Origin of the sequence: Micromonospora sp. NBC_01699 (assembly GCF_036250065.1) — a bacterium.
GTDB lineage: Bacteria > Actinomycetota > Actinomycetes > Mycobacteriales > Micromonosporaceae > Micromonospora_G.
The window spans coordinates 7,029,905-7,085,922 of record NZ_CP109199.1 but is presented as its reverse complement, the minus strand read 5'-3'; the positions used below and the strand labels follow the sequence as shown (position 1 = coordinate 7,085,922).

Annotated in this window: 54 protein-coding genes and 1 tRNA gene (1 of these 55 cut by a window edge); 33 read left to right on the top strand and 22 right to left on the bottom strand. The window is 71.4% G+C overall.

The genetic code is table 11. From position 1 onward, the window contains the following. Nucleotides 1-148 carry the 3' portion of an NAD(+) diphosphatase gene (gene nudC, locus OG792_RS29120; protein WP_329111499.1) on the top strand. The gene continues 788 nt to the left of window position 1, outside the view, so 148 of the gene's 936 nt are visible here — the last part of the coding sequence; its start codon lies beyond the left edge, outside the window; it ends in the stop codon at nt 146-148. A gap of 148 nt (nt 149-296) precedes the next feature. On the opposite strand, the gene OG792_RS29115 is transcribed toward nudC, so the two are convergent. From OG792_RS29115 to OG792_RS29105, 3 genes are all read right to left on the bottom strand, one after another. Further along, nucleotides 297-596, bottom strand: a complete 300-nt coding sequence (locus OG792_RS29115; RefSeq protein ID WP_329104242.1) for a hypothetical protein — start codon at nt 594-596, stop codon at nt 297-299. 366 nt (nt 597-962) lie between these two features. Then, nucleotides 963-1,208, bottom strand: a complete 246-nt coding sequence (locus OG792_RS29110; RefSeq protein ID WP_329104240.1) for a DUF397 domain-containing protein — start codon at nt 1,206-1,208, stop codon at nt 963-965. A 70-nt stretch (nt 1,209-1,278) separates the two neighbouring features. Then, complete coding sequence (locus tag OG792_RS29105) at nt 1,279-2,235, bottom strand: helix-turn-helix domain-containing protein (RefSeq protein WP_329104238.1); 957 nt, start codon at nt 2,233-2,235, stop codon at nt 1,279-1,281. A gap of 257 nt (nt 2,236-2,492) precedes the next feature. On the opposite strand from OG792_RS29105, the gene OG792_RS29100 reads away from it, so the two are divergent. Together OG792_RS29100 and OG792_RS29095 are read left to right on the top strand one after the other, a co-directional pair. Continuing rightward, nucleotides 2,493-2,990, top strand: coding sequence for a winged helix-turn-helix domain-containing protein (locus tag OG792_RS29100; RefSeq protein WP_329104236.1), 498 nt, complete (start codon nt 2,493-2,495; stop codon nt 2,988-2,990). A gap of 32 nt (nt 2,991-3,022) precedes the next feature. Further along, on the top strand, nt 3,023-4,261 hold the full coding sequence (locus tag OG792_RS29095; RefSeq protein WP_329104234.1) for an MFS transporter: 1,239 nt from the start codon (nt 3,023-3,025) through the stop codon (nt 4,259-4,261). Nucleotides 4,262-4,338: 77 nt separating this feature from the next. Here OG792_RS29095 and OG792_RS29090 read toward each other — a convergent pair whose 3' ends face one another. Then, nucleotides 4,339-4,584 carry a mycoredoxin gene (locus OG792_RS29090; RefSeq protein WP_329104232.1) on the bottom strand — a complete coding sequence of 82 codons (246 nt, stop codon included), beginning with the start codon at nt 4,582-4,584 and terminating at the stop codon, nt 4,339-4,341. A 76-nt stretch (nt 4,585-4,660) separates the two neighbouring features. Between OG792_RS29090 and OG792_RS29085 the strand changes: the two genes are divergently transcribed. The 3 genes from OG792_RS29085 to OG792_RS29075 all read left to right on the top strand — a co-directional run bounded on the left by OG792_RS29085 (nt 4,661) and on the right by OG792_RS29075 (nt 7,727). Further along, nucleotides 4,661-6,829: an ATP-dependent DNA helicase UvrD2 gene (locus OG792_RS29085; RefSeq protein ID WP_329104230.1), complete on the top strand. Its 2,169-nt coding sequence runs from the start codon at nt 4,661-4,663 to the stop codon at nt 6,827-6,829. A 144-nt stretch (nt 6,830-6,973) separates the two neighbouring features. Beyond that, a complete protein-coding gene (locus tag OG792_RS29080) occupies nt 6,974-7,228 on the top strand; it encodes a hypothetical protein (RefSeq protein ID WP_329104228.1) in 255 nt (84 codons plus the stop codon). 133 nt (nt 7,229-7,361) lie between these two features. Beyond that, a complete protein-coding gene (locus OG792_RS29075; protein WP_329104226.1) occupies nt 7,362-7,727 on the top strand; it encodes a WhiB family transcriptional regulator in 366 nt (121 codons plus the stop codon). A gap of 380 nt (nt 7,728-8,107) precedes the next feature. Here the strand turns inward: OG792_RS29075 and OG792_RS29070 are convergent, their stop codons facing one another. The 3 genes from OG792_RS29070 to OG792_RS29060 form a co-directional block, all read right to left on the bottom strand. Continuing rightward, nucleotides 8,108-9,508 carry an ABC1 kinase family protein gene (locus OG792_RS29070; protein ID WP_329104224.1) on the bottom strand — a complete coding sequence of 467 codons (1,401 nt, stop codon included), beginning with the start codon at nt 9,506-9,508 and terminating at the stop codon, nt 8,108-8,110. Nucleotides 9,509-9,643: 135 nt separating this feature from the next. Then, nucleotides 9,644-10,717 carry a ThiF family adenylyltransferase gene (locus OG792_RS29065; RefSeq protein ID WP_329104222.1) on the bottom strand — a complete coding sequence of 358 codons (1,074 nt, stop codon included), beginning with the start codon at nt 10,715-10,717 and terminating at the stop codon, nt 9,644-9,646. Between the two features lie 240 nt (nt 10,718-10,957). Then, nucleotides 10,958-11,125 (bottom strand): DUF5679 domain-containing protein, encoded by a 168-nt coding sequence (locus tag OG792_RS29060; protein ID WP_165436864.1) that lies wholly within the window; start codon nt 11,123-11,125, stop codon nt 10,958-10,960. Between the two features lie 512 nt (nt 11,126-11,637). On the opposite strand from OG792_RS29060, the gene OG792_RS29055 reads away from it, so the two are divergent. After that, nucleotides 11,638-12,168 carry a M48 metallopeptidase family protein gene (locus OG792_RS29055; RefSeq protein ID WP_329104217.1) on the top strand — a complete coding sequence of 177 codons (531 nt, stop codon included), beginning with the start codon at nt 11,638-11,640 and terminating at the stop codon, nt 12,166-12,168. 29 nt (nt 12,169-12,197) lie between these two features. Then, nucleotides 12,198-12,797: a hypothetical protein gene (locus OG792_RS29050; protein WP_329104215.1), complete on the top strand. Its 600-nt coding sequence runs from the start codon at nt 12,198-12,200 to the stop codon at nt 12,795-12,797. Nucleotides 12,798-12,823: 26 nt separating this feature from the next. Here OG792_RS29050 and OG792_RS29045 read toward each other — a convergent pair whose 3' ends face one another. Beyond that, nucleotides 12,824-14,056, bottom strand: a complete 1,233-nt coding sequence (locus OG792_RS29045) for a zinc-dependent metalloprotease (RefSeq protein ID WP_329111497.1) — start codon at nt 14,054-14,056, stop codon at nt 12,824-12,826. A 181-nt stretch (nt 14,057-14,237) separates the two neighbouring features. Between OG792_RS29045 and OG792_RS29040 the strand changes: the two genes are divergently transcribed. From OG792_RS29040 to OG792_RS29020, 5 genes are all read left to right on the top strand, one after another. Further along, nucleotides 14,238-15,254 (top strand): YlbL family protein, encoded by a 1,017-nt coding sequence (locus tag OG792_RS29040; protein WP_329104213.1) that lies wholly within the window; start codon nt 14,238-14,240, stop codon nt 15,252-15,254. A gap of 109 nt (nt 15,255-15,363) precedes the next feature. After that, nucleotides 15,364-18,387 carry a UPF0182 family membrane protein gene (locus OG792_RS29035; protein WP_329104211.1) on the top strand — a complete coding sequence of 1,008 codons (3,024 nt, stop codon included), beginning with the start codon at nt 15,364-15,366 and terminating at the stop codon, nt 18,385-18,387. Nucleotides 18,388-18,623: 236 nt separating this feature from the next. After that, a tRNA-Met gene (locus OG792_RS29030) sits at nt 18,624-18,697 on the top strand. 176 nt (nt 18,698-18,873) lie between these two features. Further along, nucleotides 18,874-19,899 carry a DUF695 domain-containing protein gene (locus OG792_RS29025; RefSeq protein WP_329104209.1) on the top strand — a complete coding sequence of 342 codons (1,026 nt, stop codon included), beginning with the start codon at nt 18,874-18,876 and terminating at the stop codon, nt 19,897-19,899. 102 nt (nt 19,900-20,001) lie between these two features. Beyond that, nucleotides 20,002-20,250, top strand: a complete 249-nt coding sequence (locus OG792_RS29020) for a hypothetical protein (RefSeq protein WP_329104207.1) — start codon at nt 20,002-20,004, stop codon at nt 20,248-20,250. 27 nt (nt 20,251-20,277) lie between these two features. On the opposite strand, the gene OG792_RS29015 is transcribed toward OG792_RS29020, so the two are convergent. Then, nucleotides 20,278-21,669 carry an ABC transporter substrate-binding protein gene (locus OG792_RS29015; protein ID WP_329104205.1) on the bottom strand — a complete coding sequence of 464 codons (1,392 nt, stop codon included), beginning with the start codon at nt 21,667-21,669 and terminating at the stop codon, nt 20,278-20,280. A gap of 390 nt (nt 21,670-22,059) precedes the next feature. On the opposite strand from OG792_RS29015, the gene OG792_RS29010 reads away from it, so the two are divergent. After that, entirely contained in the window at nt 22,060-22,890 is an 831-nt protein-coding gene (locus OG792_RS29010; protein ID WP_329104202.1) for a phosphoribosylaminoimidazolesuccinocarboxamide synthase, read from the top strand. Nucleotides 22,891-23,649: 759 nt separating this feature from the next. On the opposite strand, the gene OG792_RS29005 is transcribed toward OG792_RS29010, so the two are convergent. Both OG792_RS29005 and glpK read right to left on the bottom strand, forming a co-directional pair. After that, nucleotides 23,650-24,564, bottom strand: a complete 915-nt coding sequence (locus OG792_RS29005; protein ID WP_329104201.1) for a DNA-processing protein DprA — start codon at nt 24,562-24,564, stop codon at nt 23,650-23,652. 184 nt (nt 24,565-24,748) lie between these two features. After that, on the bottom strand, nt 24,749-26,236 hold the full coding sequence (gene glpK, locus OG792_RS29000) for a glycerol kinase GlpK (protein ID WP_329104199.1): 1,488 nt from the start codon (nt 26,234-26,236) through the stop codon (nt 24,749-24,751). Nucleotides 26,237-26,320: 84 nt separating this feature from the next. Between glpK and OG792_RS28995 the strand changes: the two genes are divergently transcribed. Next, nucleotides 26,321-27,259, top strand: a complete 939-nt coding sequence (locus OG792_RS28995; RefSeq protein ID WP_329104198.1) for a ribose-phosphate diphosphokinase — start codon at nt 26,321-26,323, stop codon at nt 27,257-27,259. 45 nt (nt 27,260-27,304) lie between these two features. Here OG792_RS28995 and OG792_RS28990 read toward each other — a convergent pair whose 3' ends face one another. Next, nucleotides 27,305-27,760, bottom strand: a complete 456-nt coding sequence (locus OG792_RS28990) for an ATP-binding protein (RefSeq protein ID WP_329104196.1) — start codon at nt 27,758-27,760, stop codon at nt 27,305-27,307. A 154-nt stretch (nt 27,761-27,914) separates the two neighbouring features. On the opposite strand from OG792_RS28990, the gene macS reads away from it, so the two are divergent. Further along, nucleotides 27,915-29,084: a MacS family sensor histidine kinase gene (gene macS / locus OG792_RS28985; protein ID WP_329104194.1), complete on the top strand. Its 1,170-nt coding sequence runs from the start codon at nt 27,915-27,917 to the stop codon at nt 29,082-29,084. Between the two features lie 39 nt (nt 29,085-29,123). Beyond that, a complete protein-coding gene (locus OG792_RS28980; RefSeq protein ID WP_329104192.1) occupies nt 29,124-29,786 on the top strand; it encodes a response regulator transcription factor in 663 nt (220 codons plus the stop codon). A 55-nt stretch (nt 29,787-29,841) separates the two neighbouring features. Here OG792_RS28980 and OG792_RS28975 read toward each other — a convergent pair whose 3' ends face one another. After that, nucleotides 29,842-30,438 (bottom strand): DUF5709 domain-containing protein, encoded by a 597-nt coding sequence (locus OG792_RS28975; protein ID WP_329104190.1) that lies wholly within the window; start codon nt 30,436-30,438, stop codon nt 29,842-29,844. A 471-nt stretch (nt 30,439-30,909) separates the two neighbouring features. Between OG792_RS28975 and OG792_RS28970 the strand changes: the two genes are divergently transcribed. Continuing rightward, nucleotides 30,910-32,109 carry a glycosyltransferase gene (locus OG792_RS28970; protein WP_329104188.1) on the top strand — a complete coding sequence of 400 codons (1,200 nt, stop codon included), beginning with the start codon at nt 30,910-30,912 and terminating at the stop codon, nt 32,107-32,109. A gap of 99 nt (nt 32,110-32,208) precedes the next feature. Here the strand turns inward: OG792_RS28970 and OG792_RS28965 are convergent, their stop codons facing one another. From OG792_RS28965 to aroA, 4 genes are all read right to left on the bottom strand, one after another. Then, nucleotides 32,209-33,051, bottom strand: a complete 843-nt coding sequence (locus tag OG792_RS28965; protein WP_442932514.1) for a hypothetical protein — start codon at nt 33,049-33,051, stop codon at nt 32,209-32,211. A 160-nt stretch (nt 33,052-33,211) separates the two neighbouring features. Further along, nucleotides 33,212-34,003, bottom strand: a complete 792-nt coding sequence (hisN, locus tag OG792_RS28960) for a histidinol-phosphatase (protein ID WP_329104185.1) — start codon at nt 34,001-34,003, stop codon at nt 33,212-33,214. A gap of 115 nt (nt 34,004-34,118) precedes the next feature. Continuing rightward, a complete protein-coding gene (gene rsgA, locus OG792_RS28955; protein ID WP_329111496.1) occupies nt 34,119-35,210 on the bottom strand; it encodes a ribosome small subunit-dependent GTPase A in 1,092 nt (363 codons plus the stop codon). 59 nt (nt 35,211-35,269) lie between these two features. After that, complete coding sequence (gene aroA, locus OG792_RS28950) at nt 35,270-36,577, bottom strand: 3-phosphoshikimate 1-carboxyvinyltransferase (protein WP_329104183.1); 1,308 nt, start codon at nt 36,575-36,577, stop codon at nt 35,270-35,272. Between the two features lie 175 nt (nt 36,578-36,752). On the opposite strand from aroA, the gene OG792_RS28945 reads away from it, so the two are divergent. The 5 genes from OG792_RS28945 (at nt 36,753) to rsrA (ending at nt 40,390) form a co-directional block, all read left to right on the top strand. Then, complete coding sequence (locus tag OG792_RS28945; RefSeq protein WP_329104180.1) at nt 36,753-37,529, top strand: SOS response-associated peptidase; 777 nt, start codon at nt 36,753-36,755, stop codon at nt 37,527-37,529. A gap of 199 nt (nt 37,530-37,728) precedes the next feature. After that, complete coding sequence (locus OG792_RS28940) at nt 37,729-38,127, top strand: WhiB family transcriptional regulator (protein WP_329104179.1); 399 nt, start codon at nt 37,729-37,731, stop codon at nt 38,125-38,127. A 153-nt stretch (nt 38,128-38,280) separates the two neighbouring features. Next, complete coding sequence (locus tag OG792_RS28935) at nt 38,281-38,898, top strand: alpha/beta hydrolase family protein (protein WP_329104176.1); 618 nt, start codon at nt 38,281-38,283, stop codon at nt 38,896-38,898. Between the two features lie 291 nt (nt 38,899-39,189). Then, nucleotides 39,190-40,092 (top strand): sigma-70 family RNA polymerase sigma factor, encoded by a 903-nt coding sequence (locus OG792_RS28930; RefSeq protein WP_442932320.1) that lies wholly within the window; start codon nt 39,190-39,192, stop codon nt 40,090-40,092. Between the two features lie 4 nt (nt 40,093-40,096). Continuing rightward, nucleotides 40,097-40,390 carry a mycothiol system anti-sigma-R factor gene (gene rsrA, locus OG792_RS28925; protein WP_329104174.1) on the top strand — a complete coding sequence of 98 codons (294 nt, stop codon included), beginning with the start codon at nt 40,097-40,099 and terminating at the stop codon, nt 40,388-40,390. Nucleotides 40,391-40,570: 180 nt separating this feature from the next. On the opposite strand, the gene OG792_RS34855 is transcribed toward rsrA, so the two are convergent. Beyond that, nucleotides 40,571-40,645 (bottom strand): 50S ribosomal protein bL37, encoded by a 75-nt coding sequence (locus OG792_RS34855; RefSeq protein WP_369814844.1) that lies wholly within the window; start codon nt 40,643-40,645, stop codon nt 40,571-40,573. Nucleotides 40,646-40,790: 145 nt separating this feature from the next. Between OG792_RS34855 and OG792_RS28920 the strand changes: the two genes are divergently transcribed. Continuing rightward, nucleotides 40,791-41,006, top strand: a complete 216-nt coding sequence (locus tag OG792_RS28920; RefSeq protein WP_329104172.1) for a biotin/lipoyl-binding carrier protein — start codon at nt 40,791-40,793, stop codon at nt 41,004-41,006. Beyond that, nucleotides 41,003-41,533 (top strand): GNAT family N-acetyltransferase, encoded by a 531-nt coding sequence (locus OG792_RS28915; protein ID WP_329104170.1) that lies wholly within the window; start codon nt 41,003-41,005, stop codon nt 41,531-41,533. The genes OG792_RS28920 and OG792_RS28915 overlap by 4 nt, the downstream gene beginning before the upstream one ends. A gap of 62 nt (nt 41,534-41,595) precedes the next feature. Here OG792_RS28915 and OG792_RS28910 read toward each other — a convergent pair whose 3' ends face one another. After that, entirely contained in the window at nt 41,596-42,174 is a 579-nt protein-coding gene (locus tag OG792_RS28910; protein ID WP_329104168.1) for a TetR/AcrR family transcriptional regulator, read from the bottom strand. A 119-nt stretch (nt 42,175-42,293) separates the two neighbouring features. Between OG792_RS28910 and OG792_RS28905 the strand changes: the two genes are divergently transcribed. Beyond that, entirely contained in the window at nt 42,294-43,892 is a 1,599-nt protein-coding gene (locus OG792_RS28905) for an MDR family MFS transporter (protein ID WP_329104166.1), read from the top strand. A gap of 128 nt (nt 43,893-44,020) precedes the next feature. Here OG792_RS28905 and OG792_RS28900 read toward each other — a convergent pair whose 3' ends face one another. Next, a complete protein-coding gene (locus OG792_RS28900; protein ID WP_329111494.1) occupies nt 44,021-45,832 on the bottom strand; it encodes a tetratricopeptide repeat protein in 1,812 nt (603 codons plus the stop codon). A 207-nt stretch (nt 45,833-46,039) separates the two neighbouring features. Here OG792_RS28900 and OG792_RS28895 point away from each other — a divergent pair, with 207 nt between their 5' ends. After that, on the top strand, nt 46,040-47,074 hold the full coding sequence (locus OG792_RS28895) for an SIS domain-containing protein (RefSeq protein ID WP_329111493.1): 1,035 nt from the start codon (nt 46,040-46,042) through the stop codon (nt 47,072-47,074). Between the two features lie 47 nt (nt 47,075-47,121). After that, nucleotides 47,122-48,642 (top strand): sensor histidine kinase, encoded by a 1,521-nt coding sequence (locus tag OG792_RS28890; RefSeq protein WP_329104164.1) that lies wholly within the window; start codon nt 47,122-47,124, stop codon nt 48,640-48,642. A 158-nt stretch (nt 48,643-48,800) separates the two neighbouring features. On the opposite strand, the gene OG792_RS28885 is transcribed toward OG792_RS28890, so the two are convergent. Next, nucleotides 48,801-50,213 (bottom strand): glycosyltransferase family 39 protein, encoded by a 1,413-nt coding sequence (locus tag OG792_RS28885; RefSeq protein ID WP_329111492.1) that lies wholly within the window; start codon nt 50,211-50,213, stop codon nt 48,801-48,803. Nucleotides 50,214-50,717: 504 nt separating this feature from the next. Between OG792_RS28885 and OG792_RS28880 the strand changes: the two genes are divergently transcribed. From OG792_RS28880 to OG792_RS28860, 5 genes are all read left to right on the top strand, one after another. Then, nucleotides 50,718-52,448, top strand: coding sequence for a nitrite/sulfite reductase (locus tag OG792_RS28880; protein WP_329104163.1), 1,731 nt, complete (start codon nt 50,718-50,720; stop codon nt 52,446-52,448). Next, nucleotides 52,445-52,603, top strand: a complete 159-nt coding sequence (locus OG792_RS28875; RefSeq protein WP_326562710.1) for a hypothetical protein — start codon at nt 52,445-52,447, stop codon at nt 52,601-52,603. Before OG792_RS28880 ends, OG792_RS28875 begins: the two co-directional genes overlap by 4 nt. Beyond that, entirely contained in the window at nt 52,600-53,364 is a 765-nt protein-coding gene (locus OG792_RS28870) for a phosphoadenylyl-sulfate reductase (RefSeq protein WP_329104161.1), read from the top strand. Before OG792_RS28875 ends, OG792_RS28870 begins: the two co-directional genes overlap by 4 nt. Before the next feature lie 86 nt (nt 53,365-53,450). Next, nucleotides 53,451-54,326 carry a sirohydrochlorin chelatase gene (locus OG792_RS28865; protein ID WP_442932513.1) on the top strand — a complete coding sequence of 292 codons (876 nt, stop codon included), beginning with the start codon at nt 53,451-53,453 and terminating at the stop codon, nt 54,324-54,326. 162 nt (nt 54,327-54,488) lie between these two features. Further along, the gene (locus OG792_RS28860) at nt 54,489-55,523 is read left to right on the top strand and encodes an aldo/keto reductase family protein (RefSeq protein ID WP_329104160.1); all 1,035 of its coding nucleotides are present in this window, start codon (nt 54,489-54,491) and stop codon (nt 55,521-55,523) included. A gap of 115 nt (nt 55,524-55,638) precedes the next feature. On the opposite strand, the gene OG792_RS28855 is transcribed toward OG792_RS28860, so the two are convergent. Beyond that, the gene (locus OG792_RS28855) at nt 55,639-55,896 is read right to left on the bottom strand and encodes a WhiB family transcriptional regulator (RefSeq protein ID WP_326562714.1); all 258 of its coding nucleotides are present in this window, start codon (nt 55,894-55,896) and stop codon (nt 55,639-55,641) included. Nucleotides 55,897-56,018 lie beyond the last annotated feature (122 nt).

Below are 56,018 nucleotides of genomic sequence, written 5' to 3'. Positions count from 1 at the left end.
CGCGCAGGCCCGCTGGTTCAGCCGACGGGAGATCACCGACGTGATCGCCGGTACGTCGGTCCCCGCGGACGCCGACCTCCGGGTGGGCCTGCCCCCGGCGTCGTCGATCGCGCTGTATCTGATCCACCGCTGGCTGAACGACGACTGAGGCTCGTTCCGCAGCGGTTTCATCTGGGGCGATCTTGGCCCGTGACCGTCGTTGCCGCGGCGATCACGGGCCAAGATCATGAGCCGTCGTGGCCGGCTGTGGCGTGGTGCGCGGCGGGGGAGCCGGGCCGGCGTACGACGGTCGTCCATCAGGTGGGGCGGGGTGGCCGGCCGATCGCCGGCCGCTCCAGCCACTCGGTGTGGGGCGTGCACTCGACGTCGCGCAGCGGCACCACCTTGACCCGCTGTCGCCCGGAGCGCACGGCCCCGACGGTGGAGAGGGCGCGGGCCAGGATCAGGGCGGCGTCGAGGTCGTCCGCGCGGGCGATCTGACGGCGGTGCTCGGGCGAGGTCTGTTCGTCGCGGAGCCGGCCACCGCCGGCCCAGATCGTGGCCAGGTCGTCGGCGGCCGCGGTACGTATGTCGGTGCGAACGATCAGAAACCGCATGGGCGTCTCCGGATGAACCGTGACGGATGGGGATCGTACGACTACTCTGTGGAGTCGATCCGTGGAACTTCCACGTAGTTCCACTCGTCATGTTACGCACGGGAGCGCCGCCGGCAAGTGATACGCGCTGATTGGTTTTGCGGGTCATCCATTCGGGTGATGCCTGCTCAGTGCGGGTGCCACTGTGGATCAGCGGCCGATCGGGACCGCCCGACGGACGCGCAGGGGCCGGAGTCGTCGCGGTGGAGGGTGACCGAGCGCTCCGAGAGGTTCCACGGGAGCCGATGGCCGTCGGTTCGCGGCCGGACCCGCCGAGGGCCGCCGGCGCGCGGGTACGCGAGCGGACAGCCCTCGGCGAGGGGACGCTCAGTTCAGGTCGAACTCGCCGTCCTTGGCCCCGGCGATGAAGTCCAACCACCGGGTACGGGCGAACACCAGCACCGGCCCGCCGCGGTCCTTGCTGTCGCGCAGTGCCACCGGTGCCCGCTCGTCGCCGAGCGGCGCGACCTCCACACAGTTGGACGTCTGACTGCGCGAACTGGTCCGCCAGGCGACGCCGGCCAGGTGCTCGCCGAGCCGGTCCGGCACCGGGATCGAACGGACTGTGTTCATGGTCGGCTCCTACCTGACAGGCGCATCGTGACGGGTGGCCGTCCCTCCAACGGTCTCCGGCCCCGACGGGTCACTGCTCGGTCAGGCGTTCGGTGCGCCGACGCTGGGTCGGTGGTGTGGTCGGGAGGCGGGTCGGCGTGGACCGGCCCGGCTCGCCGGACCCGCGCCCGGCCGCTTCGGCCAGCCAGGACAGGGTGTCCTCGGCGGTGAGCGCGGCCGACTGGAGCCACTCGAAGACCACCGTGTAACGGTCCAGTTCGTCGCGATCGGTGAGCACCTGGTTGGTCGAGTGCCCCTCGATCGCCAACGTCTCCGGGTCCTGCGGATCGGCGAACCGGTAGAGCGAGAAGCCGGTGTGCGGCAGGTACCAGTTGGCGATCCTGGCCTGGCCCGGCAGGATCTGCAACGTCACGTGCGGCAGCGCGGCGAGCTTGCAGAGCTGGTTGAGCTGCCCGCGTACGACCTCCGGTGGGCCGGCCCGCCGGCTCAGCGACGCCTCCTCGATCACCGCCGAGTAGCGGGGCGGGTGGGTCTCCTGGACGAGCCGCTGTTGCCGGGCCATCCGGGCCTCGACCTCGGTCTCCGGATCCTCCACATCCGACTTTTCGGCGTCGGTGGAGTGATTGCCGAGGGGACGGAACGAGATGATCCGGGTCCGGGCGTACTCCCTGGTCTGCAACAGACCGGGTACGACCACCGGGCTGTACTCGCGGATGTCGGCGCAACCGGCCTCGAATTCCGCGAAACTGCGCTGCCGTGGCGTCATCACCGGGTACGAGCGCAGCCAACCCCGTACGTCCCCGGCTTCCCGGGTGATGGCGGCGAGATCCTCGCGCAGGGGTCCGGTGACCCCGTACAGCTCCAGCAGGAGGTCGACGTCCTGCGGGTCGGGTCGGCTGCGTCCGTTCTCCAGCCGGGACAGCTTCGACGCCGACGCCCAGCCGATCTGCTCGATGACCTGGTCGCCGGTGAGCCGGGCGGACTCACGCAGGCGGCGCAGTTCGGCGCCGAGCCGACGGCGGCGCATCAGCGGGCTGGGTGTGGGCGACTTGGATTCGGCCGAATTGGACTGAGCTGGAGGCAACTGGTCCTCGCTCTCGATCGTTTCGAGCCCGGCGGGTGCCAGACCTCGTGTCGAGCCCGGCGACCCCGGGCGATGACCATTTCAGACTGCCCCCCACGGTCAGTATGCCGGCCGTCGCACTCTGACGTGGAATCGGGTCCCGGCGTGTCCAACAAAGGCTCTCTTTCCAAAGAAAGCTTTCGAAAGCTACGCTTCCGGCCATGCCGCAACCGGCCGTCCGGGACATCGGGAATCCCCGGGCGCTGCGTGCCATGGCCCACCCGCTGCGACTGCGCGTTCTCGACGCGGTCGCGTTCTCCGGCCCCGCCACCGCGACGGCGATCTCCGAACAGGTCGGCGAGAGCCCGGCGAACTGCTCCTGGCAGCTGGGTCAGCTGGCTAGCTACGGCTTCGTGGAAGAGGCCGGCGGCGGCACCGGGCGGCAGCGGCCGTGGCGGATCGTGCTCCAGCGCTACCGCTGGGGACCCGCCGCCCCGGCTGCGTTCCATACCGACAACGCCGACCCGGAGGCGTTCCGTACCGGTGAGGTCGACCCGGCATCGGCCCACGGTGTCCGCGGACCGGAACCGCGCGTCGGCGCGGCACTGCCGAGCCTCACCGGCCCCGATGCCCGATCACCCGGTTCGCGACCGGTCCGGTTCATCGCCTGGGGCGTGCCGGCGCGGCCACCCGAGCGGGACGCCGCCGACGACGGTTAGCGCCGCTTCCGCGCACGAAGGGACCCCTCGCCATGCGTGCCATCCTCCGCCGCCCCGACTTCCGGCTCCTCTTCGGAGGGCTCGTCGCCAGCATGGTCGCCGAGTCGATTCTGCTCCTGGCGCTCGCCATCTGGGTCAAGGATCTGACCGGGTCCGACGGGATGGCCGGGGCGACCATCTTCGCGATCGTCGCGCCGATGGCACTCGCGCCGCTGGTCGGTTGGATGGTGGACCGGTTCCGGCGGCGCGAGTTCTTCGTCGCCGTCAACCTGTGCACCGCGGCGCTGCTCACGCCCCTGTACGCGGTGCACGACCGGGGCGACGTGTGGATCATCTACGCGGTGAGCGCCCTCTACGGGCTCTCCTACGTCGCGCTCAGCGCGACCCTGATCGGACTGATCAAGGAGATCGTCCCGGGGGACCTGCTGGCCGAGGCGAACGGGGCGCTGCAAACGGTCAAACAGGGACTACGGCTGGTCGGCCCGCTGGCCGGGGCGGCCCTGTACGCGGGCGTCGGCGGCTGGGCCCTGGCCACGCTCGGCGGGCTGGGGTTCCTCACCGCGGCCGCCGCGGTCAGCCGGATGCGGGTACGCGAAAGCGCTCCGCCCCCGGCGCAGCCGGGCTGGCTGGCCGAGATCGGCGCGGGCGTACGGCACATGTTCGGCGAGCCGGCGCTGCGGCGGGGAGTGCTCGGCACCGCCCTGACCATGCTGGTGCTGGGCTTCAGCGAGTCGTTGATCTTCGCGTACGTCGACCGGGGGCTGGGCCATCCGCCGGCCTTCGTCGGCGTACTGCTGACCGTGCAGGGGATCGGTGGCCTGCTCGGCGGCCTGTCGTCGGCGACGATCGTCGGGCGGTTGGGCGAGGTCGGTACGCTGGCCACCGGGGTGGCGATCTTCGCGCCGGCGGTGCTCGCGCTGGTCCAGCCGAATCTGCCGCTCGGCTTCGTGGCGATGGTGATGGCCGGCTTCGCCCTGCCGCTCGTGATCGTCTCGCTCAACACGCTCACCCAGCGGCGTACCCCGGTGTTGTTGGTGGGTCGGGTCGCGGCGGCGTCCGAGGCGCTGATCAGCGGCCCGCAGTCGCTCTCCATCGGCCTCGGCGCGGTGCTCGTCGGCGTGGTCGACTACCGACTGCTCTTCGCCCTGATGGCGGCGGCGATGCTCGCCGTGGCCCACTTCCTCTGGTCCGGCCGCCACCTCTCCCCACCCCAAACCATCCCCACCATCCCCCCTGTCCCCCTGGACGCCCTACCCGCCCAATCTCGTTGATCATGAAGTTAGCGCACCGCCGCTCGGCGTGTCGTGTCGCTAACTTCATGATCAACGACGACGGGGAGGGGTGCGGGTCAGGCGGGGGTGGGGGTGGTTAGGTGTTGCTTGACCTGGGTTATTGAGGGGTTGGTCAGGGCGGTGCCGTTGGGGAAGAGAACCGTGGGGACGGTGGCGTTGCCGTTGTTGACGCTCATCACGTACTCGGCTGCCTTCGGGTCCTGCTCGATGTCGATCACCTGGTAGGCGATCCCCTCCCGATCGAACTGCGACTTGAGCCGGTGGCAGTAGCCACACCAGGACGTCGAGTACATGGTCAGCATGATCAGGTCCTCCAGTAGTCGTCGATCGACGGGCTAATCGCTGTAACGCCGAAGCCGACTGCGATGATTCCTAGCTGTGGCGGTTGACTCAAGCGCGGAACGGGTGCTGGCCGGGCTGGATCCCGAGCAGCGCGCCGCGGTCACGGCACCCGCCGGCCCGGTCTGCATCCTGGCCGGCGCCGGCACCGGCAAGACCAGGGCGATCACCCACCGGATCGCCCACCGAGCACTCTCCGGCGAGATCGCCGCCCGACACGTGCTCGCGGTCACCTTCACCGCCCGTGCCGCCGCCGAGATGCGGGCCCGGCTGACCGCGCTCGGGGTCGGCGGCGTACAGGCCCGCACCTTCCACGCGGCGGCGCTGCGGCAGGTCCGCTACTTCGCGCCCCGGCTGCTGGAGGGCCGGCCGATGCCGGAACTGCTGGACAGCAAGGTGCGGCTGGTCACCCTGGCCGCCGCCCGGTCCGGGCTGCGTACCGACCGGCTCGCGGCCCGCGACCTCGCCGGTGAGATCGAGTGGGCCAAGTCATCCCTGGTGGAACCGGCCGAGTACGTGGTGGCGGCGGCCAAGGCACTGCGCGAGACACCGCACGAGCCGACCCGGGTGGCCGAGGTGTACGCCGCGTACGAGCAGGTCAAGCGCGCCAACGGAGTGATCGACTTCGAGGACATGCTGCGGGCGGCGGTCTGGGGGATCGAGGAGCACCCGGACGTCGGCGAGCAGGTACGCGCCCAGTACCGGCACTTCGTGGTGGACGAGTACCAGGACGTCAACCCGTTGCAGCAGCGACTGCTCGACGCCTGGCTCGGCGGTCGGGACGACCTGACGGTGGTCGGCGACGCCAGCCAGACGATCTACTCGTTCACCGGCGCCACCTCGGCGTACCTGGTCGACTTCCCGCGTCGGCGCCGGGACGCGGTGGTGGTCCGGCTGGTCCGGGACTACCGCTCGACCCCGCAGGTGGTCGGGCTGGCCAACGCGGTGATCCGGCAGGCACGCGGCACCGAGGCGCGGCTGCGGCTGGAACTGGTCGGGCAACGCCCGCCCGGCCCCGAGCCCGACCTGCGCATCTTCCCCGACGAGCCGGCCGAGGCCGCCGCGGTGGCGGCCCGCTGCCGGCACCTGGTCGCCTCGGGTACGCCGGCCCGCGAGATCGCCGTGCTGTTCCGTACCAACGCGCAGTCCGAGGCGTACGAGAAGGCGCTGACCGAGGCGGAGGTGCCGTACGTCGTCCAGGGCGCCGAACGGTTCTTCGAGCGGACCGAGGTACGCCAGGCGATGATCGCGTTGCGCTCGGCGGTCCGTTCGACGGCCACCGACACCCCGCTGGTCGAGGCGGTCGTCGACGCGCTGGCCGCGGTCGGCTGGGCCCGCGAGCAACCACCGCCGGGCGGCGCGGCCCGGGAACGCTGGGAGGCGCTGGCCGCGCTGGTCCAGCTTGCCGAGGAGTACGCGAGCACCCCGAATCTCCTGCCGATCGGCGAGGCAGCAGTGGTGGAGCGGGCGGTGTCGCTCGCCGACTTCTGCGCCGAGTTGCAGCACCGGGCCACCCAGCAGCACGTACCGACGGTGGACGGGGTGACGCTGGCCTCGCTGCACTCGGCGAAGGGGCTGGAGTGGGACGCGGTGTTCCTGGTCGGGCTCTCCGACGGCACCCTGCCGACCACGTACGCGAAAACGGCCGAGCAGGTGGAGGAGGAGCGGCGGCTGCTCTACGTCGGGGTGACCCGGGCGAGGGAGTGGCTCTGGCTGTCGTACGCCTCGGCCCGCTCGCCCGGTGGTCGGCCCCGGCGGCCGTCGCGGTTCCTGCCGCAGCTCGACCGCTCCGGCGGTGAGCGGGCGGCGGCTCCGTCCGGTGCGACCGCCGGTCGGAAACCTGACCCGCGACGAAACCGGGTCATCTCGTGCCGGATCTGCGGCGCGACCCTGCTGGCCGGTGTGGACCGCAAGTTGGGCCGCTGTTCCGACTGTCCCTCGGACCTCGACGACGAGCTGTACGCGCGCCTGCTCGACTGGCGTGCACGGGTCGCCCACGCACAGAAAGTCCCTGCGTACGTGGTGTTCACCGACGCCACGCTGACCGCGCTGGCGGAGCGTCGGCCCGGTGCCACCGACGGGCTGTTGGCGATCGCCGGGATCGGCCCCCGCAAACTCGGCCTGTACGGCGACGCGGTGCTCGCCCTCGTGGGGGGCGCGACGGTGGACGAGTTGGGCCCGGAAAAAACTTCGACAATCGAGCCGTAAAACCGTTTGCCCTCGCCCCCGGATGAGGAATAGCCTCAAGGCACACCTCGCGAGCAGGGGCTAAACGCCTGCTCAAGCGGGGTAGCGATGATTTTGGCAAGAACGAAGATGTTGGCGACGAGTGTGAGACAGGAGGCGAGCCCCATGGAGATCTACCGCTACGAGCGACCGTCGGCGCCGCTGACTGTCCTCGCACCGGTGTCGACGGCCAGGACTCTGCTGACTGTCTGCACGCCGTTGGTTCCTCAGACGCACCAGGCCCCGGTTCAGGCCGAGCTGGTCCGGGTTGCCGCGTCCGCGGGAATCAATGGCACGAGTGGTTTCACGGGCGAAGGCATCCAGCTGGCCAAGAAGCGGATGGATGTTCGCGGTGTTCCACCTCGAGGAAGGCCGGTCTGATCTACAGACCACCGGCTCACCTTGAGGCCGCGGAACCCGCTACCGGGATCCGCGGCCTCAGTTTTTGTTTCGCCACGAGTAACTGGAAACAGCGATCCACGAGATCGAAGCGCGAGAGAGAGGTGACCGGGCGATGAGTCTGGCATTGGCCCCCCTTGACTTGAGTGTCGAGCTGGAGGCAAATCTGCCCTGCCGGAAGTTCGACCCCGACCTGTGGTTCGCCGACTCGCCCACCGAGCTGGAGCTGGCCAAGTCGCTCTGCGGGGACTGCCCGCTGCGCGTCGAGTGCCTCGCCGGTGCGGTGGACCGGGCGGAGCCGTGGGGCGTCTGGGGCGGCGAGATCTTCGAGCGTGGCGCGGTTGTTCCGCGCAAGCGGCCCCGTGGCCGTCCGCGCAAGGAGGACGTCGCGCGAGACGTGATGTTGCGGGTCGAGGCCGAGGCGCGGTTGGCAGCCAATGGGCTGTCCGAGTCGCGTGGCGCTGTCCGGCTGGCGGCCTGACATGAACCCGATCCAGTCGTACGCCGGCACCCTGCCGGTACCGAACGTCTTCCCGAACACCGCGATCCAGAATCCAAACGGAGTCGAAGAGATGCATCTCATCCAAGAAGCGTTGTCACGTGCTCGAATGCGACTGCCTCAGGCCGGTCGTCACACCACGCGCACTGAGGCAACCCGATCCGCCCGTGTCATCGCAGCAGAGGCCCACCGTCGGGCCGCCCGCGAACAGGGCCTCTACTAACCATCCGGCGAGCCGCCCGCTGACCCGCGGGCGGCCCCGCTGACCCTTCCGCCGGTCGACACCGACCGGCCCGAATGGCCGAGGGCGGATCCGCGAGTGCTTTCCGGCACCCGGATCCGCCCTCGGCCCGTTCTCGTGTCTAGTCGTTCTCCGCCGTGGTGCCCGGCGGGGCGAAGCCGGGCAGCCAGCGTTGCACGATGGCCCGGTACGGGGCCTTCGCCTCCAACTGGCTCAGGATCCCGATCGAGCCGAGTGTGACCCGGTGGATCAGCAGGTACGACGGCGGCAGGTTGAGCTGCCGGCTCAGCTGGTACGCCGGTGATCTCGGATTGGTCAGCCGCCCGGCCTCGGTCCGCAGCCAGGCGCGGGTGAACCGGAACTCGTCGACCGAGAGTGGTTCGAGCACCGGCATGATGAAGTCGAGTACGGCCTCGGCGTCGATCACCTCGGTCGGCTTGATGAAACCCTCGCCACGCAGGCCCTCGACCACGGCTTCGGCGTCGCCGGCGAGGGCCAGCCGGACCAGTCGGCCGACCGGCTCGGGGTGACCGCCGGGCAGCCGGGCCACCGCGCCGAAGTCGATCACTCCGAGCCGCCCGTCCGGCAGCAGCCGGAAGTTGCCCGGGTGCGGATCGGCGTGCAGCAGTCCGGCCCGGCCGGGAGCGGAGAAGTGCAGGGTGGCCAGGTGTCGACCGGCCTGGTTGCGCTGTTCCTCGGTGCCGGAGGCGATGATCTGGGACAGCGGGATGCCCTCGACCCAGTCGGTGACCAGCACCCGGGGGCTCGCCGCGACCACCTCCGGTACGAAGATCTCCGAATCACCGGCGTACGCGGCGGCGAACGCGCGTTGCGACTCCGCCTCCAGCTCGTAGTCGAGTTCCTCGCTGATCCGGTCGCGCAGCTCGGCGAGCAACGGCTTGATGTCCAGGCCGGGCTGGATGGCCCGGAACATGGTGCCGAGCCGGGAGAGCTGTTTGAGGTCGGAGAGCAGGGCGTCACCGGCACCGGGGTACTGCACCTTGACCGCGACCGGGCGGCCGGTGGCGGCGGTCTTCGCGGCCGCCTTGCCGCCCCGCCTGCGGGTGCCGGCGGGCACGACCGGGGGACCGTTCCAGATGGCCCGGTGCACCTGTCCGATACTCGCCGCCGCAGCCGGTTTGTCATTGAATTCGAGGAAGTACGACCGCCAGTCCGGTCCGAGCTGTTCGGCCAGGACCTTGTGCACGCTCGCCACCGGCAGCGGCGGCGCCGACTCCTGGAGCTTGGTCAGCGCCTGCCGGTACGGCGCCGCGATCTCCTCCGGCAGTGCCGCCTCGAACACCGACAGCGCCTGACCGAACTTCATCGCGCCGCCCTTGAGCTGCCCGAGCACGCTGAAGAGCTGTTCGGCCGTACGCTGCTGGATTTCGGCCGAGATCACCTCCGAGGCGAGGCCGGTGACCCGCTTCCCGACGCCGAGCACGGTCCGACCGGCGAAGCCGAGCGGCAGGGCGGCTAGCTTGGCGGTCCGGGAGACGGCCCGGCGTGGGATGTCGGTCACCAGATCATTGTTACCGACTTTCGGTGGTCACGGCCGCCGTCGGCGGGTGGCTCGGGCCACGCTGGCCCCGGTTGACCGTTATTCGGTCCGCCGGGGCCGGGACCGGCGTCGGTCGGAGGGCCGCCGGGCACGCCGTCACCCGGTCGGCGACCGGGACCCGCGTCGGCGGGTGGCGCAGCCGCAGTCGGGGTGCGGGGGCCAGGTCCGGCGCCGGAACCGCCCCGGTGTCCGGATCTCCACCGCCGCGCCGATCGTCTCCGGGGTGCCGCCGTCGAGAAAGGTGAGCACCTCGCCGGCGGCGTAGCCGACCGCGGCGATCAGGGTGGGGGTGCTGCACGCCTGCGGCGGGGGAACGCCGGCGAGTTGCGCGGCGAGTTCGGGCCATCGCGGGTCGCGGTCGCGCCGGTGCAGGTCACGGCAGTACAGGCACGGGGCGCCGGTCGCCCGGACCAGCGGCCCGACCACGGGTACGCCGTCGTGCAGGCTGAGCAGCAGGTGCGCCTGCCGGCGCTGGGCGTACCCGGCGGCGAGCAGGCTGGCCGGCCGGTCGGCACCGACCTGCACCACGAGGCTGACCCGGCCGCGGGGGACCGGTCGGGTCTCGGTGCCCGGGGCGGCGCGGGTGATGGCGTCGGCGACCGCTTCGGCCCGTGGTCGGCCGACGTCGGCGGCGGCCAGTCCGGCGCCGGTCACGTCGTCGGGCTCGACCGGCCCGTCCAGGTCGGGGTGCAGGTGGCCGACGCCGGCCTGGGCGAGGGCGACCGCGACCGGACCGCCGAGCCGGCCCTGGCCGGTCACCACCACCCGGGCGGCGCGACGCCGGCGCAGCAGCTGGGCCGGGGTGGCGGCGGCGTCCGGGCCACGCAGGGCGATGGCCGTGGCCTCGCCGGTGAGCCGTCGGCGGGCCGGTTCGGGCAGGTCGGTGGGGAGCAGGGTGTGTGCCCCGACGACCAGGCCCGCGGCGCGCAGGGTGTCGATCAGCGTACGGGCGTCGTCGCGGGTGATCCGCAGCCGTACGGCCTGGTCCAGGATCGCCCGTTCGCTGCGGGTGCCGTCGAGCAGGTCGAGCAGTTGGGCGGCGCCGGGATCGGCGACTTCGAGCAGGACGGCGCGGCTGGGATCGAGGCCGAGTTGCAGGGTGTGCCGGTCGCGCCAGAGCCGGGCCAGGCCGGGAAGGAGGGTGGGGCGGGGAAGGGTGGTCCGTGTCATGGGTGACACGCTGTCATCGTTGCCCAACGGTCGGTCGATCGTTATCCACAGGCGTAGTCGGCCCTGCCGTGCACTATCCACAGGACTTGGTGGGTTATCCACAACCAGCGGGTAACTTCTGTCGCGCTCGGGACATGACAACGGGTGTCCGCACCTCGACAGTGCCGGCATCGGGCGGACACGGGAAGGGGCGGCCGTCCGGCCGCCCCAACCCCCGCGAGCGGGTTCGTCCGCGGTCGCTCAGACCTTGGCCTTGCCCAGGATTCGGTTGACCGTGGTGCCGCAGACGGGACACTTGCCCTTGGCCATGTTCATGCCTGTCTTGGACACCTCGACGTTGCCCTCGAAGTCGCGCTTTTCCTTGCACTTCACGCAGTACCCGTTGTAGGTCTGGGCCTTTTCGGCCACGGTGCCCCTCCTCGTCTTCTCCGTCGGTTCGCTCACCCGACGTGTGCCCGGCGGCGGGCCTCCAGGCCCTGGCGCTGGGGTTTCTCCGCGATCACCACTGTGTGACCGCCGGTCCGCGGACCCTACCCAGGTGCGGGCGGTTCCATGTCAGCAATGCGCCGGCACTGTGAGTAAGCCGACGACGAGAGTGTGCATGCCGGAATAGGTCGGATAAGTCAGTTTCGCAGGGACACGCCGGATGAAGGCGTCCAGAACGTCATTCCGGGGGTGCCCGTGAGGAGCACTCAGGTTGATCGTTTACCGTGGGGTCGCCTGCCGGTCGCCGTCGCGTACGCACCGGTCGATGGGGTGGCGGGGGCCCCGTCGGGGGTCCGGTCAAATAATTTTTTCGGACGGCAGGCTGCTAACCGGGATTTTCCTGGCGCGTGTTGGTGGGTTGACCCTTGCGGTCCCCTGGTCACTACGCATTAGTTTTCCTTCGTGAATGAAACCCGGGCTGTCGCGAACCGGTAATGGCTGTGGCGCGCAAGCCGGTCGTCGAGGTACGGCGCAGTGAGCGCCGGCGCCGGACGGTGTCCGCCTATCGGGACGGCGAACGCGTCGTGGTGCTCATCCCCGACCAGTTCTCCCGCGCCGAGGAGAGCGAGTGGGTCGACAAGATGCTCGCCCGGCTGGCGGCCAGGGAGGAGCGCACCGGCCGCTCCGACAGCGACCTGCTGCTCCGGGCCCAGCGGCTGATCGACCGCTACCTGGCCGAACACGGGCGGATGGCGGTCCCGGCGAGCGTCCGGTGGGTCACCAACCAGAACGGGCGCTGGGGTTCGTGCACCCCCGCCGACCGGACCATCCGGATCTCGCACCGGATCCAGGAGATGCCCGACTGGGTGATCGACTACGTGCTGCTGCACGAGTTGGCCCACCTCGTCGTACCGAGTCACAACGCCCGGTTCTGGGCGCTCGTCGGGCGCTATCCCAAGGCCGAGCGGGCCCGGGGGTATCTGGAGGGGGTCGCGGCCGCCGCCGGGGTCAACCTCACCGACTGAGCGCTCCGGCTCCCGGCTAGGGTCACCGGATGGCCCGACGTCTGCTCGTAACGCTGCTGGGGCCGGTGCGCTGGTCGCCCCCCGGCACCGACCCGAACCGCTGGCAGGCCGCGCTGGCCGAGGACGTGGTCGACCTGATCGCCACGCTCAGTGAGGTGGAGCCGGCGATCGCCGCCGCCGCCGAACAGCGGGCCCTGGCCGACGCGGTGGTCTGGCCGGGCATGCCGATCCACGACCTACCGACCCGTACGGTGGGTGCGGCCCTCGCCGCGGCGACCGCCGCCGGGTACGACCAGGCGGCGGTGATCGTCGCCGACGCCCCCGACCTGCCCGGCCTGATCCTCGGCAAGCTGCTCCGACCGCTGAGCAGCCGGAGCGTCGCGATCGCCCCGGCGGTGCCGGGACCGGGGCTGTTCGGGGTGGCGGCGCGGCTGCCCGCGCCGGGCTGGCTGTCGGAGATCGACCTGGACACGGCGGACGCCGCCGCGCTCCGGGCCGCCGCGCCGGACCCGGCCGACGTGGCGGTCACGCCGGGCTGGCGTCGCCTGCGCAGCCCGGCTGAACTCGCCACCCTGGATCCGGCCGTCGAGGGCTGGGACACCACCAGGGCGCTGCTCTCCGCCCCCTGACGAGGGCGGAGAGGCACACCGAGGGGTCAGGAGGGGTTCTTGTCCCCGGGCTGTTCCGGGCCGCCGTCGGTCCCGTCCCCGTCCGGCTCGCCGCCCTTCGGCCCGCCGGGCTGGGTGAAGTCGAAACTGTCCAGCTCGTCGAGGTCGAGCTGGGCGCGGGCGAACGCCTCCGGGTCGGCGAACTCCTCGCCCGAGGGCAGCAGGTCCGGGTGGCCCCAGATGGCGTCCCGGCCGGCGATGCCCCGGTGCTCGGTCAGCGCCGACCAGAGCGCCGCCGCCTCGCGCAACCGGCGCGGGCGCAGTTCCAGCCCGACCAGGGCGGCGAAGGTCTGTTCGGCCGGCCCACCGGCCGCCCGGCGCCGACGGAACGCCTCGCCGAGCTTGACCACGTTCGGCAGCCGCTCGGCCGCGGCGGCGTCCACCACATGGCAGACCCAGCCCTCGACCAGGGCCAACGCGGTCTCCAGTCGGGCCAGCGACGCCTTCTGTGACGGCGTGTCCTCCGGGGTGAAGATCCCCTCCAGGGCCAACGCCTGCAACGACTCGGGATTGGTCGGATCGACCCGGCCCATCGCCTCCTCGATCGCCTCCCGGTTCACCGTGATGCCCGCGGCGTACGTCTCCACGGCCGTGAGCACGTGCCCGCGCAACCACGGAACGTGACCGAACAGTCGCTGGTGGGCCGCCTCGCGCAGGGCCACGTAGAGGCGTACCTCGTCCTCCGGCAGCTCCAGGCCGGCGCCGTACGCCCGGATGTTGGCCGGGACCAGCGCGGCCGTGCCGGCCGGTCCGAGCGGCAGCCCGATGTCCCCGGCCGAGAGCACCTCGGCGGCGAGCGAGCCGAGCGCCTGACCGAGCTGGCCGCCGAAGAGGGCGCCGCCGAGACTGGCGACCATCGACTGCATCGGGCCGAGCTGGGCCCGCTGCTCCGGCGGCACCAGGTCACCCATTGCCGTGACCATCCGGCCGGCGACCGGGTCACAGAGCTTGCGCCACACGTCGAGCGTCCGGAAGATCCACTCGTTCCGGTTCCACGCCACCGAGGTCTGGATGCCCGAGGGCAGCGCCGAGCTGGGCTCCAGCCACAGGTCGGCGAGGCGCAGGGCCTCCTCCACGGCGTGTCGCTCGAACGGGGTGACCGCCGGGTCCCCGGTCGAGGCGAGCTGGCTGGCCGCCACCTGGCGGGCCAGATCCCAGTTGACCGGGCCGCTGCCCGGTGCGGCGAGCAGCTGTTGCAGCTGAGCCATGAACTGCTGCATCTGCTGCGGGTCGTTGGGGTCGGGCGGCTGACCACCCGGGAGCGCGAAACCGAACGGAATATCAGGCACCCGTCCACGGTACGCGCGCGAGGGCGCCGTACGCCGGTCCGGGCGTTGCGCTCAGGGAGAACTGGGGGTTCGAGCAGCGGGACCCCGGGGGGACCTCGGTACGCTCTGGCGTATGAGACGTCGCGGGGTCACAGTCCTGCTCGGTGCGCTGCTCACCGCCCTGCTCAGCCTCGGTGTGATCGGAGCACCCATCCCGTACGTGGTGCTCGGCCCCGGACCCACGGTCAACACGCTGGGTTCCGAGGACGGCAAGGAGGTCATCCAGGTGAACGGCCGGGAGACCTCCTCCTCGGCCGGGCAGTTGCGGCTGACCACGGTGGGTGTGCAACCCGACGTACGGCTGCTGTCGGCCATCGCCGGTTGGCTGTCCGGCTCCGAGGCCGTGGTGCCGCGCGAGCTGATCTACCCGCCGGGGCAGACCCAGCAGCAGGTCGACGAGCGCAACGCCGAGGACTTCACCGCCTCGCAGACCAGCGCCGAGACCGTCGCCCTGCGGGAACTCGGCTTCCCGGTGCAGGTCACGGTCAAGGCCGTCACGGCCGGCGGCCCGTCGGTGGACCGGCTCAGGACCGACGACGTGATCACCTCGGTCGACGGTCAGCCGGTACCGACCGCGACCAGGCTCACCGAACTGGTCCGGGCCCGACCGGCCGGCACCGCCCTCACCATCGGTTTCGCCCGCGCCGGTACGCCCGGCACCACCACCGTCACCACCACCGCGGCCAGCGGTCAGCCGCCCCGGATCGGGGTGGAGATCGAGCAGCGGCAGCCGCACCCGTTCGAGTTGAAGATCGACCTGGGTGACATCGGCGGACCGAGTGCCGGACTCATGTTCACCCTCGGCATCATCGACAAGCTGACCCCCGAGGACCTGACCGGTGGAAAGATCATCGCGGGCACCGGCACCATCGACGACGAGGGCAACGTCGGACCGATCGGTGGCATCCCGCAGAAACTGGTCGGCGCCAAGCTGGCCGGCGCGGTGTCGTTCCTGGTGCCGGCGGACAACTGCGCCGAGGCGGTCCGCAACCCGCAGCCCGACCTTCCGCTGTACCGGATCGCCACCGTCAAGGACGCACTGAACGCGTTGAACCTGTTGCGTACCGGAGGCCAACCGCCACGCTGTTGAACCGGCGCGCTCACCTTCGGCTCACCTTGGGCTCATCCCACTCAGGTGGACCCCGTACTCTGGGTGCCTGGTCGGAGCCGATCACCGTGGAGCGGAGCCAACAGTGGTCATGCGTAGCAGTCCCCTACCGAGAATGAGCCGGCGCGGTCGCGTCACAGTCGGCGTACTGGTCGGGGTGTTCCTGCTGTTCACCCTGCTGGGCTGGGGGGTACAGGCCTGGACCGACTGGCTGTGGTTCGACGAGGTCTCGTACACCCAGGTCTTCACCGATGTCCTGGTCACCCGGATCGGGCTGTTCGCCTCGGTCGGTGCGGCGATGGCCCTGCTCATCGGCGGCAACCTCTGGCTGGCCTACCGGCTGCGTCCGGTGCTGCGCCCGCACTCGGCCGAGCAGGCCACGCTGGAGCGCTACCGGATGGCGCTGGCACCCAGGATCGGCGCCTGGATCAGCGCGATAGCGGTTCTCGTCGGCCTGTTCGCCGGTCTTTCGGCGCAGAGCCGGTGGAGCCAGTGGCTGCTGTTCCGCAACGGCCAGGACTTCGGGGTCAAGGACCCGGAGTTCGGCATCGACATCGGCTTCTACGTCTTCCAGTTCCCGTTCTGGCGTTACCTGCTCGGGGTCGGTTTCACCGCCGTCGTACTCACGGTGATCGGCGCGCTGGCCGTGCACTACATCTTCGGCGGGGTCCGGCTACAGGGCGTCGGCGACCGGATGACCAACGCCGCCCGCGCCCACCTGACCACCCTGGTCGCGGTCTTCGTGCTGCTCAAGGCCGTCGCGTACGTGCTGGACCGGCGGGCGATGCTGCTGGAGTTCAACGAGAGCGTCAACACCTACGGTGCCGGTTACGCCGACATCAACGCGCTGCTGCCGGCCAAGGAGATCCTGGCCTACATCTCGATCGTGGTCGCGATCGCGATCATCGTGTTCTCCAACGCGGTGATGCGCAACCTGGTCTGGCCGGGCATCTCGCTCGCCCTGCTCGGTATCTCGGCGGTGGCGATCGGCGGCATCTACCCGTGGGCGGTGCAGACCTTCGAGGTCAAGCCGAGCCTCCAGGACAAGGAATCGCAGTACATCCAGCGCAGCATCGAGGCGACCCGGGCGTCGTTCGGGCTGGCCGCGACCCAGACCACGCCGTACGGCGCGGGGAACCTGAAGCCGCCGGCCTCGCTGGCCACCGATACCTCCGTGGTGCCGAACATCCGGCTGCTCGACCCGCAACTGATCTCCGAGACCTACACCCAGTTGCAGCAGGTCCGGGGCTTCTACGACTTCGGCCCCAAGCTCGACATCGACCGCTACACCGTCAACGGCGCCACCCAGGACTACGTCGTCGGTATGCGCGAGGTCAACTACGGCGAGCTGACCACTCAGCAGAGCAACTGGATCAACCGGCACACCGTCTTCACCCACGGGTACGGACTGGTCAGCGCCCCCGCGAACCAGGTGGTCTGCGGCGGCCAGCCGTTCTTCGTCTCCGGCTTCCTCGGCAACCAGGCCCAGGCCGGCTGTTCCGCCTCGGCCGAGCAGATCCCGGCCGAGCAGCCGCGGATCTACTACGGCGAGCAGATGGACGACAGCGACTACGCGATCGTCGGCCAGACCGACGAGGGCCGCGACGTCGAGTTCGACCGCCCGACCGGCAACGACAACGAGAACAACAGCGGGCAGACCTACACCTACACCGGCACCGGTGGGGTGGAGATCGGTTCGTTCGCCCGCAAGCTGCTCTACGCGATCAAGGAGCAGGAGAGCAACTTCCTGCTCTCCGCGGCGGTGAACGAGAACTCGAAGCTGCTCTACGTGCGTAACCCGCGCGACCGGGTGGAGAAGGTCGCACCGTTCCTGACGCTCGACGGCGACCCGTACCCGGCCCTGGTCGACGGTCGGATCCAGTGGATCATCGACGGCTACACCACGGCGGCCACCTACCCGTACGCCGAGCAGGTCAACCTACAGACCGAGACGGCCGACGAGCTGACCGGGCGGGGCACCTTCCAGCTCGCCCGGGAAAACGTGAACTACATCCGCAACTCGGTCAAGGCCACCGTCGACGCGTACGACGGCACGGTCAAGCTGTACGAGTTCGACGAGGCCGACCCGGTGCTCAAGGCGTGGAACAAGGCGTTCGGTGGCCACCTGGTCACACCGAAGTCGGAGATCCCGGCCGATCTGGCGGCGCACTTCCGCTACCCGGCCGACCTGTTCAAGGTGCAGCGCAACCTGCTGGCCAAGTTCCACGTCACCGACCCGCGGGAGTTCTTCTCCGGGCAGGACTTCTGGGAGGTGCCGAACGTCCCGGACGCCCCCGACACCAACCAGCGGCAGCCCCCGTACTACCTCTTCACCCAGTTGCCGGGGCAGGACACCCCACGGTTCCAACTCACCTCGGCGGTGACCCCGGCCAGCCGGCAGAACCTGGCCGCGCTGATCTCCGGGTCGTACGTGAACGGGCAGCCGCAGTTGCAGGTGCTGGAGCTACCGGACCAGACAGCGGTCTCCGGCCCGGTGCAGGTGCACCAGAAGATGACCAACAACGCGGCGATCCGGCAGGAACTCAACCTGCTCTCGTCCAACCAGGCCCAGGTGCAGTACGGCAACCTGCTCTCGCTGCCGTTCGGCGACGGCATGCTCTACGTCGAGCCGGTCTACGTGAAGAGCAACCAGCAGAACGCGTACCCACTGCTCCAGCGGGTCCTGCTCTCCTACGGCGACGGCGGCGAGTACGTGGTGCTGGCCAACACGTTGCAGGACGGCATCAAGCAGCTGGTCGAGCAGGGCAAGGCGGCCGGCGCCACGAACCCGCCACCACCCGGCACGTCGCCGCCACCGAGCGACAACCCGCCGGCCACGCCGAGCCCCGGCGCGACGCCGACGCCACCGCCGACGCTCACCGGTGAGCTGGCCGCCGCGGCGGCCAAGGTGCAGCAGGCGATCGCCGAGGTCCAGGCCGCGCAGGCGTCGGGTGACGTCGAGCGGTGGGGCAAGTCGCTGAAGACGCTGGACGCCGCGCTGACCGAGTTCCAGGCGGCCCAGCGGGCGGCCGGGGTGCCGGGTGCGGCACCGGCGGGCTCGTCCACGGCGCCTTCGGCCACACCGAACGCTCCGGCCGGTACGCCGAGCGGCTGAGCGGCGTACGGCTGGTCTTAGCACAGGCTCGGGGTACGGAATCAGTTCGCTGATTTCCGTACCCCGAGCTCTTTTCTGGGGTATGGGTTTTGCCGGCAATGGCCGGACCGTTGCCTGCGGTGGCCCGGCCATTGCCCTGTGCCGGCGGCAAACGGCCTGGTCAGCGCCGAAACGGGCGCCTTGTGGCGGCTCGTTTTGCGGGCTCGTGTGCTGGTGCGCTAGTGTTAACGAGCCGACGCGGGGTGGAGCAGCTCGGTAGCTCGCTGGGCTCATAACCCAGAGGTCGCAGGTTCAAATCCTGTCCCCGCTACGAATGGAAAAACCCCCGGACGATACGTCCGGGGGTTTTTCGTATTTCTGTCCCCCGCACACCAGTTCCCCGCGCCGGTTCCCGGGCTCGGCGCGGGGCAGATATCGGTGAAGATCACCGAGTCAGGCTGATCGGCCGATCAACAGTTGTGCCGATCGGTCGTACGCTCCGTTGCCATGCTGTTCTCGCGCCAGCACAGGAATGTCGGTCCGGCGATCGTGGAATTCTGGCGGTGGTGGCCCGGCGCACGGTCCCGGGTGGAGGCGGCCATCGCCGACGGCACCTGGTCGGACGATCTCATCGCCGAGGTCAGTGGACGGGTGAAGGCGATCGACCGGGAGTTGGAGTGGGAGTTCGCCCAGGGCGCCCGCGCCGGCAACGCGCTCGTCGTCTCGGCCGCCGGCGCGCCCCGCCTGCGGGCGGTCGCCGAACGTTGGCGCCGGGCGGCGCCGGCCGCCGACGAGCGCTGGGAGTACCACTCGACCCGGCAGCCCGATCCGAACTCGCTGTCGGCCGCGCTGACCGTCTCCGGGCAGGAGATCAAGCTGCCCGAGTTGCGGTTCGCCTGCCGGATCGACCCCGACCGGTACGAGGTGGACGTGCTCGTACACCACCCGGCCTTCGCCCAGCTCGGTGAACCGGACCGGATGCGGGTCGCGTTCCTGGCCCTGGACTGGCTGCTCGGTGAGGTCGCGGTCGAGCTGTGGGTGGGCGTGGTCGAGGTGAGCGCGACGCTGCCGCCCCGGACCGAGTCGGGTGAGGCGCTCACCGAGGTGATCGCCCAGTTGGCCCGGCGGTTGCGGGAGACGAGCTGGCTGCTGCTCGAACGCGCCCCGGTCGCCGGCAAGGCACAGGTCGCCGCGGTGCGGCACCCGCTCAAGCCGATCCGCTGGCCGCACCTCGACACCCACCTGGCAGTGGCGGTGCCGTACCGGGCGGTGCCGGAGACCGGGCTGCCGACCGAGGCGGCGCTGGCCGCGCTGGAGCGGCTGGAGGAGCGGATCACGGCCGCCGCCGGGAGCGCGGTGCTGGTCGCCCATGAGAGCAGCGCCGGCCGCCGGACCTTCCACCTGTACGCCGAGGCGGGCGTGTCGCCGCTCGGGCCGCTACGGGAGGCCGTACAGGGCTGGGATCAGGGGCGGGTACGGCTGCGTTCCCGCTACGACCCGAACTGGCAGGCGGTCCGCCCACTGCGCCCGTGAGCGTTACCCGTCGGCCCGAGGGTACTTTCCGCCCCGCCGTGGGTAACGTCCGTTTCGACCGAGCGCGGCGTACGGGTTGCGCCCAACACGGAGGATGTAGCCATGGCTTCTCTTGGAAAGTGGTGGGCAAGGCTCAGTGCCGTCGTTCTCACGGCGAGCCTGGCGGTATTCGTGCCGGTGGCGGCCTGGGCGTCGTCGGGCACCGGCGAGTTGGTGCTGGAGGCCGCTCGCCGGCCCCGGCGCAGTGGTGTCGGTTTCGGCCTGTTCGGCCTGGTCTGCTGCGGCGTGGTCGTGGTGGCGATCGTGGTGGTTCTACTGCTGCTGGTCCGTCGCCGTTCCGGTCGCCGGTGACCCGCTCGCGGCGGTGTACGGGGTTGCTCAGCCGCCGGCCAGCGCGGCGTTGGCCTGGCTGACGAAGTCCCGCGCCGCCTCCCTGGAGGTGATCCGGCCGGCCTGGGCGCTCTCCCCGATGGTGATCAGGAGGGCCCGGACCTTCGCGTGTCCACGCGGTGGCGGCGTCGGGGCGGGCCCGAACCGGTCGATCATCGAGGTCTCGAAGGACGCGGTGAGTTTCATGCTCGGGTCGGTCAGCGTGCCGTCGACGTACGAGCGGACGCTGAGGTTGGCGCTCAGCCCGCGCTCGGTGCCGAGGATCTGCCCCGCCTCCACGTCGTTCACCAGGAAGTTGATCACGTCCGCCACGGTGTCCGGGTGGCGGGTGCCGCGAAACGCCGCCCAGTACATCGACGCCCGCGCCCACTGGGCCTTCGGCGCGCCGGGATAGCTGACCAGGCCGAGTTCGTCCTGGGTCAACTTCTGCAACTCGGGCAACTGGTTCGACCACATGAAGCTGGTCGCGGCCTTGCCGGTGGCGACCAGTTGGCGGGTGACGTCGCCGCTGTTCGCCTCCGCGACGACCGCCGGGGACGGGGTGGCCCGGCTGGCGCGCGCGTTGCGCCACAGCTCGAACCAGCGGGTCAGATCCGCCTCGGTGAAGCCGAGCTGCCGCCCCCGATACAGCTCCTTGCCCTGTTCCCGCAGCCACAACCAGAGGGCCTTGTAGTCGGCCGACGGATCCATGGTGCCGGCGATCTTGCCGTCGCTCTTCTCGGTGACCTGGGTCGCCCACTCGACGAACTCGTCGTACGGCATGCCGATGCGGGGTTCGGGCAGCCCGAGGCGGAGCAGCAGGCTCTTGTTGTAGATCAGTCCGGGCGTGTTCTCGGCCGCGGCGACGGCCATCGTCCGGCCGGCGACCTTGCCGTACTGGGCCAGGCTGGGGGGCAGACCGGTGAGGTCGAGCCGCTCGGAGCGTACGTAGTCGCTCAGGTCGAGCACGATCTCGCGTTCGGCGTACTCGGTCAGGTAGTTGTCGTCGATCTGGAACAGGTCGGGCGGGTTGCCGCCGGCGGCCTGGCTGGACAGGCGTTCGTAGTAGCCGGTGTTGCCCTGCCAGGTGACCTGGAAGGTCACCTCGGGGTGCCGGGACGAGTAGAGCTTGAGCGCCCGCTCGGTCAACTCGGCGCGCTTGTCACCGCCCCACCAGAAGATCGAGAGTCGGATCGGCTCCTCGGTCGCCGTGTCCGAGGAGCCGTCGCAGGCGGTCAGCGCGCTGCTCAGCAGCAGGCCGAGGGCCAGGGTGGCGGCGGCCAGCGCCCGCGCACCGGACCGCCCGCCGGTGCCGGTCGCCGGACCGGTGGCGGTGGCTCGGCGTCGACGTCCCCAACTCGCGGTGGCCCGGCGCCGGGAGGGGCGGGAGGCAGGGGGCACGTTATCTCCTGACGGCACCGGTCAGAGGGCTCGATCGGGAACATTTACACAGGTACGCCCACCGGGTGTCAACGGCCGTCCGGTCGAGATCCACAGCCCGGTGAGCAGGGCAGGCAACAACGCATTGACATGTGTGAAGCATCTGCGTAACGCGCTGTCGGCAGCGACCCGTACGCGATCAACGGGTCGCGTACGGCGGCCGGAACCCGTCCGGTCCCCGGCCCGCCCGGCGTCCAAGGTCCGACCGATCGCGGCCGGTGCCCGAATCCGGGCCGACCGGCCCGGTTCCTGCCCAGCTCAGGCATGGTGCGTCGGACTACGGATGGAGTCGCGTCACACCGGGGCGACGGCGCGTGGGAGGCCGACTTCCGGCGTGATGTACTTGCCGGCGTGGAACTGCTGCACTCTGGCAAGGTACGAGACGTCTACGCGGACGGTGACGACCTGATCCTGGTCGCCTCCGACCGGGTGTCGGTCTACGACGCGGTCCTGCCGACGCCGATTCCGGACAAGGGCAAGCTGCTCACCGCGCTCTCGCTGTGGTGGTTCGAGCAGCTCGCCGACATCGTGCCGAACCACATCATCTCCGCCACCGACGTCCCGGCTGAGTGGGCCGGGCGGGCGATCCGGGTCCGGCGGCTGGAGATGGTGCAGGTCGAGTGCATCGCTCGGGGCTACCTGACCGGCCTGGGCCTCAAGGAGTACGAGCGCGACGGCTCGGTCTCCGGGGTCGAGCTGCCGCGTGGGCTCGGCGAGGCGTCGATCCTGCCCGAGCCGATTTTCACGCCGACGACGAAGGCACCGCTCGGTGAGCACGACGAGTTCATGACCTTCGCCGACGTGGTCGACAAGGTCGGCGCGGAGACCGCCGAGCGGCTGCGGCAGATCACCGTGGACGTCTACTGCCGGGGCGCCGAGCTGGCCGCCGAGCGCGGCATCCTGGTGGCCGACACCAAGCTGGAGTTCGGCTGGGCGCCGGACGGCACCCTGATCCTCGCCGACGAGGTGCTCACCTCCGACTCGTCGCGGTTCTGGCCGGCGGAGTCGTACCAGCCGGGACGGGAGCAGTTCTCCCTCGGCAAGCAGTTCGTCCGGGACTGGGCGGTCAGCACCGGCTGGGACAAGAAGCCGCCCGCGCCGGAGCTGCCGGAGGAGATCGTCGCGGCCACCCGCGCCCGCTACGTCGACGTCTACGAACGGCTCACCGGCCGCCAGTGGTGACCCGCTGACCACCGCGCCCTGCCTCAGGATCTCGATTCGGCCACGCACACGTCAGGGTCGAAGATTCGCTCGGCTGACACCGAGAGGAGCCGCTTCGACGGCTGGTAGCCGGGGTTGACATGCCGGCCGAGCACTACGGTCGCCACCGAGAGCGCACCCGCGGACCTGAGGGGCGTACGCGAGGGACTGGGGGCGTGCGCCCGTTGTCCAGGTGTCGTCCAACAGCAGAATCCGGAGCGGGGAAGCCTGCGTCGGCAGGGTGGCCGCGAACCAGTCACGGTGGAACTCCCGGTCTCCGGTTCCGTACCTCGGATTGGTCTCCGCCGCGACGCTCGGCAGCCCCAGTCGTGCGCCGATGAGCTGCGCGAGCGGATGAGGGCCGGTACGACCGCTGGTGCTGGGCACGGTCACGGCGTGGGTCGGAGGACCACCGATGCTTGCTGTGATGCAGGCAAGGTGCGTGTGCAAGAAGTGCAACAGCAACGCGAGCAGATCCCGCCTGGCCCGATGAGACGGTGTTGGATCCTTGTACAGACGTAGGTTGTGATGGTGTTGCCCGGTCCGTGGTGAATAGGAGATCGGCAGCACGATGTCGGCGAGCGCGTCGCCGGCCTGGTCACGATGTGACTGGCAGGGGAAGCAGAGCGGGTAGCCCGTGGTTCGTACGCCCCGGCAGACCGGACAGATCCAGGGGACAGGGGATTGCGCAGGTAGTTGCGCTGAGGTTCGACGTAGTCCCGAATGAGCTTCCGGAGATCGTCAGAGGGTGGCGAGGTCAGGGAAGTTCTCCAGGTCAACGGCGGTGGGCGTACGGCGCAGGATCTCTTCGACCACGTCGAGCAGTTCGACCAGGCTTCGCACCACGTACACCCCGGGGTTGTCGGCAAACGCCTGCGCCCAGTCGTTCTGCATCACCTGGTTGGTGAGCACCACCGGTCGACCGTGTTGCAGCGCGAGCCGAGCCTGGATCCGGGCGCCGCTCTTCCAGCCTGCCTCGATGACAACCGTTGCGGCGGCATAGCCGCTCATCACCGCGTTACGCATCGGGAAGCTCTGTCTGGTGGGTGCCGCATCCGGCCAGAACTGGCTTATCACCAGACCAACGTCCGCGATGTGGGTCTGTAGCCGTCGGTTCGCGGCCGGGTAGTGCTGGCGGACTCCGGTGCCGATTACCGCGACGGTCCGGCCACCTGCCGTGAGCGCTGCCTCGTGTGCGATGGTGTCGATGCCCTTGGCCAGCCCGCTGACCACCGTAACCTGCCGCCTGGCCAGTGACGTCGAGACCGCAGCCGCGATCCGTAGCCCTTCGTCGGAGGCGCTGCGACTGCCGACCACCGCGACCGCGCGGCTGTCGGCATCGAGTGTTCCACGGGTGAACAGTATCGGCGGCATCTCGCGGATGTCGCGCAGTTGCCGCGGGTACGGGTCGTCAAAGAACGCGTGTACGCCGGTGCCCTCGGCTTCCCAGGCGCGCAGGTCGTCCGCTGCGGCGGCCATCATGCGATTGGCTGAGGTCTCGTCGGGGAGCAGCGATTCGCGCTGGCTCACCAATCGGTCGAGCAGGGCTTGGGCGCTGCCGGTCTCCTGGATGTCCAGAGCGATGTCCGACCAGCTCACCCCGGGCTGCCTGAGCAACGCCACGAGAGCGGCTCGTTCGGCGCTCGCCCTGTCCATGCACTCGATCGTAGGCCCTGAGTAGGGGTGAGGGTCAGCGTGCCGCTGTCGTGGCGGACCTGCTCGGCCCGGCAGCGCCGGGATTCGAAGCATCCCTGGAACATATGTTCCAACTGGTCCGCCGGCAAGCTCATCGAGGTCGGGTGGGCGGCGGACGCGGCGGCGTCGAGCAGTTGGACCTGTGTCAGTCGTCGGTCCAGTTGAGGGTGCGCTCGACCGCCTTGCGCCAGTTGCGTAGCTCCCGGTTGCGGTGATCCGGGTCCATCGCCGGCTGCCACTGCGCGTCCTGACGCCACTGGGCCCGTAACGTCTCCAGATCGGGCCAGAAGCCGACCGCCAGGCCGGCGGCGTACGCCGCGCCGAGGCAGGTCGTCTCGGTCACCGCCGGCCGGATCACGGGTACGTCCAGCACATCGGCGAGGAATTGCATGAGCAGCTCGTTGCCGGTCATCCCGCCGTCCACCCGGAGCCTGTGCAGCGGCACCGCCGAGTCGGCGTTCATCGCGTCCACCACCTCGCGGGTCTGCCAGGCGGACGCCTCCAGCACCGCTCGGGCCAGGTGCCCCTTGGTGATGTAACCGGTGAGGCCGGCGATCACCCCGCGCGCATCGCTGCGCCAGTGCGGGGCGAACAGACCCGAGAACGCCGGTACGACGTAGCAGCCGCCGTTGTCGTCGACGCTGCGGGCCAGCTCCTCCACCTCCGACGCGGCCGAGATCAATCCCAGGTTGTCCCGCAGCCACTGGACCAGCGAGCCGGTGACCGCGATCGCCCCCTCCAGCGCGTACGTCGCCGGCTGGGTGCCGATCTGGTAGCCGACCGTGGTCAGCAGGCCGTGGCCGGAGACGACCGGCTCGGTGCCGGTGTTGAGCAGCAGGAAGCTGCCGGTGCCGTAGGTGCACTTCGCCTCGCCGGGCTCGAAGCAGGTCTGGCCGAACAGGGCCGCCTGCTGGTCGCCGAGGGCGCTGGCCACCGGTACGCCGTCGAGCACGCCGGTGGCCGTACCGTAGATCTCGGCGGAGGAGCGGATCTGCGGCAGCATCGCCGAGGGGATCCCCATCAGGTCCAGGATCTGCGGGTCCCAGTCCAGCGTGCGCAGGTCCATCAGCAGCGTACGGCTGGCGTTTGTCACGTCGGTGACGTGTTCGCCGGTGAGTTTCCAGATCAGCCAGGTCTCCATGGTGCCGAAGAGCACCTCGCCCCGCTCGGCCCGTTCACGCAGCCCGTCGACCTCGGCCAGCAGCCACATCAGCTTCGGCCCGGCGAAGTACGTGGCCAGCGGCAGCCCGGTACGGGCCCGGAACCGGTGCTCGCCGTACGTCTGGTCGAGTCGACGCAGCAGTGGGACGGTACGGGTGTCCTGCCAGACGATGGCGTTCGCCACCGGTCGACCGGTGGCCCGGTCCCAGACCAGGGTGGTTTCGCGCTGGTTGGTGATGCCGATCGCGGCCAGCCGCTCGGGGCCGATCGCGGCGCCGGCCAGCGCCTCCCGGATCGTCCACTCGACGTTGTCCCAGATCTCCTCGGCGTCGTGCTCGACCCAGCCGGGCTGCGGGAAATACTGCCGGTGCTCGCGCTGCGCCACCGAGATCGGGGTGCCGGTGGCGTCGAAGACCATGCACCGGGAGGAGGTGGTGCCCTGGTCGATGGCGGCGACATACTGCTCGGTCACCGCCGCACCGTACCCGTAATCGGCCGACCGGCGCACCGGCCCGGTCACGCATCGGGCGCCGGGCCGGAAACCTAGGATGCGACCGTGCGCGACATCGCCGTCTTCAGCGGAAGTGCCCATCCCGAACTGGCCGCCGAGATCTGTGCCCACCTCGGCGTCCCCCTGCACCCGGTCCGGGTCTCCCGGTTCGCCAACGACTGCCTGGAGGTGCAGCTACAGGCCAACTGCCGGGAGCGGGACGTGTTCCTGATCCAGCCGTTGGTTCCGCCGGTGCAGGAGAACCTGGTCGAGCTGCTGCTCATGCTGGATGCGGCGCGGGGCGCCTCGGCCGGCCGGATCACGGTGGTCCTGCCGCACTACGCGTACGCCCGGTCGGACAAGAAGGACGCGCCACGGATCAGCATCGGTGCCCGGTTGGTGGCCGACCTGCTGGTGTCGGCCGGTGCCGACCGGGTGCTGGCGCTGACCCTGCACTCGCCGCAGGTGCACGGCTTCTTCAGTGTGCCGGTCGACCACCTGCACGCACTGCGTGAGTTGGCCGACCACTTCAAGCGCTACGACCTGTCCGAGACCGTGGTCGTCTCGCCTGACCTGGGCAACGCGAAGGAGGCGGCGGCCTTCGCCCGGATGCTCGGCACCCCGGTCGCGGCCGGGGCGAAGCAGCGGTTCAGCGACGACCGGGTGCAGATCAGTGCGGTGATCGGTGACGTGACGGACCGGGACGTGATCGTGCTCGACGACGAGATCGCCAAGGGCAGCACGATGATCGAGCTGATGGACCACCTGCGGGACCTGAAGGTGCGCTCGATCCGGCTCGCCTGCACGCACGGCCTGTTCTCCAGCGACGCGCTGGAGCGGCTGAGTCAGCAGGACGGCGTACTGGAGATCGTCTGCACCAACACGGTGCCGATTCCGCTGGCGAAGCGGGTGCCCAAGTTGCAGGTGCTCTCGGTGGCGCCGGCACTGGCGGAGGCGATGCGGCGGATCCACAACGGGGAGTCGGTCAGCGCCCTGTTCGCCTGACCACCGCCGGCGCGACCGGGGCCCGACCGCGTGCCCGGGGCCTGGTCAGCCCGCCGCCGGCTCGTCGGTGGTGAGGCTGGCGCTGATCCGTACGGTGGTGCCGGCCGGACCGGTCTGCACCACCAGTTCGTCGCTGAGCCGGCGGGCCAGCCACAGACCCCAGCCGCCGGTGGTGTCCGGTGCGGGTCGGCGCCGGTCGTCCAGCCGATCGGCGTCGATGCCGCTGCCGTGATCGGAGATCTCGCAGGTCACCGTCCCGCTCGCCCGCCAGAGCCGCAACCGGCCCCGGCCCCCGCCGTGCCGTACGGCGTTGGTGATCAGCTCGTTGACGACGAGCACGAAGTCGTCGAGGCGTTCGCCGGTGAGCCCCGATGCCTCGGCGAAGGCGGCAACGGAGTGCCGGAGCTCGGTCACCCGAGCACGGTCGAAGGTCTCGGTGAGCGGCGGGGGTGCGTCGATGGGCACCACCGTACGCGGAGTGCGGGGTGCGGTGCTGGTCATGGTCGGCTCGCCATCCATCGACAGGTGTTTTATGGCATTTCCACCCTACGTCAGGTTATGCCGTGACAGCCGGTTGGCCGGCCCGCGTCGCGACACCGGATCGGCCGCCCCTGCGGGCTCGTGCCGACCGCGCCGATGTGACATCGTCGGACCCGTGTCGGGACGTGACATCTTCGGACCCGTGCCGGAGAGGTCGATCGAGCAGCCGACCGGCGGCTTCCAGGTACCGCTCTGGCGGGCGATAGCGGTCTTCCGGTTCGCCTCCCTCGGTTACGTCTGCGCCCTGGTGCTGATCAACCTCGGCGAGTACGCCCACCCGATGGCGGCCGTACCGGTGCTGGTGACGATGACCGCCTGGACGGTCTTCGCCAGCTACGCGTACGCCCGACCCGCTCGGCGACACTGGCCGCTGCTCGTCGCCGACCTGCTGGTGGTCATGGCCGTACTGCTGGCCAGCGTCTGGGTGGCCGGGCAGTCCGCGCTCGCCTCCGGCGTACCGACGCTGGCCGTGGCCTGGCAGGGCGGGCCGGTGCTGGCCTGGGCGGTCACCGGCGGCCGGCGGCGGGGCGCGATCGCGGCGCTGGTCCTGGGCGGCACCGACCTGCTGATGCGGGATCAGGTCATCCAGGCCACGGTGAACGGCGTGATCCTCATGCTGCTGGCCGGGATAGCGGTCGGGCACGTGGCCCGGCTCGCCACGATCGCCGAGCAGCGCCTGCAACGCGCCACCGAGTTGGAGGCCGCGACCCGGGAGCGGGAACGGTTGGCCCGGGGCATCCACGACTCCGTGCTCCAGGTGCTCGCCCTGGTGCAGCGGCGGGGCGCCCGGCTCGACGGCGAGGCCGGTGAGCTGGCCCGGCTGGCCGGTGAGCAGGAGGCCGCGCTGCGGGCGCTGATCGCGACCCCGCCGCCGACCCGTACCGACGGGGTGACCGAGGGGCCGGAGGCGGACCTGCGTACGGTTCTCGGCGGTTACGCCTCGGCAACGGTCTCGGTCGCGATGCCGGCCACCCCCGTACGGCTGCCCGGTGCGATGGCCCGCGAGGTCGGCGCGGCGACGGCTGCCGCCCTGGACAACGCGGCCCGGCACGGCGGTGGCCGGGCCTGGGTGCTGGTCGAGGAGGAGGCCGGGGTGGTGACGGTGTCGATCCGCGACGACGGCCCCGGCATCCCCGCGCAGCGGTTGGCGGAAGCCGCCGAGCAGGGGCGGCTCGGCGTGGCGCAGTCGATTCGCGGCCGGATCGCCGCCCTGGGCGGCACCGTACGGATCACCACCGCCCCCGGCGAGGGCACCGAGATCGAACTGCGCGTCCCGATCGACTGACCGGTCGACGGCACGCCTGACAAAACTGGGGTGGGGAACATGGGTACGGAGACACCGATCCGGGTGATGGTGGTCGACGACCATCCGATGTGGCGGGAGGGGGTGGCCCGCGACCTGACCGAGGCCGGTTACGCCGTCGTGGCCACCACCGGTGAGGGCCGCCAGGCGGTCCGGATCGCCGCCGCCGCCCGGCCCGACGTGGTCGTACTCGATCTCCAGTTGCCGGACATCTCCGGGGTCGAGGTGATCGACGGGCTGGTCGGGCGGCTGCCGGGGGTGCGGGTGCTGATGCTCTCGGCCAGCGGCGAGCAGCAGAGCGTGCTGGACGCGGTCAAGGCCGGTGCCACCGGGTACCTGATCAAGTCGGCCGCCCCGGAGGAGTTCCTGGAGGCCGTGCGGCGTACCGCCGCCGGGGACACCGTGTTCACGCCGGGGCTGGCCGGACTGGTGCTCGGCGAGTACCGCCGGCTGGCCGCGGATCCCGATCCGGTCGAGGACGACGGCACGCCCCGGCTCACCGAGCGGGAGACCGAGGTGCTCCGGCTGGTCGCCAAGGGGCTGTCGTACAAGCAGATCGCCGAGCGGCTCGGCCTGTCGCACCGTACGGTGCAGAACCACGTGCAGAACACGCTCGGCAAGCTCCAGCTGCACAACCGGGTCGAGCTGACCCGGTACGCCATCGAGCGGGGCCTGGACGACTGACCCGGCCGATGGAACCGGGACCGGCCGGCGGAGAAACGTCGACCGGGCCGGGCCGTCAGGGCGGTGGTTGGGTCAGACCGGGTGCCCGGTCACCGGGCGGCTCGGTCTCGTGGATGGCGAGTTCCTCGGCGGTCGGCCCGCCGCCGGCCGAGCCCGCGTCGGCGGCGATCGCATTGGTCTCGGTGTCGTCGCGGCTGCCCTCGTCCGGCTCGACCAGCCGGCCCACGGTCGGCGAGGTCGGCCCGCCCAGGATGCCGTGATCGTAGATCGACACCGCGGAGGCGGGGTCCGAGGTGGGACCCGGATCGATCACGTCCGCGTCGAGTTGGGCCTGTGCGGCGGCCTCGTCGCTGTCCGCCTCGGCCGCTATCGCCGGGTCGACCGGCCCGGCGAGCGGGTCGTCGATCGCGGGTTCGGGCAGTTCACGCGCGATCTTGTAGTCGACCGACTCGCCGTCGAGCTGCTCCTGCGCGGTGTTGCCGAACCGGTCCACCGCCTGCGGCAGGTCGGCCGGTAGCGCGGCGGGCTCGGGGCCGTCCGCCTCCCGGCCCGTGGCGACGTCGTCCCCGGCGGTCGAGTCGTCGTCGGCGGTGCCGGGCAGGCCCTCGGCCTCCGGGTCGGACAGGGGTACGGGAAAGTCGTCATCGCGCATACCGAGGGAACTACCCGTTGCCCAACGGGCATAACCGGCCGGTGGCGTCCCGGTGTCCGGGCACCGTGACCGTCTGACTGGTTCGTCCCGGCGCACCCGCCCGGCCGGGTCGGTGTCCCATTCCATAATGGACCGCCGGGCCCGCCGTACCCGATCGGGATCAACCGGCGCGGTTGCCCGCGCGGCGTTCGTGCCGGTCCGGGGCCGGGCGCGCGGCCCGCGACCGACCGGGGTCGCCGACCGGTTCGGGTACGTCCCGGCCGATCGTCCGGTACGCCGGACGCCCCGGGGCGTCCGGGCGTCGGCGTCCGGGCGGCCCGAGTTGGAGGTTTCGGCTCCGCCGGGCCCGGTTAACGGGAGACTCTGATCGAAAGCCCGTTGGCCCAGTCACCCGCACGGCGCGCCAGCCACCGGGAGACCGCCCCCGGCCAGCCTGCCGCTGGCCCGGCCGCCCTCGATGGAGGTGACCCGATGCGTGTCGGCCTCGTCCGCGCCCACGCCGGCCCACCCGGCCCGTCCAGCACGGCGACCGGCACCCGGCAACACGTGGCGCGGGTAGCCGCCGAACTCAGCGGCAGAGGCCACGACGTACGGGTCTACGAGCGGCGGGACGACCCGGAGCTACCGGACACCACCGACGCCGACGGTTACCGGGTGGAACGGGTCCCGGTCGGCCCGTCGGCGCCCGCACCGACGGCCAGCCTGGTGCCGCACGTGTCCGAGTTCGGGCGCTGGCTGATCGAACACTGGTCCGGTGGCTGGGCCCCGGACGTGGTGCACGGGCACTTCTGGATCGGCGGCCTGGCGGCGGCGAGCGCCGTACGGGAGACCAGCATCCCGGTCGTGCAGACCTTCCACTCGCTCGGTGTCGAGCAACTGCGCCACCTCGGCCGGGCGTACGCCGGTCCGGGGGAGCGGATCGCGTTGGAGCGGGCCCTGACCCGGGTGGTCGACCTCGCGGTGGCCCAGTCGACCGACGAGGTGGACGAGTTGACCCGGATGGGGCTGGACCGGGCGGCGGTGACGGTGGTGCCCGCCGGCGTCGACATCGACCGGTTCACCCCGGACGGCGAGGCGGTCCCCCGCGACCGTCGGTCCCGGATCCTCTCCGTCGGCGGCCTGTCGCCCGGACACGGACAGGAGGACCTGATCCGGGCACTGCGCCTGGTCGGCGACGCCGAACTGATCATTCTCGGCGGCCCGCCCGCCGACGAGCTGGACGGGGATCCGGAGGCCGGCCGGATCCGCGAACTGGCCGCGCAGAACGGCGTCGGCGAGCAGGTACGCCTGGTCGGCGACGTGCCGCACGACCGGATGCCGGCCTGGTACCGCTCGGCCGACGTGGTCGCCTGCACCCAGCGCTACGCCGCCGCCGGGCGGGTGCCGCTGGAGGCGATGGCCTGCGGGGTGCCGGTCGTCGGCTACGCGCTGGGCGGCATCGCCGACACCGTGGTGGACGAGGTCACCGGGCGGCTGGTCCCGCCCGGTGACGTACGCGGGCTCGGCGTGACCCTGCGCCGGCTGCTCACCGACGACGCCCGACGATTCGCGTACGGGCACGCGGCGGTGGACCGGGTGCGGTGCAGTTACACCTGGGAACGGACCGCGGGTGCGCTCGAACGGGTCTACGAGAAGGTCGTCCGCCTGCGCAACCCCGACGCCGAACTCTGAGCCGCCGTCGCGCGGTGCACCTGATCGGGGTGGCCGCCGCCGGCAGCGACCGTGGTCCGGGCCCGCCGGCAGCGACCGTGGTCCGGGCCCGCGGGTCGGCTACACCGGGACGCGGGGCGTCTGCCGGGGCGCGCTCGTGGTGACCTGGTGCTGCGGCTGGGCGTACCGGGTCAGGCCGACCACGGTGGCGAGGGTGAGCAGGAAACCGAACCCGGCCAGCCACTCCCGTCCCGGCCAGATCTTGTCGCCCAGCACCAGCAGGCCGACCACCGCCGCCGGAAGCGCACCGGCGGCGTCCATCGCGGCGACCGCGGCGGTCGTCGAACCCCGCTGCATGGCCAGCCCGAGCAGCAGCTGCCCGACGATCGAGTGCACGATGAGCAGGTAGAGCAACGGGTTGCGGACGCAGGACCCGAACGACTCGACCGAGGCCAGTGGCCGGGCGGAGACCGCCGCCGCGGAGAAGGCCAACCCGGCCAGCGCGCCCAGGGCCACCGAACCCGGAGCACCGTGCAGACGTACGGCGAAGAAGCCCAACAGACCGATCAGGCCGAGGGTCGCGGCCAGCGCCACCACGACGGCCGGGCCGAGCGGCCGGGAGTGCGCCGGCCGCGCGGCCAGCACCAGCGCGGTGATGCCGACCAGGAGCAGCACCAGCAGCAGCACCTCGGTGACCGGCAGCCGCCAGTCGAGCAACAGCACGCCGAGCAGCGCGGTGACCCCGAGCCCGGCCGCCACCGCGGCCTGGACCAGGAACAGCGGCAGGTCCCGGCGGGCCAGGAAGGCGAGCACGAAACCGAGCGCCTGGCAGCCCACCCCCAGCAGGTACGTGCGCTGGCAGGCCAGGCGCAGCAGCAGGCCGGGATCGAAGCTGTGGTGGACCGTGGTCCGGGTGGCGGCCACCGACTGGAGCAGGTTGGCGACACCGTAGGCGACGATCATGCCCGCCAGGAAGCACCAGCCCGCAGAAGCCATCCGGCGAGGATAGAGGTTCCCGGACCGGCCCGCCGGGTTGGCCGGATACCTGTCCAGAAGGCCGTCCCGGCCGCCGATGCACCCGCGCAGCGCGCGTCCGAGCAGCCAAAACGGTGCGGGCGGGCGGCTAGCCGAGCCGTTGCAGCAGGTCGGAGTGCAGGAGTCCGTTGCTGGCCACGGCGCTGCCGCCGGCCGGACCGGGGCGACCGGCGAGGTCGGTGAAGGTGCCGCCGGCCTCGGTGACGATGGGAATCAGGGCGGCCAGGTCCCAGAGCGACAACTCCGGTTCGACCATGATGTCGACCGCCCCCTCGGCGACCAGCATGTAACCGTAGAAGTCGCCGAACGCGCGGCTGCGCCAACCGCCCTGGATGAGTTCCAGCATTGCCGGCAGCCGCCCGTTCTCGGCCCAGCCGTCGAGCGACGAGTAGCAGACGCTGGCGTCGGCGAGTCGCCGTACGCCGGAGACCTTGATCGGGGTGGCCGCGGCGGTGTGCTTCCCGGCGTACGCACCGTGGCCGGTGGCGGCCCACCAGCGGCGGCCCAGGGCCGGTGCGGAGACCAGACCGACCACCGGTTGGTCGTCCTCCATCAGGGCGATCAGGGTGGCCCAGATCGGCACCCCGCGGACGAAGTTCTTGGTGCCGTCGATCGGGTCGATCACCCACTGCCGGCTGCCCGCCCCGGCGGCCGCGGGCGAGGTGCCGTACTCCTCGCCGAGGACTCCGTCGCGGGGGCGGGTGCGGGCCAGGGTGGCCCGGATCGCGCGTTCGACCGCCTGGTCCGCGTCCGTCACCGGGGTCAGGTCCGGCTTCGACTCGACGTGCAGGTCGTGTGCCCGGAACCGGGCCGTCGAGATCGAGTCGGCGGTGTCGGCGAGCACGTGGGCGAGGGACAGATCATCCGCATACCGGGCCATGGCCGGAAAGGTAGCGGAGATCCGTGGTTCGTGCGATCAGGGACGCGCCGTCCGCGTGGCGCGGGCGCGTCGCCCGAAACCCGACCCCGTCCGGCCGGCGGTCGGTCCGGGTGGGCTATTCGGTCTCGCCCGCGCGGGACGCCAGCAACCGACGGTACGACGCCAGCCGGCGCGTGTCCGCGTGCCCGGCCGCAACCCAGGCCGGCAGCGCACACTCGGCCTCGGCGGCGGTGTGCTCGCAGTTGGGCGGGCAGTTCACCGTCCCCTCGACCAGGTCGGCGAAGCCGTGCAACAGGCTGTTGGCGGAGACGTGGGCGAGCCCGAAGCTCCGGATCCCCGGCGTGTCGATGATCCAGCCGGCGGCGACGTCCCGCCCCGCCTGCGGGGCGGCCCCGCCCGTCGGCAGCGGGGGCAGGTGCAGTGCCACGGCGCTGGTCGAGGTGTGCCGGCCCCGACCGATCGCGCTGACCACGCCGACCGCCCGGTCGGCGTCCGGCACCAGCCGGTTGACCAGGGTGGACTTGCCCACCCCGGAGTGGCCCACCATCACCGAGACCCGGTCGCCGAGCATCCGGCGCAGCTCCGCCAGGTCGGAGTCGGGCCGGACCAGCACGTGCCGGAGATCCAGCTCGGCGTAGTAGTCGAGCACCTCCTCCGGCCCGGCCAGGTCCGACTTGGTCAGGCAGAGCAGCGGCTCGACGTCCGCGTCGTACGCGGCCACCAGGCACCGGTCGATGAACCCGGTACGCGGTGGCGGGTCGGCCAGCGAACTGACGATCACGAGTTGGTCGGCGTTGGCCACCACCACCCGCTCCAGCCGGCCCTCGGGGGTGGTGTCGTCGTCGTCGGCGGTACGCCGCAGCACCGACCTGCGCTCGGCGATCCGGACGATCCGGGCCAGCGCACCGTCCCGGCCGGTGGTCTCCCCGACCAGGAACACCCGGTCGCCGACCACCACCGACTTGCGGCCCAGCTCGCGGGCCCGCATCGCGGTGACCATGGGTGCGGCGGCCGATCCGTCGTCCGGCCCGTGCCGCTCCCCGTCGTCCTCGGAGAGCACGCAGATGTAACGACCCCTGGCGACGGTGACCACGAACGCGGGTACGGCGTCCTCGTGTGCGGGCCGGTTGCGGGTACGGGGGCGCGACGAACGGCCCGGCCGGATCCGGATGTCCTCCTCGCGGTACTCCCGCCGTTTGCCGGTCAGCTCAGCCCCCTCGATGCGTGCCGTGTCCGCGTGGCGCGGGACGGAGCGGGGCTCGGCTGCTACGCGTTTCCGTCGCCGGCCACCATCGCTGACCATAGTGCCGGGAATTCCGGCAGGGTTTTCGAGGTACACCCCACGTCGTCCAGTTCGATCCCGGGGACGGTCAGCCCGATCACGGCGGCGGCGTGCGCCATCCGGTGGTCGGCGTAGGTGCGGAAGGTGCCGCCGTGCATCGGCCGGGGGTGGATCTCCAGCCCGTCCGGTGACTCGACCACGTGCGCCCCGAGGCTGGTCAGCTCGTGGGCCAGGGCGGCCAGCCGGTCGGTCTCGTGGCCCCGGATGTGCTTCACCCCGTACAGCCGGGACGGGCCGTCGGCCAGGGCCGCGAGGGCGGACAGCACCGGGGTCAGCTCGCTGACGTCGGAGAGATCCGCCTCGATGCCCCGGATCACCCCGGTGCCGCGTACGGTCAGCCCGTCGGTGTCCAGCGTCACCTCGCCGCCCAACCGGCGCAGCAGCGTACGCAGGGTGTCGACCGGTTGCAGGCTGTTGTGCGGCCAGTCGGCCAGAGTCACCGAGCCGCCGGTGACCAGGGCGGCGGCGAAGAACGGCACCGCACCGGAGAGGTCCGGCTCGATGTCCCAGCCGCGCCCGGAGAGGCGGCCCGGCTCGACCACCCAGACGTCGGGCGTGGTGTCGTCGATGCCGGCCCCGGCGGCGCGCAGCATCTGCACGGTCATCCGCAGGTGTGGGGCGGACGGGACCGGCGGGCCGACGTGCCGCACGGTGATGCCGTGGGTGAACCGGGGCGCGGCGAGCAGCAGCCCGGAGACGAACTGGCTGGAGGCCGAGGCGTCGATGACGACCTCGCCGCCGGTCACCTCGCCGGTGCCGTGCACGGTCAGCGGCAGCAGGTCCCCGGCGGCGGCGTCGATGCGTACGCCGACGCTGCGCAGCGCCGCGAGCAGCGGGCCGACCGGGCGGGTACGGGCGACCGGGTCGCCGTCGAAGGTGACCGGTCCGTGCGCCAGCCCGGCCACCGCCGGTGCGAACCGCATGATGGTGCCGGCCAGGCCGACGTCGATGTGGGCCGGGCCGCGCAGCGGGTTCGGCCGGACCAGCCAGCGTTCCTCGTCGACGGTCGACACCTGGGTGCCGAGGGCGCGCAGCCCGGCGGCCATCAGCTCGGTGTCGCGGGCCCGCAGCGGCCGGCGGAGGGTGGACGACCCGACCGCGACGGCGCTCAGGACGAGGGCGCGGGCGGTCATCGACTTGGAGCCGGGCAGGGTGAGCGTCGTCACCACCGGGTCGGTCGCGGTCGGCGCGCTCCACGGTTGGGCGGGACGGGTCGCGGTCAGGTTTGCCACGCCTTCATTCTGCCGCGCCGGACCGGAACGCCGGACTCGGCGGTCCGGCCGCTCCCGCTTGCCGGGACGGGCGGGTGCGCGGGTGATCTCCGCTGGTCGGTCGGTTGATCTCGGTGCGGCGACAGGTTGATCTCGGGGACGGCCGGTCCCGGATCGACGGGCTAGCGTTGACGGCATGTGTGGGAGGTACGCGACAACCCGCAGCGCCGCGGATCTGAGCCAGCTCTTCGAGTCGTACGACGAGACGGGCGGCCGGCTCGACGCCGACTACAACGTGGCGCCGACCGATCCGGTGCCGATCGTCCGGATGTCCGCCAGCGCCGGGCCGACCGCCACCGGTAACCGCAGCGACGCCACCGGCGAACCTCCGGTGCCCCGGCGGGCCCTCTCGGTCGCCCGGTGGGGCCTGGTGCCGAGCTGGGCGAAGGACGCCCGTGGCGGTGCGCGGATGATCAACGCGCGGGCCGAGACGGTCGCCACCACCAACGCGTACGCCCGGTCGTTCGCCCGGCGCCGCTGCCTCGTCCCGGCCGACGGTTGGTACGAGTGGGTACGCGGGGACGGCGGCACCAAACAGCCGTACTTCATGACGCCCGCCGATGGCGGAGTGCTCGCCCTCGCCGGCCTCTGGTCGGTCTGGAAGGGCCCGGACGGCCCACTGCTGAGCTGTAGCGTGATCACCACCCCGGCCGTCGGTGAGCTGGCCGACGTACATGATCGGATGCCGTTGCTGCTGGCTCCGGAGCGCTGGACCGACTGGCTCGACGGCGGCGATTCGTCGACGCATCTGCTGGCGCCGCCGTCCGCGCGAATGCTCGCCGGAATCGAGATCCGTCCGGTCGGCCGGGGCGTCGGCGACGTCCGCAACGACGGCCCGGAACTCGTCGCGCGGGTCGATGCGCCCCCATTGCGTACGGGCCCCGCGACGTCTGACGCATTGACGCTTTTTTGAGCGTTCAGTGCCACATTGGCGCGTACTGATTTGCCAGAGTTAGGGGTGAATCGTCGCCCCGGACTTCATGCAGGTTCCCGGCAAACCCTTGTCTCCGCCCGCAATAGTGCGATAGAACACAGCGCCGGCAGTGGGTACGGATTCGCACCGGGCGGGTGAGGCCCACCGATCATGCCGGTCCCACGGGGGAGGTGGGTGGATGACACGGGCGCGGATGCCACGCCCGCACGAGGTTGCCGCGGCACGACGGGACCCGCGATTGTTGCGGGCAGTGGCGGAGCGGCAACTTGACGATGCCTGGCGTACCAGGGGTGTGTGCCAGAGCGTGGACCCGGAAACATTTTTTCCGGCACCGAGTGAACCGGCGGATGCGGCGGTTGCGCTCTGTCGTGGCTGCGATGTCCAGGGCGCATGTCTGGCCTGGGCGTTGGAGGTGGGCGACTGTCACGGCGTCTGGGGCGGCACCACGCCCCGGGAACGCCGGGCCATGCTGGTCGCCTGGCGGGGCCAGGTGCAGCGTGATCCGGATGCGGTGGTCGACGACGGCGGACCGCCGGTACGCGATCGGCTGCTGACGCTGGTGCCATTGAGCCGCTGACCGGTGCCACCGAGCCGCTGACCCGACAACCGAGCGGGTGAGCCGGCAGCCGAGCCGCTGACCCGACAACCGGGCGGGTGGGCCGGCGAACCGGGCGGGTGAGTCGACGGCCGGACGGGCCGGCGCGCTTCCGGTGGGGGGCAGAATGGCCGGGTGCTCCACGGTGACCAGGTTGTCAATACCCCGAGAGGGCCCGCGCGGGTGGACGTCGACCCGCCGGACGCCGGCTCGCCCGTCAGTCTGCTGGTGCTGGGCCATGGTGCCGGCGGTGGCGTGGACGCACCCGACCTGATCGCCCTGCGCGATCAGGCGGGCGCGTCCGGCGTCACTGTGGCTCGAATCACACAGCCGTACCGGGTCGCCGGCCGGCGGGCACCGGCACCGGCGAACCACCTGGACGAGGCGTGGGCGGCCGTGGTCGCCGTACTGGTGGATCGGTATCCGGGGGTGCCGCTCGTGGTCGGCGGGCGGTCCAGCGGTGCCCGGGTGGCGTGCCGGACCTCGGTCACGACCGGTGCCGTCGGCATCGTGGCGCTCGCCTTCCCGCTCCACCCGCCGGGCCGGCCCGAGCGTTCCCGCGCGCCGGAACTGCTGACCGGGCTGCCCACCCTGGTGCTCAACGGCGACCGGGACCCGTTCGGCGTGCCGCCGTCGGCCGCCGGCGTAGACGTGATCGTCCGCCCCGGCGAAGGGCATGACCTGCGCCGGGATCCGGCCGGTACGGCGGCCCTCGCGGTGACCTGGCTACGGCAGCGGGGCTGGGCCCGGTAACGGCCAATCCGACGGTCATTCCGACCGGCTCCCGACCCGGAACCGGACCGTTTCCCCGACCGTTGGTGATCGTTGCTTTTCATGATGCCGGACACCCGAGGGGACTGCACCACATCAGGTAGGACGAGGGGCCGGCGTCATCCTCCCAGGCCCTTCCTGGTCCCAGCCGTGGACGGCCCCAGCCAAGGGTTGCCGGCCGGGACCAGGGATGGGGCCAGGATCACCGGAATGCCCCGCCGGTCGCCGAGCGTTACAACTCCCGGAAGCTACTCAGCGCGAGGGGGTTGACCGGTGCCGACCGAAACACGGAATCCGGAGCGCGCCGACCACGACACGGGTCCACGCCGCAGGGTGGGTGACCCACACGCGGTTCGGGCGACACGCGAACTGCGTACGGTGAGCACCGGCACGGCCGGAACCCAATCTACGAGGCCTCTTTTCCGCGTATCCTCGGCGGGAAAGTCGACTGGTTCCGTGGCGTCGCTGGCGCCGACGGGGCTGGTCCTGAGCACGCCCCGGCCGGCCGTTTCCGGCCGCTCCCGGGACGTGCAACCGAGGCGGGGGGATGTGCGGTTGACACGACCGGACAAGGCGACGGACGAGCGTCGGGCGCGGTTCGAGCGCGACGCCCTGCCCTTCGTCGATCAGCTCTACGCCGCCGGCCTGCGGATGACCCGCAATCCGGCCGACGCGGAGGATCTGGTCCAGGAGACCTTTTTGAAGGCTTATGCGGCTTTTCACCAGTTCGAAGAGGGCACCAACCTCAAGGCCTGGCTCTACCGCATCCTGACCAACACGTACATCAACTCGTACCGGCGTCGGCAGCGTCAGCCGATCCAGGCGCCGACCGAGGAGATCACCGACTGGCAGTTGGCCGAGGCGGAGTCACACACCTCCAGCGGCCTGCGGTCGGCCGAGACCGAGGCACTGGACCGGTTGCCGGACAGCGACGTCAAGCAGGCGTTGCAGCAGTTGCCGGAGGAATTCCGGCTGGCCGTCTATCTGGCTGATGTCGAGGGCTTCTCCTACAAGGAGGTCGCGGACATCATGGGAACCCCCATCGGTACGGTAATGTCCCGGCTGCACCGGGGTCGGCGCAATCTGCGCAAGCTGCTAGAGCGTTACGCCGCAGACCGGGGTTTCCACGCCGCGGCGACGTCCAAGGACTCTGCCGCAGCCGGCCGGGAGGTGTAGAACCGTGAGTTGCGGTGAACCACACGAGACCGATTGCCGTGAGGTGCTTGCCGAGGTCTATCTGTACCTCGACCTGGAATGCGCTGACGAGCGACGGAATCTGATTCGCGACCATCTCGACGATTGCACCGGATGCCTGCGCGAGTACGGCATCGAGCAGGAGGTGAAGGCGCTGGTCGCCCGCTGCTGCGGCAACGAGACCGCGCCGACGGAGTTGCGTGAGCGGCTCCGGATCCGCCTCACCGAGTTGGTCTTCGAAACCGATCAGTCCCAGTCGCGGGAGTACCTGCCGGACTGAGCCGGCGTGGGTGGCCGGGCCGAACATCGGCCGCGCTGCCGACGTACCTATCCGATCATGCGTGCCGACGTCGGTGCGTATCCGATCGTGCGCTCTTCGCTGTTGTGTCCCGCGCGGGCCCTGGTTCAGGGCCCGCGGCGGGACCGCCGAGCATCTCCGCCTGGCGGCGTCGAGCCTCGGTCAGGAGTTGGGGCGCTTGCCGTGGTTGGCGGCGCTCTTCTTGCGGGCCTTCTTCTTGCGAGACTTCTTCGCCATGCTGGTCTCCCGTCGGACAGGTTCTCCCGGGACCGGGAGTTGACCCGATGATGTTAGTCCGCCCCGCCGCGGCCCCGGCGCGGGCCGGCGCATGATTGGATACCGTTCGCATGGAACACCGCGCCGACGAGGGAGGGACCACACGATGGCCGAGGAGATTCGCGCCGAGATGGTGGCGAACGTCTGGAAGGTCGTCGCCACCGCGGGCGACACCGTTTCCGAGGGCGACACGCTGGTGATTCTCGAATCGATGAAGATGGAGATCCCGGTTGTCGCGGAGTCTGACGGAGTGCTCAGCCAGCTCGCGGTCAACGAGGGCGACGTGGTGCAGGACGGTGACCTGATCGCGGTCATCGAATGACCGACCTGCTCGTCCGGGCGGCGGTGCCCGCCGAGTTCGCCACGATCGCCGGACTGACCGTGGCGGCGTACCGGGCGAGTGGTCAGCTCAACAGCGAGCACGACTACACCAGTACGTTGAACGACGTCGCCGGGCGGGCGGCAGCGGGCGAGCTGCTGGTGGCCGTCGACACGCGTACCGACGAGGTGGTCGGGTCGGTGCTGTTCGTGCTGCCCGGCACCCCGTACGCGGAACTCTCCGGTCCCGGTGAGGCGGAGTTCCGGATGCTCGCGGTCGATCCGGCGGCGCAGGGCCGGGGCGTCGGCGAGACGCTGGCCCGGACCTGCGTGGCCCGAGCGGCGGAGTCGGGCGCGGACGCGGTGGTGATCTGCGTACGGGACTTCGTGACCGGCGCGCAGCGGCTGTACGCCCGGCTCGGTTTCGTCCGTACCCCGGAGCGGGACTGGTCCCCGGGTGTCGGGGTGGACCTGCTGGCGCTGCGCCTGGAGCTGGCTCCGGCCACCGCCCGTACGGGTGCCGCCGCCTGAAGTTGTCGTGCGCCCGGCGGGATCCCGCCGGGCCATGGACACCCCCGATCGGGGCCGCCCGGTCAGGGCGTGACGCTGATCCGGTCGAGCAGTTCGTGCGCGATTTCCAGCGCGATGTCGCGCCGCTGCACGTCGCTGATCTCCGGGCTGCGGATCGCGAACCAACTGCTGTGTACGGCGAACAGCGCGAGCGCGGCCCGCAGTTGCGCGGTCGGTGAGTCTTCGGGCGAGGCCAGCACGGTGGCGAGCTGGAGCAGCCGCTCGCGCATCATCTGCCCGGCCGGCAGGCTCTTGAGCACCGTCTGGTTCTGGTCGAAGAACCGCATCACCGAGTGCCCGGTGCTGCTGCTGCCGAAGAACTCGTCGGCGTAGCGGCTGAGCAGTTCCCGCCGCCGGGCCGCCACGTCGGTCGGCGGCTCCGCGCCCATCTTGATCAGCCCGTCGAGCCGGCCGAGCCGGTCCTCCACGAAGCTGTTGACGATGTCGTCCTTGCTCTTGAAGTGGTAGTAGAGGGCGGCCTTGGTCACGCCCAGCCGCTCCGCGATCTCGCGCAGCGAAGTCTTCTCGTAGCCCTGCTCGGTGAAGAGTTCGAGCGCGACCGCCTGGATGCGGGCTCTGGTGTTGCCTGTGTTGTCAGACACCTGAACCCCCCAAATGTCTAATTGGCTTGACTTGACCTGGTGCCCAGCTTACCGTACGGCTAGTAAGGGAACTAGCCGGCCGGCAAGTAAGTTGGTCACAGCTCAGGGGGAGCTTACCGATGACCCAGACCGAGCAGGCGGTGGCACGACCGAACATCCGGGTCGTGCTCGCCGGTCTCATGATCGCGATGATGCTCGCGATGCTCGACAACATGATCGTCAGCACCGCGCTACCCCGGATCGTGGGGGAGTTCGGCGGGCTGAACCACTTCACCTGGGTAGTGACGGCATACGTGCTGGGCACCACCGTCTCCACGCCCATCTGGGGAAAGCTCGGCGACCTGTACGGCCGCAAGGCGGTCTTCCTCACCTCGATCGTGATCTTCCTGATCGGTTCGGCGCTCTGCGGCATGGCCGGCTCGTCGGTCTTCGGCGGGACCAAGGACGGCATGATCCAGCTCATCGCGTTCCGGGCCGTACAGGGCCTCGGGGCCGGTGGCCTGATGGTCGGCGTGATGGCCATCATCGGTGACCTGGTGCCGCCCCGCGAGCGCGGCCGCTACCAGGGCCTGATGGCCGGCATCATGGCCATCGCCATGGTCGCCGGACCGCTGGTCGGCGGCTTCATCACCGACAACCTCTCCTGGCGCTGGGCGTTCTACGTGAACCTGCCGCTGGGCGGCCTCGCGCTGATCGTCCTGATCACCCGGATGCACCTGCCGAAGTACCGGACCGAACACCGGATCGACTGGCTCGGCGCGGCCCTGCTGTCGATCGGCATCACCGCGATCGTGCTGATCACCACCTGGGGCGGCAACGAGTACGACTGGGCGTCCGGGCAGATCCTCGGGCTGACCGCACTCGCGGTGCTGAGCCTGATCGCCTTCGCCCTCGTCGAACGGCGGGTGCCGGAGCCGATCCTGCCGCTGAACCTCTTCACCAACCGCAACTTCGCGGTCATCTCGGCGGTCGGCTTCCTGCTCGGCTTCGCCATGTTCGGCGCGATGAACTTCCTGCCGCTGTTCCAGCAGACCGTGCAGGGGGCGTCGGCGACCAACAGCGGCCTGCTGTTGCTCCCGCTGATGTTCGGCATGCTGGTCGTCTCGATCGTCGCCGGCCGGGTGATTACCAAGACCGGCAGGTACCGGATCTTCCCGATCATCGGCGGGGTGGCGATGACCGCCGGTATGGCGCTGCTGATGATGATCGACGTACACACGAGCAAGACCGTGCTCTCGCTCTACATGGTCGTACTCGGCGTCGGCATGGGCTTCCTGATGCAGACCTCGATGCTGATCGCACAGAACAGCGTCGAACAGAAGGACCTCGGTGCGGCCAGCGGCGCGGCGACCTTCTTCCGGTCGATCGGTGGCTCGTTCGGCATCTCGCTGTTCGGTGCGATCTTCGCCAACCGGCTGCACGACAGCCTCGCCGATCGGCTCGGTGCGCCGGCCGCGGAGCAGCTCACCACCGGTGGCGGGGGCGGCGTCGACCCGGCGAAGCTGGGCGAACTGCCGGCCAACGTACGCGACGCGGTGCTCGGCGGGCTGGCGGACTCGATCTCCGGCGTCTTCACCTGGGCGGTCTTCTTCGCCGCTGCGGTAGCGGTGCTGGCCTGGTTCATCAAGGAGATCCCGTTGCGCGACAGCAACGGCCCCGCCGACGGGACCCCGGAGGAGCAGGCCGAGACCGCCCTGGCCAACGCTCCGGTGCACTAGCGCTCTCCGTACCCCCGCACTCGCCGATCCTGCGGCTGTGGCACCCGGACCGTCCACCGGTCCGGGCCACCCACACCGCGGGGTCGGCGAGTTGTTTTAGCGGCTTGCCGCCAGCGGCGCGACAGCCGTCAGGAGCGGCGCAGGTGCCGCCAGAGGCGGGACAGCCAGCCGGGCGGCCTCGGCGCGGGTGAGTCGGCGGCCAGGACCGCACGGGCGGTGGCCCGCGTACCGGGGTCGATCTCGGGGGTGGCCAGCACCAACTGGGCCAGCGAGCGGGCGATCGAGACCGGCCGCTGCCGGGCCACGGCGACCGTGTCGGCGAGCCGCTCAGCGGCGATCGCGGCCACGTCGGCGCGGACCGTCGGATCGACCCAGGCCGCGGTGACCAGCGCACAGAGCGCCGCCTCGGTGACCCAGTCCTCGACGCCCCAGACCAGGTCCACCAGGACCCGGCGCCGGGTCGAGGAGTCCCACGGCTCGTCGGTGCGGTGGTGCAGCAGCCCGAGACAGGCCCACACCTGCACGCACCGGACCCAGAGGGTGGGGTCGTGTTCGGCCAGTGTGCGGCCCAGCGGGGTGGTCGGCGGCGCGGGCGGGTGCACCAGCAGCCCCAGCAGGTCGTCGACCTCCAGCGTGGCCAGCCCCACCGCGGCGTCGTACGCGGCCGGCGGGTGCGGCCAGGCCGGATGGGCGAGCTGCCGGATCCGGTCGACCGCGGTCGGCGACGGAGCCGGCAGCGCCGGTACGGCGATAGTGCCCTGGTAACTCCAGAGCCGTCGGGCCGACGACCGCCGGGGCTCCCGGATATCCGGCGCGGCCACCTCGGCCACCTCAACGGCCAACCCCGGTACGGCCGCCGCGACCGCCCGCATCGCGCTCGGCGGCTCCAGCCCGCTCAGCCGCAACTGCCCGCCCCGGACCGGGCCCTCGTCCGCCAGCACCTGCCGGAGCACGTTGGTGACCGCCTCGCCGGCCGCCGGGATCTGGCCCAGCCAGGGCTGGCCCTGGCAGCACTCGGCCAGGTCGCCGTGCTCGTGGGTGTCGTCCGGGTGGTCACGGCGGAAGTCGGCGAGCGCCACCAGGTGCTCCAACCGGCCGTCGCGCTGGTAACGCAACCGGTGGCCGGTGTGCACCGCGCAGTCGAAGGTGGGGTCCCGGACCAGCGCGCGGTCGATCCAGCCGAGTGCCTCGTCCAGGCGCCCGTGGTCGGCCAGGGTGCCGGCGATGTCGGCGTACACGGAAAGGTCTTCGGGGTCGTGCTCGACGGCCCGGTTCAGCGCGGCGAGCGCCTCGGCGGTGCGCCCGGCGCTGCGGTAGGCGTAACCGAGCCACACCTCGGCCAGCTTCGACGGTTTGCTCCGGGCCCCGGCCTCCGCCCAGCCCACCGCCTGATCGATCGCGCCGACCCGGCGGGCCAGCGCGGACGCGGCGCCCAGCAGCAGGCCATGGTCCGGGTACGTGTCGATCGCGTGCCGGGCCAGCAGCAGGTACGGCCGCAGCGGCTCCCGTTCGTCCTCGTCGACCGGGTCGGCGACGGCGGCGCAGATCTGCATCAGCAGTCGGGCGATCTGCTCCGGATCGAGCTGGGCCGGCAGTTCGGGGGTGCTGACCCAGGGCACCCCGGCCCAGTCCGCGCCGGGCGCGTGCGCGGTGGCGGCGGCGAGCAGTTCGAGGCCCTCGTCGGGTCTGCCGGTGGCGGCGAGCAGGTGGGCGCGGGCCACCACGGCACCGATGAACGGGTGGTGGTCGAGCGGGAAGAGGTCCACCCCGCCCTCGCTGCGGGCGGCCAGCCGGGCCAGCACCTCGTGCACCTCGGGCATGGTCGGCGCGTACGCGAGCGCGCCCGCGAGGTGGCCGGCGGCGTGCCTCAGGTCGCCCTCGTCCAGGGCCAGCCGGGCCAACGCCAGCTCACCCTCGGCCGACAGCCGCGGGTCGTCCATTCCCTCGGACACGGTTGTCGACCTCTCGTCGCGCGATCGTTCCCCCCTGGGTCGGGAAGCCTAAAGCATGATCGGGATGGGCGGTGATTGTCTGCGCAATACTGCTTGGTTGATTGCTCGGAAGCTTCCGATCGTGCAAGACTGAGCATGAAACGCGCGGCTATCGCGCATGATGGGGAGGTCCTCGTGGCACATCCGGGAGCCGGTATGGCGGCCGACATCGCCGAGCAGCCGGCCGGTTTCGCGCGACTGCTGGAGCCCGCACACGCCGAGGCGATCGCCCGGATCGCCGCCGTCATCGCGCAACGCCGCCCCCGGCACGTCGTGTTCACCGCCCGCGGCACCTCCGACCACGCCGCGCTCTACGCCGCGTACCTCACCGAGATCCGGCTCGGTCTGCCCGCCGGGCTCGCCTCGCCGAGCGCCGTCACCCTCTTCGGTGCCCGCCCCGACCTGTCCGACGCACTGGTCATCGGGGTCAGCCAGAGCGGCGGCTCATCCGACCTGGCCGAGGTGCTGCGACAGGCCCGCGCCTCCGGCGCCCTCACCCTCGCCGTCACCAACAACCCCGACTCGCCGCTGACCGGGGTCGCCGAACTCTCCGTCGACGTCGCCGCCGGACACGAACGGGCGGTCGCCGCCACCAAGACGTACACCGCCGAGCTGTTCGCCCTGCTGATGCTCATCGAAGGGATACGCGCCGGCAACGGCGTACTGCCCGAGGAGGAACGGGCCGCGCTCGCCGGACTGCCCGAACTGGCGGAACGTACGCTCGCCGACCCGACCGCCGGCCAGCTCGCCAGCCGCTACCGGTTCGCCGCCCGGGTCGTCACCACCGGCCGGGGCTACGCCTACCCGACCGCCCGCGAGGCGGCGCTGAAACTGATGGAAACCTCGTACCTGCCGGCACTCGCCTTCTCCGGCGCCGACCTGCTGCACGGGCCGCTCGCCATGACCGACCCGGACGTACCGGTGCTCGCGGTCGTCGGCGCCGGCCCCGGCGGCACGGCCATGCGCGAGGTGCTCGCCCGGGTCGGCGAGCGCGGGGCCGACGTGGTCGCGATCGGGCCGTCGGACGTGCCCGGAGCCACCGCCCGGCTGGTCGTGCCACAGGTCGACGAGCGGTACGCCCCACTGCTGGACATCCTGCCGTTGCAGCAGCTGGCACTGTCGCTCGCGCTGGCCCGGGGCGAGGATCCGGACGCCCCGCGGGGTCTGCACAAGGTCACCTCCACCCTCTGAACGGTTGCCGTGGCGACCCGGGAGCCCGGACGTGGCAGGCTTGCCTGATGTCCACGCTGCGCGACCTAGCCGAGGAGCACACGCTGCTCCGCCCGGCCGACATCGACCACCTGCACCGGGTCGCCGGCGACTGGCAACTCCTGTCCGACCTCTCCTTCGCCGACCTACTGCTCTGGGTGCCGGTCGACGGCGACAACGACGCGTTCCTCTGCGTGGCCCAGGTACGCCCGACCACCGCCCCGACCGCGTACCAGGACGACCAGGTGGGGCGGATCGTCGGCGGGCCGGAGGTGGCCCACCTGACGATCGCGTACACCCAGGGGCGGATCTGGCGCGAGGGTGACCCGGTCTGGTACGGCGACACCCCGGCCCGGCACGAGGCGATCCCGGTCCGGCTGCGTAGCGCCGACGGCGAGTCGGGCGAGGTGATCGCGGTGGTCGGACGGGACACCAACCTCTCCACCGCCCGCACCCCGAGCCAACTGGAGCTGAACTACCTCACCACCGCCGACGACCTGGCCCAGATGCTCGCCGACGGCACCTTCCCACCGCCCCGGCACCCGGGCGAGACCACCTCGGCCCCCCGGGTCGGGGACGGGCTGGTCCGGCTCGACGCCAGCGGCAAGGTCACCTACGCCAGCCCCAACGCGCAGTCGGCGTACCGCCGGCTCGGGTTCGCCTCCCACCTGGTGGGGGAGGACCTGGCCGCGCTCAACACCCGGCTCGCCGCCGACCCGCTCGACGGCACCGAGGCGGGCAACCGGGTGCTGGCCGCGTTGCGCGGCGAGGCGCCGGCCCGCCGGGAGATCGAGGCGCGCGGGGCGACCGTCTTGACCAGGGCGTTGCCGCTGATGCCCGCCGGGGTGCCGATCGGCGCGCTGGTCCTGGTCCGCGACATGACCGAGGTACGCCGCCGCGACCGCGCCCTGATCACCAAGGACGCCACCATCCGGGAGATCCACCACCGGGTGAAGAACAACCTCCAGACGGTCGCGGCGCTGCTGCGCCTACAGGCCCGCCGGGTCGACATACCGGCAGCCAAGGCGGCACTGGAGGAATCCGTACGCCGGGTCGCCTCGATCGCGCTCGTACACGAGACCCTCGCCATGTCCAGCGACGAGGCGGTCGAGTTCGACGGGATCGTCGACCGGGTCGCCTCCGCCGCCACCGAGGTCGCCGCGACCGAGGTGGCGGTACGGATGCGCCGGGAGGGGACGTTCGGCGTACTGCCGGCGGAGATCGCCACCTCGCTGGTGATGGTCCTCAACGAGCTGCTGCTCAACGCCGTCGAACATGGCTTCCCCCCGCCCGAGGAAGAGGGGGGCGTGGAGGAGGGCACCGCCGAGGTCGTCGTGTCGGCGCACCGCTTCCGCAAGCAGTTGCACGTGACCGTCGCCGACAACGGCCGGGGCCTGCCCGCCGACTTCGACGCCGCCAAGGGCAGCCGCCTCGGTCTCCAGATCGTCCGCGCCCTCGCCACCGGCGAACTAGCCGGCACCATCGAGCTCCGCAACCGCACCGAAGGCGGCACCGAAGCCGTCCTAGTAGTCCCCCTGGGCAAACGCTAACCCCCTCCCTCCCTCCTCCCCTCCCTGCGTGCCCCGCCGATACGCCCCGTCGATCTAGGGCATATACGTGCTAGTGAATCTCTAATCACCACCATTTGCCCTAGATCGACGGCGAGAAGGGCGGGGGCACGAGGGGGCGGGGGCAGGGGGCAGGGGGGCTAGGGGCGGGTTAGGAGGGTGAGGGTTAGGCCGGGGAGGGGCCAGGTCTTGGTGATCTGGAAGGTGTGGCGGAGGGCGGTTTCCTTGGCGGGGGTGGCGGCGGACAGGGGGTCGGCGGGGTGGTTGCCGAGGGTGAGGAGCCAGACGCGGGTGACGGTGGTCAGGCAGGTGGCCGGTTGGGGGCACTCGGGGGTGTCCAGGGTGGCGGCGGCGACCGGGCCCTCGGTTGCCAGCACGTCACGCGGGTGGTGCTCGCGTAGGTGGTAGAGGACGGCGATGTCGAGGGAGGCCCGCATGTCGCGGGGGGAGTAGACGATGCCGTCGCCGGGCTGCTGGTGGGCGCCGATGATGCGGGTGGCGGCCGGGTAGTCGATCGGCGCCGAGCGTGGCGTCTCGTGCGTACGGCGGAGGCTGGCCTGGGCCGGGGCGCCGAGCAGCCCGGCGAGGGCGACCACCGGCAGCGCCCAGCGCAGCCGCAGCGGCGCGAGCGGGCCGGCGGCGAGCAGGCAGGCGAACGGCACCGTGAAGAGCAGGTAGCGGGGCACCCAGAGCGGGGTGAGCAGGCCGCCGACGTACAGCAGGGCGACCGGGAGCAGCCCGCAGGCGCCGAGCACCACACCCCGGCGTCCCCGGCTGACCAGGCCGATCGCGGCCAGCCCGACCAGCAGGCCGCCGACGGTGCCGCTCTGCAACAGCTCACCCGGCAGGTCGGGCAGGTCGGTGAGGGTCGGCGAGCGGACCCAGCCCAGTTGCCGGGCCTGCTGGTCGCGGCCGAGCCGGGCCAACGGTGCCAGGACAAGGATCGGCGGTACGAGGGCGAGCAGCCAACGGCCGAGTCGGCGGTCGTGGTGCTGGCGCCAGGCGAGCAGCACCGCCACGGCGTGCCCGAGGACCAGACTCGTCGCCAGCAGGTGCGACAGGCCCAGGCCGACCAGTGCGGCGGCGTAGCCGGTCCAGCGCCACCAGCCGGGGCGGTCCAGCGCCCGTACCAGGAGCAGGGTGGCGAGTACGGCGAACAGGGTGGCCAGGGCGTACGGGCGGGCCTCCTGGGCGTACCGGGAGGTGCTCGGCAGGACGGCGAAGAGCAGCCCGGCGATCAACCCGATCCGCCCGCCGAACAGCCGCCGGCCGAGTACCGCGATCAGCGCCGCCGCGCCGGCCAGGCTCAGGGTGGCGGGCAGCCGCAGGGCGGTCACCGAGTCGCCGAAGAGTTCGATCCAGCCGTGCATCAGCAGGTAGTACGCGACCGCGACGCCGTCGATGTTGGCGGCCAGCCGGAACAGGTCGCCGGTGGGTCGGGAGGCGGCGCTCCAGGTGGCGAGTTCGTCCCGCCACAGCGGGGCGTGGTCGATCTGCACCAGGGCGATCGCCAGGGTCAGCAGGGCGGGCCAGAGTGGTGCGGTTCGGGCCAGCCAGCGGGGAAGTCCGGGGTCGGAGCCGGTGCCGGGGCGGGCGGATCGCTCATCGGTGTCGATCGGTACCGATGGCGGCACAGCCCGGTGATGACCACCCACGGTCGCCGCCTTATGACGTCATGCGACAAAAATGCGGTTCGCGGTATTAGCCGGAATATTGGTCATATTAACGTGAAGCAAGCCACAGTGTGGTCCGGGATGCGGGATCGGGGCATCGGCTCGGTGGTTCGGGGCCCGGTGGTGTGGCAGCATGGCCGGTATGACCGCCGTCGAGGGCCGCGTCGTGACGCTGGGGCTGACCTGCCGCCGTCACGTCGACTACGGCCGCGTACGTAGCGCGATCTGTCCGGCTTACTGACGCCACCTGGACCATTCCAGTCTCGGGTGCGCTCCGCGCCGGCCTGCTGACACCGTTGTCTCCGCCCCGCCGATCCGACCGGGGTGCCGTCGCTTCCGCGTACTGGAGCAACTCGTCTCAGCAGACAAACGGAGGACGCCGCGATGGCGGTCACCAGGACCCCCGCCCCACTCGACAGCGCCGACGCTCCGGCGGCAGCCGTGGCCCGGCCGGCACGGGCGCCCCGCCGTCCGCGCGGCGAGGGCCAGTGGGCGCTCGGCCACCGCGAGCCGCTCAACCCGAACGAGCGGTCGAAGAAGGACGACAACCCGCTCAACGTACGGGCCCGGATCGAGAACATCTACGCGCACCGGGGCTTCGCCTCGATCGACCCCGCTGATCTGCGCGGCCGGTTCCGCTGGTGGGGGCTCTACACCCAGCGCAAGGCCGGCATCGACGGTGGTCGTACCGCCGTGCTCGAACCGCACGAGCTCGAAGACGAGCACTTCATGCTCCGGGTACGGATCGACGGCGGCCAGCTCAGCCTGGCCCAGCTGCGCACCATCGCCGACATCTCCACCACCTTCGCCCGCGACAGCGCCGACATCACCGACCGGCAGAACATCCAGCTGCACTGGATCCGGGTCGAGGACATGCCGGAGATCTGGCGCCGGCTGGAGGCGGTCGGGCTGGAAACCACCGAGGCGTGCGGCGACTGCCCGCGGATCGTGCTCGGCAGCCCGGTCGCCGGGGTGTCCGAGGCCGAGCGGATCGACCCGACCCCGGCGATCGACGAGATCGTCGCCCGATACGTCGGCGACCCCGCCTACTCCAACCTGCCGCGCAAGTTCAAGTCGTCGATCTCCTGGCTGGCGGACACCCCGTACGAGGTCAATGACATCTCCTTCCTCGGCGTCGACCACCCCGAGCACGGCCCCGGCTTCGACCTCTGGGTCGGCGGCGGCCTGAGCACCAACCCGATGCTGGCCCAGCGCCTCGGCGTCTGGGTGCCGCTGGCCGAGGTGCCGGACATCTGGGAGGGCGTCGTCTCGATCTTCCGGGACTACGGCTACCGCCGGCTGCGGCACCGCGCCCGGCTGAAGTTCCTGGTCGCCGACTGGGGCGTGGAGAAGTTCCGCGAGATCCTGGAGAAGGAATACCTCGGCCGTACGCTGCTCGACGGTCCGGCGCCGGAGCTGCCGGAGAAGCCGATCGACCACATCGGCGTACAGCGGCAACGGGACGGGAAGTTCTACGTCGGGGCCGCCCCGGTGGTCGGGCGGGTGTCCGGCACCCAGCTCACCGCCCTGGCCGACCTCGCCGCCGAGCACGGCAGCGACCGGGTGCGGCTCACCCCGTACCAGAAGTTGTTGGTCCTCGACGTCGCCGAAGCGCGGACCGAATCGCTGGTCACGGCCCTGCGCGGGATCGGCCTGGAAGCCCGGCCGTCGGTCTGGCGGCGCAGCACGATGGCCTGCACCGGGATCGAGTTCTGCAAGCTCGCCATCGTCGAGACCAAGGCCCGCGGCCAGGAACTCGTCGCCCGGCTGGAGGACCGGCTGCGCGACTTCGACGCCGACCTGTCCATCCACATCAACGGCTGCCCGAACGCCTGCGCCCGGACCCAGATCGCCGACATCGGCCTCAAGGGGCAGATAGTGGTCGGACCCGACGGGCGTCAGGTCGAGGGCTACCAGATCCACCTCGGCGGCGGCCTGGGCATGGCCCAGGGCCAGACCGCCGGATTCGGCCGCAAGCTGCGCGGCCTCAAGACCACGGCGGAGGAACTTCCGGAGTACGTCGAACGGGTGGCCCGCCGTTACCTGGCCGGGCGCCAGCAGGGCGAGGCGTTCGCCCAGTGGGTGCTCCGGGCCGACGAGGAGGAGCTGAGATGAGCGACACCCGCGCGGCGCCGATGTACTGCCCGTACTGCGGCGAGGAGGACCTTCGGCCCAACGAGGAGTCGCACGGCGCCTGGGAGTGTCACGCCTGCGCGCGGGTTTTCACGGTCAAGTTCAGCGGACTACTCGGACGGGCGGTGGCGCGATGAAGGTGCTCTCGGTAACCAACCTCGGACTGGTCACCCTCGGCCCGGCACCCACCGTGGCGGACCCCGCCCGACGGTCCGCCGCCGAGCTCAAGGCGCTGGCCGACGAGGCCGCCCGCGAGTTGGAGGGCGCCCCGGCGGACGAGATCGCCCGCTGGGCGGTGGACACCTTCGCCGACCGGTTCTGCGTCACCAGCTCGATGGCCGACGCCGTGCTCGCCCACCTCGTTTCGCGGGTGGCACCTGGCGTCGACGTGGTCTTCCTCGACACCGGGCTGCACTTCCCGGAGACGCTGCGGGTCCGCGACACGGTCGCCCGTACGCTGCCGGTCACCATCCGGTCGATCCGGCCCCGGCTGACCGTCGGCCAGCAGGACGGCGAGTACGGACCGCGCCTGTTCGCCAAGGCACCGGACGAGTGCTGCGCCCTGCGCAAGGTCGAGCCGCTGGAACGGGCGCTCGGCGACTACGACGCCTGGGCCGCCGGGCTGCGCCGGGACGAGTCACCGACCCGGGCCAACACGCCGGTGGTGACCTTCGACGCCCGGAAGGGCAAGGTCAAGGTCAACCCGATCGCGGCGTGGAGCCAGGCCGACGTGGACGCGTACATCTCCCGCTGGAACGTGCCGGTCAACGAGCTGTTCCGGGCCGGCTACACCTCGGTCGGCTGCTGGCCGTGCACCCGGCGGACCAAGGCCGGCGAGGACCCCCGAGCCGGCCGGTGGGCGATGTTCGAGAAGACCGAGTGCGGTCTGCACGTATGAATCGCCGGGCCGGATCCGGTGGGCCCGTGACCGCCGGACCGGATCCGGTGGGGCTCGTTACCGCCGGGCCGGATCCGGTGGGGCTCGTGACCGCCGGGCCGGATCCGGTGGGGCTCGTTACCGCCGGGCCGGATCCGGTGGTCCTGGTTGCCCATGGCAGCCGGGACCGCCGGGCGGCGGTGGCCACCCGGGCCCTGGTCCGGGCGGTCGAGCTGGCCCGTCCGGGCCTGCCGGTCCGGGCCGCCTACCTCGACCACACCGCCCCGGATCCGCCGACCGTGCTGCGGGAACTGGAGGCGGCCGGTCACCGGGGAGCCACGCTGGTGCCGCTGCTGCTGACCGCCGCGTACCACGGTCGGGTCGACATCCCCGGTGCGGTCGCCGCCGCGCGGGCCCGGGGCCTGCGGCTGCCCGTACGCGTCACCGCCGTGCTCGGCCCGCCGGAGGTGTCCGTCGCCCCCGACGAACTGCTGCTGGCCGGGCTCCGCCAGCGCCTGGCCGAGGCCCTCGCCGCCGGGGCGGCCGGTGCGGGGCTGGCCGGTGCTGGGCTGGCCGGCTTCGGGCGGGGCGGCGGATCGGTCGAGGCGGGTTCGGGTCGGCTGGACGGGTTGGTGCTGGCGGCGGCCGGGACCCGGGACGCGCCGGCTCGCCGTACGGTCGAGGCGGTCGCCGGGGCGCTGGGGGAGGCGCTGGGCGTGCCGAGCCTGGCCGCGTACGCCTCGGCCGCCCCGCCCACCGCGGGCGCGGCGGTGGACCTGCTCCGGGCCGGTGGAGCCCGCCGGATAGCGGTCGCCACCTACTTCCTCGCCCCGGGTCGGCTCTACGAGAGCGCGTTGGCTTCGGCACGTACCGCCGGGGCGGTGGCGGTCGCGGCACCGCTGACCGACTCGCCGGAGATCGCCCGCCTGGTGCTGGACCGGGTCGACGCCGCGACCGCGGCGGTCCACCAACTCGCCGCCTGACGTTCCGGGGCTGCGTCCCGTCTCGGGCGTTGGCCCGCGCCCCGTCTCGGAGCGTTGGCCCGCGCCCCGTCTCGGAGCGTTGGCCCGCGCCCCGTCTCGGAGCGTTGGCCCGTCCCGTCACGGGGCATCGGCGGCGCTTACCGGTGGCTAGGGTGACCGATCATGAGGCATCGTCACCTTGGCCGCGGCGGTCTGCGGGTCAGTGAGATTACTTACGGTAATTGGCTCACCCACGGGGAACTGGTGGCGCGGGAGGCTGCGCTGGTCTGCGTACGGGCGGCGGTCGAGGCGGGTATCACCACATTCGACACCGCCGACGTCTACGCCATGGGGGCCGCGGAGGAGTTGCTGGGCGAGGCGCTGCGCGGCGTACGGCGCGAGTCGGTGGAGATCGCGACGAAGGTGTGCCTGCCGACCGGCGCCGGACCCAACGACCGGGGTCTGTCCCGCAAGCACGTCCTGGAGTCCTGCCACGCGTCGCTGCGCCGGTTGGGCACCGACTACGTCGACCTCTACCAGGCCCACCGGTACGACGACCGGACCCCGCTGGAAGAGACGCTGATCGCCTTCGACGACCTGGTACGCCAGGGCAAGGTCCGTTACCTGGGTGTCTCGGAGTGGACCGCTCCGCAGATCCGGAGCGCGCTCGACCTCGCCGACCAGCTCGGCCTGCGTAGCCGGATCGTGTCCAACCAGCCGCAGTACAACATGCTCTGGCGGGTGATCGAGCCCGAGGTGCTGCCGCTGTGCGAGCGGGCGGGGCTCGGCCAGATCGTCTTCCAGCCGCTGGCCCAGGGGGTGCTGACCGGCAAGTACCGGCCGGGGCAGCCGCCGCCGGCCGGCTCCCGTGCGGCCAGTGGGGGCAGGGCGCCGACGTTCATCCGGCGGGTGCTCGGCGATCGGTTGCTCCGGCAGGTGCAGGCGCTGCGTCCGGTCGCCGACGAGGCGGGCCTGTCCATGGCCCAACTGGCGGTCGCCTGGACCCTGCAACACCCCGGCGTCAGTACGGCGATCATCGGCGCGACCCGGCCGGAGCAGGTGACCGAGAACGCGGCGGCGGCCGGGGTCCGGCTGGACGCCGATGTGATGCTGCGCATAGACGAGACACTGGCGGATCTGATCGAGAATGACGCAGCGAAGACCGCGCGGATGATGGCGGTCAAAGCCGACTGGGAGCGGGACAAGTCGAGCCGCTAAGTGTGGATCCACAGTGATCCCGTTATGACGGGCGGTGTTGATCCATTCGCTTTAGGACAACAACAGAACGCGCCGGGGGAGTAACTCCCCCGGCGCGTTCAGCGTTTGTGGTTGGTCAGGCGGTGTGAGCGCGCAGGACCCGGAGTCCGCCACGGCGCTTGACCGCGCGCCGTTCTTCTTCGCTCATTCCGCCCCAGACGCCCGCGTCCTGACCGGATTCGAGTGCCCACTGGAGGCAATCTTCGGTCACGGAGCAGCGCCGGCAGACGGCCTTGGCCTGCTCGACCTGAAGGAGAGCCGGGCCAGACGTCCCGATCGGGAAGAACAGCTCCGGGTCTTCGTCGCGGCAGACAGCATGGTGACGCCAGTCCATGGCGGCAACACTCCTCAATCTGGGTGGGTGGCAGTGGATAGCGTGGATCTTTTCCTATATGCATCCGTGGCGCCGATCCCGACGGTGTACACCCATCGATTCGACAAGCACGTGCGCAGGCT

What these genes read in the sequence shown, in the direction of transcription:
- OG792_RS28855 (WP_326562714.1), bottom strand. Translation starts at nt 55,896, where the DNA reads ATGGACTGGCGTCACCATGCTGTCTGCCGCGACGAAGACCCGGAGCTG.
- OG792_RS28900 (WP_329111494.1), bottom strand. Translation starts at nt 45,832, where the DNA reads ATGGACGACCCGCGGCTGTCGGCCGAGGGTGAGCTGGCGTTGGCCCGG.
- OG792_RS28880 (WP_329104163.1), top strand. Translation starts at nt 50,718, where the DNA reads ATGGCGGTCACCAGGACCCCCGCCCCACTCGACAGCGCCGACGCTCCG.
- OG792_RS29050 (WP_329104215.1), top strand. Translation starts at nt 12,198, where the DNA reads ATGGCCCGACGTCTGCTCGTAACGCTGCTGGGGCCGGTGCGCTGGTCG.
- OG792_RS29040 (WP_329104213.1), top strand. Translation starts at nt 14,238, where the DNA reads ATGAGACGTCGCGGGGTCACAGTCCTGCTCGGTGCGCTGCTCACCGCC.
- OG792_RS29105 (WP_329104238.1), bottom strand. Translation starts at nt 2,235, where the DNA reads ATGCGCCGCCGTCGGCTCGGCGCCGAACTGCGCCGCCTGCGTGAGTCC.
- OG792_RS28990 (WP_329104196.1), bottom strand. Translation starts at nt 27,760, where the DNA reads ATGACCAGCACCGCACCCCGCACTCCGCGTACGGTGGTGCCCATCGAC.
- OG792_RS29020 (WP_329104207.1), top strand. Translation starts at nt 20,002, where the DNA reads ATGGCTTCTCTTGGAAAGTGGTGGGCAAGGCTCAGTGCCGTCGTTCTC.
- OG792_RS28920 (WP_329104172.1), top strand. Translation starts at nt 40,791, where the DNA reads ATGGCCGAGGAGATTCGCGCCGAGATGGTGGCGAACGTCTGGAAGGTC.
- OG792_RS29095 (WP_329104234.1), top strand. Translation starts at nt 3,023, where the DNA reads ATGCGTGCCATCCTCCGCCGCCCCGACTTCCGGCTCCTCTTCGGAGGG.
- OG792_RS28870 (WP_329104161.1), top strand. Translation starts at nt 52,600, where the DNA reads ATGAAGGTGCTCTCGGTAACCAACCTCGGACTGGTCACCCTCGGCCCG.
- OG792_RS29090 (WP_329104232.1), bottom strand. Translation starts at nt 4,584, where the DNA reads ATGCTGACCATGTACTCGACGTCCTGGTGTGGCTACTGCCACCGGCTC.
- OG792_RS28905 (WP_329104166.1), top strand. Translation starts at nt 42,294, where the DNA reads ATGACCCAGACCGAGCAGGCGGTGGCACGACCGAACATCCGGGTCGTG.
- OG792_RS28965 (WP_442932514.1), bottom strand. Translation starts at nt 33,051, where the DNA reads ATGATCGTCGCCTACGGTGTCGCCAACCTGCTCCAGTCGGTGGCCGCC.
- hisN (WP_329104185.1), bottom strand. Translation starts at nt 34,003, where the DNA reads ATGGCCCGGTATGCGGATGATCTGTCCCTCGCCCACGTGCTCGCCGAC.
- OG792_RS29065 (WP_329104222.1), bottom strand. Translation starts at nt 10,717, where the DNA reads ATGACACGGACCACCCTTCCCCGCCCCACCCTCCTTCCCGGCCTGGCC.
- OG792_RS28980 (WP_329104192.1), top strand. Translation starts at nt 29,124, where the DNA reads ATGGGTACGGAGACACCGATCCGGGTGATGGTGGTCGACGACCATCCG.
- OG792_RS29075 (WP_329104226.1), top strand. Translation starts at nt 7,362, where the DNA reads ATGAGTCTGGCATTGGCCCCCCTTGACTTGAGTGTCGAGCTGGAGGCA.
- OG792_RS29110 (WP_329104240.1), bottom strand. Translation starts at nt 1,208, where the DNA reads ATGAACACAGTCCGTTCGATCCCGGTGCCGGACCGGCTCGGCGAGCAC.
- OG792_RS28895 (WP_329111493.1), top strand. Translation starts at nt 46,040, where the DNA reads ATGGCGGCCGACATCGCCGAGCAGCCGGCCGGTTTCGCGCGACTGCTG.
- OG792_RS28975 (WP_329104190.1), bottom strand. Translation starts at nt 30,438, where the DNA reads ATGCGCGATGACGACTTTCCCGTACCCCTGTCCGACCCGGAGGCCGAG.
- OG792_RS28890 (WP_329104164.1), top strand. Translation starts at nt 47,122, where the DNA reads ATGTCCACGCTGCGCGACCTAGCCGAGGAGCACACGCTGCTCCGCCCG.
- OG792_RS29115 (WP_329104242.1), bottom strand. Translation starts at nt 596, where the DNA reads ATGCGGTTTCTGATCGTTCGCACCGACATACGTACCGCGGCCGCCGAC.
- OG792_RS29035 (WP_329104211.1), top strand. Translation starts at nt 15,364, where the DNA reads ATGCGTAGCAGTCCCCTACCGAGAATGAGCCGGCGCGGTCGCGTCACA.
- OG792_RS29100 (WP_329104236.1), top strand. Translation starts at nt 2,493, where the DNA reads ATGCCGCAACCGGCCGTCCGGGACATCGGGAATCCCCGGGCGCTGCGT.
- OG792_RS29005 (WP_329104201.1), bottom strand. Translation starts at nt 24,564, where the DNA reads ATGGACAGGGCGAGCGCCGAACGAGCCGCTCTCGTGGCGTTGCTCAGG.
- OG792_RS28860 (WP_329104160.1), top strand. Translation starts at nt 54,489, where the DNA reads ATGAGGCATCGTCACCTTGGCCGCGGCGGTCTGCGGGTCAGTGAGATT.
- OG792_RS28875 (WP_326562710.1), top strand. Translation starts at nt 52,445, where the DNA reads ATGAGCGACACCCGCGCGGCGCCGATGTACTGCCCGTACTGCGGCGAG.
- OG792_RS28945 (WP_329104180.1), top strand. Translation starts at nt 36,753, where the DNA reads ATGTGTGGGAGGTACGCGACAACCCGCAGCGCCGCGGATCTGAGCCAG.
- OG792_RS29055 (WP_329104217.1), top strand. Translation starts at nt 11,638, where the DNA reads ATGGCTGTGGCGCGCAAGCCGGTCGTCGAGGTACGGCGCAGTGAGCGC.
- OG792_RS28940 (WP_329104179.1), top strand. Translation starts at nt 37,729, where the DNA reads ATGACACGGGCGCGGATGCCACGCCCGCACGAGGTTGCCGCGGCACGA.
- OG792_RS29025 (WP_329104209.1), top strand. Translation starts at nt 18,874, where the DNA reads ATGCTGTTCTCGCGCCAGCACAGGAATGTCGGTCCGGCGATCGTGGAA.
- OG792_RS28970 (WP_329104188.1), top strand. Translation starts at nt 30,910, where the DNA reads ATGCGTGTCGGCCTCGTCCGCGCCCACGCCGGCCCACCCGGCCCGTCC.
- OG792_RS28915 (WP_329104170.1), top strand. Translation starts at nt 41,003, where the DNA reads ATGACCGACCTGCTCGTCCGGGCGGCGGTGCCCGCCGAGTTCGCCACG.
- OG792_RS29045 (WP_329111497.1), bottom strand. Translation starts at nt 14,056, where the DNA reads ATGCAGCAGTTCATGGCTCAGCTGCAACAGCTGCTCGCCGCACCGGGC.
- OG792_RS29080 (WP_329104228.1), top strand. Translation starts at nt 6,974, where the DNA reads ATGGAGATCTACCGCTACGAGCGACCGTCGGCGCCGCTGACTGTCCTC.